The organism is Planotetraspora thailandica (genome assembly GCF_016863335.1).
Lineage (GTDB): Bacteria > Actinomycetota > Actinomycetes > Streptosporangiales > Streptosporangiaceae > Planotetraspora > Planotetraspora thailandica.
Window position 1 is genome coordinate 1 of the sequence record NZ_BOOR01000024.1, and the last position, 56124, is coordinate 56124.

The following is a 56124-nucleotide window of genomic DNA, read 5'->3' on the forward strand; positions in this document are numbered from 1 at the left end:
CCCCGCCACTCGGCGGGTCAGGGCGACCTTCTCCTTCAGCAGCGGGGCGGCTGGAGCATCGATCGCCGGGTGCTGCTCGTCGTCGCGCGCCAAGTCCGACGCGTCGAAGACGACCTCGATGTCGTCGCGATCCTGAAGTGCGAGCATCTCCGAGTAGCTGTATGCGGCATCGGCGACGCCCCGGCGACCGACCACGACGACCTCGCGCACGTTGCTCGACCTCAGCGCCGCCAAGGCTTGATCGGCGATGTCGGTCCTGGCGAGCCGGTCGACATCGCCGGTGAGGATCCGGGCCACGTCCAGTGCCACGTTGCCGTTGCCGATGACGACGACCCGCTCGTGGGTGAGCTCGAACGAGCGATCGGCGACGCGCGGATCACCGTTGTACCAGGCCACGAACTCGCCTGCGCACTCGGCGAGGTCCCCGCCCGGGATCTGCAGCCGGTTCTCTCCGTTGGCGCCGGCCGCGTAACGACCGCGTGGTGGAAGCTCACCAGTTCCGCATGGGTGATGTGTCTCCCGACCTCCACACCGAGGTGCAGGCGCAGATTCGGATTGCCGGTGGTGAACGGGAAGACGGCCTCGACCAGCTTCGTCTGCGGATGGTCGGGCGCGATCCCGAAGCGGACCAGGCCGTACGGCGTCAGGTTACGCTCGTAGACATCGATCTGGACACCGGGAATCTTGAGCAGCTCCCGTGCCGCGTATCCGCCGGCGGCTCCGGCGCCCACAACGGCGACCCGAAGCCCGGGCTTGACCGTCGACGGGAGATCTGCCGCGACAGGTCCGACCCCGGCGTCGGCCGTCCGGTCGCCGCTGAAGTGTGCCCGCGCGAGGCTGATGTACGGCAGGAGTCCGGGGCTGAGCTCGTGGTCCGGGCGAATGGCATCGACCGGACACGCCGGCCGGCAGGCACCGCACTCGATGCAGCTGTCCGGGTCGATGAACAACATGTCCGCGTCGAGGAAGCCGCGCTCGGACGGAGTCGGGTGGATGCAGTCGACCGGGCAGACGTCGATACACGAGGCGTCGGCGCAGCAGCCTCCCGTGATCACATACGGCATTTGGTACTCCTTGTTCGTGACCCGGTCGGGCGGGCAGGCCCGGTCGGTGGGACGCGGCCCGGCGCGGGCGATGGCACGGTGGCCCGCCCGCACCAGGTCATGCGGCTTTCAGGTGAGCGGGCGGCGCGGGACCGGGATGGGCTCGCCGTTCTCGAAACGCCGGGTGATCCAGGCGATCCGCCGCTGATCGAGTGCGTCCAGGGCGTCCAGCGGGGACCGGGCCGATGCCGTGCATCCGGGGAGTTCCTCGTAGTCGAGCGTGCAGACCCACGCTCCATCCGGGTCCTGGGTGGCGGTCACGTCGATGACGTACGGAATCGCCAGGTAATGGGCCAGTTCCATCTGGGGTTCATTCCTCCTTGTCGGCCTGACTGCTTCTCCTCGGCTCAGGCCCCGCCGGAGATCGTGAGATCGAGCTCCGGGTGGCTTACCTCGGCCCGACGGAGCTCTTCGGTCGCTTCCATCCAGTCGGCGTCCTTGGGCAGGACGACTCCTCCTGCCCGCTGCTGGTAGACGCTGGGGTCGTCGACGCCCGGCGGTGTGGTGCCGTTCTCGGCGAGCGCCTTCGTGGCGGCGATCAGCCGGCGTCGCAGACGGATGACCGCCATGTCCGTCGTGCCCAGGTGCTCGATGGAGCGATCGAGGATCGGATCCATCTGCTCGGTCATCGCGAGGTCCTCGTGGACGAAGCCGGTGATGCCGGTGAAGGAGTCTCCGCGCCGCTGCGCTTCCCGGTCGATCAGGTAGTCGTTGCCGGCGTTCTTGGTCGACCGGAACCGGCCGAGCCAGTCGGTGGAGTTCGGCAGGAGCGGGGTCTGGTCGAGGAGCAGGCCCACGGTCTGACCCGGCGCGATGTAGGTGCCGGTGCCTTTCTTCAGGACCGCGTACTGCATGGTGTGGTGGTCGTCGAGTGGCACGGTCATCAGCGTCTCGACCTTGGCGCCCAGAACGCCGGTCGGGACCATCGCGTAGAACGGGAACAGGAACTGGGCGATCCGCCAGTAGTAGTGATCGTCGCCCACGGGCCGGTAGGCGCCGCAGATGTAGCCGTAGTCGGTGTCGCACACTTTGTAGCGCAGCGTCCGGTCCCTGGTGATGTGCTCGAGGAAGCTGCCGGGCGGAGCGTCCTCCGGCCGGATGTGGCCGGCGTGGAGGAAGCTCACGTGCACGGTGTCCAGTCCGCCCTCGACGATCTGTAGCCAGTTGCAGTTCACCATGAGTGGCAGGATCAGGCGCTCCTCCTCCGGCGTGTCCAGCGCCTCCAGAGCCGGCAGCGGCGGCGGCTCCGCGCGCGGGCCCAAGTAGGCCCAGACCACGCCGCCCTTCTCCACGCAGGGATATCCCGCCGGTTTGATCTTCTTCTTGAAGTCGCTTTCCGGCGGCTCATTGGGCATGTCGACGCACTTGCCGGTCACGTCGAACTTCCACCCGTGGTAGACGCAACGCAAACCGTTCTCCTCGTTCCGTCCGAGGAACAGCGGCGCACCGCGGTGCGGGCAGAGATGGCGAAGCAGACCCACCCGCCCGCTGGTGTCCCGGAACGCGACGAGCTTCTCGCCGAGGAGCATGAGCCGGACGGGGTCGGAGTCGCTGTCCGGGAGCTCGCTGGACAACAGCGCCGGCACCCAGTACTGGCGCATCAGCTCGCCCATCGGGGTACCCGGTCCCACCCGGGTGAGCAGTTGGTTGTCTTCTGTCGTGAGCATGTCGAACCGACTCCTTTCCAAGAGGTGCTCAGGATTTTGCGGCGGGTTTTCCGCAACGACAGGGATTCTTCCGATGAACGGAAGAATCCAGGAGTGGCCGCCGGCTCGCTCCTAACCTCCGGGCATGGCTGATTCATCTCTCGCGGCACCGGCCGCGCCTCGCCTCGACTTCGAAGCGGCACAGCCCGCCATCTATCGCGCTCAGCTGCGACTCGGACAGGCGGCCGGGGACGCCTTCAAGGCCAGCGGACTCCCCGAGGGGCTGTTCGACCTCGTGCAGCTGCGGGCCTCCCAGATCAACGGCTGCGCCTTCTGCCTGGACATGCACTCGAAGGACGCCCGGCACGCCGGTGAGCGGGAGGACCGGCTCTACCTGTTGAGCGCCTGGCGTGAGGCACCGCACTACACCGACGTCGAACGGGCGGCGCTGAGTCTCACCGAGGCCCTGACGCTGGTCTCCATCGATCAGGTGCCCGATGAGGTGTGGAACGCGGCAGCGAACGTTCTGAAGGAGGAGCAGCTCGCCGCCGTCATCGGCGCCGTGATCACGATCAACGGCTGGAACCGGATTGCGATCGCCACCCGAATGACGCCGGGCGAGTACCAGCCGACGTAGCCCGGGTGCCGGTCCCCCGGCGGAGGACCTGGGCCGTCAGGAGCGCCGCGGTGTGCGCGCTAGGCGCCGCCCGTCAGCCATTCCATGGTTCCGGACAGCCCCTTCCACGCCTGCTCGGCGTCGGGCGTACTGCCGTGGGGGGATCGGAACCACTCGACGAAGTCGGCCAGATCCTCAAGAGCCCACCGGAGGCGGTAGAAGGCGAGGGCGGAGGGATCCGGCGACCGGCCCGAGACCTCCGCGTACCACGCCAGATCGTCGGGCTCCGCCGCCACCAGCCACAGATCACGCTCTGGGGGCGCCAGGCCCACGGTGTCCCAGTCGACCAGCAGCGGACGGCCGTCCAGCCGCACCACGTTGCCGGGATGCGGCTCCCCGTGGGTGACGACGAGCTCAAGGCCGGCCAGTTCCCCCGCCCGCCGGTCGAATTCCTCCAGCCGCCGCCGGAAGGCGCGGAGGCCGTCACGCATGAGGGCTCTGGCGGGCTCGGCGTAGGGACCGCCCTGCCAGACGTCGCCGAGCCGCCGGAGAGTCTCCTCCAGGGGGCCCCGGGCCGACAGGTCAGGCGCGACGATGCGGGCCGAGGCCGGAGGCGCTGCCCGGTGCAGCTCGGCGAGCACCTCCAGGATGGAATCGCGCTCCCGCCCGGCAAGCTCCTGGCCGAATTCTCCGGACGTGCCGTCCACGAAGGGGAAGACGCTGACGGCATACCGATCACCGAGGGGGACCACGGTGTCGCCGCCGGCGGCCCGCACAGGCGCGACGACGAAGTCCAGCCCGCTGTCGCCCCGCAGCGAAACGGCGGTGTCCATGGCGCCGCGAAGGGCTCGGCGGGCCGCTTCCCCGTCTCGGCCGTAGGGGGCTTTGGACGGCAGATCGGCGACGGTGACAAACCATCGCCGGCTCCCGGCGTCGGCCGCCGTCCAATGATGGTCGCCGAAGCCGACCGGGGCGTACGTCAGTGAGACGACGTCGATGCCCCACTTCGCCAAAACCCGCTGCAGCGCCGATGCCCCGATGTCCGCTGGTTGGTCCTGCACACCGGCGACGCTAACCGATCACCTTCGGGCCGTGCACCACATAATCGTGCGGGGGTCAGCGCGTCGAGCCCACGTACTGCAGGGCTTCCAGGGCGAGATCGAGCCAGTTCTGCTCGGAGTCGGGGGCGAGGATCAGCCACTCCTTCATGAGACGCCCGCTCCCCGGGTCGAAGCGCTCCCCCTCTCCGCCGTCGGCGAGCGCGTCCACCCTCTGACGAGGCAGCTTCACGACCAGGCGACCTCGCACGAGCATGGCGAAGATCTTGTCGTCGACCTTGAGCCCGTTCGAGCCGAAGCCGGTGCCGGGAGTCGGCGGGGTGACGCCGGGGCGTTCCACGAGCTCGTCGACGACCGCCTCGAACCGCTCCTCAGGCGAGCCGCTCACCATGGGCCTCCTCACGGGACCATCGGGCGACGAAATAGCCGACGCCGTACGGGGCGTCATCGTAGAGCGGCTCACCGACGAAATCGGCTGCCGCAGCCGCTCCCGCCAGCACCTGGAAGGCGGCCCTTCCGCCGACCCAGAGCTCCTCGGCCTCCGAGGGATCCAACTGCGCCAGGAATCCGCCGTCGGCGTCCGCCAGGGCCCGTCCGAGCGAGGCGTCGTACGGCACGGCCAGCGGATGCAGGTAACCCGGCGACTTCTCGGTCAGCTTCGCTGAGCCGTCCCCCATGGCGAGGACGGCGACATCGTCAGCGGCCGCGGCGACCTCCCGGCCGAGCGCCGCACAGTCGTCCGGGGAGGCGTCCGCGGCGACGGCCTCGAACCTCAAAGGAGGCAGGTCTTCTGCGGGGAAGGCCGTTTCGAGCAGCCATCTGGCGACGGTCAACGACAGCGGCAGCACGGGAGTCCCCTCACCCACACGTACGTCGACACCCCATGGGCTCATGGTCCCGGCCGCATTGCCGGGATACGTGGCGGAGTGCTCGGCCGTCCCCACAACGACGAGAAGGCGGGGTTTGCTCGCGAGAAGGGAGCGGATGGCCACAGTGCATGCCGAGCGGAGGGCATCGAGCTCGGGGGCGGCCGCTCCGGCGAGCTCCGGCACGATCAGCGGAGGATGCGGGCAGACGGCAGCAGCGACCAGCACCCGCCCACCCTATATGTGCCAAGTTCAGCGACACGCGCACCGCCGGCCCAAACCCCTAGTCGTGATCATGCAGAAGTTCGCCGACACGCACACCGACCAGCCCTAAACCCTGGCCGTGATCATGCAGAAGTTCGGGATCACCTCGTTCCACCTGGCAATACCCACTTCGTGATCATGCAGAATTTCGCCGACCCATGCGCCGACCTGGCGTTTTGCCGTCCGTGATCACGCAAGTCGGCACAGATTGCATGATCACGAATATCGTCTGCCCAGCTCGCGAGCCGGTGGTCCGAACTTCTGCATGATCACGAAAAGCGAACCCGCAGGCCAGAGGCGATGAACACGAAGTTCTGCATGATCACGGCGTGGGTCTGGCCCGGTCGGCGGGCATGTCGCCGAACTTCTGCATGATCACGCGCAGAGGGGGTGATCGCGACATGGGGGTATCGGGGGTGCGGGAATTCGGGAATCGCGGGCACGGGGCGTGGGTGACCGAGCAGACTGGGAGCGATAACAAAACGGTCGCGCAATAATCACGGAAGAATTACGACATTGTCGGACTTTTCCAGCTCTCCCCGGCCCGACCATGGGCAACGCCGCCGCACCGGCCTGGCCCTGATCGCCGTCATGGGCATCGTCGCCCTCGCCGGGCTGGGCATCGGCATGGCCTCGGCGCATCCTGACGACGCCGGCATCGTTCTGGGCAGACCCAGTCCGTCGAAAAGCCTGGCGATCCCGCCCGCCGCCCACTACCGCCCGGCTCTCCCCACGAGCCTTCCGAGCGTGACGAGCCCGGCTCCTCCGCCCACGCCCACGCCGAGCCCGTCGGCGAGCCCTTCCGCCACCTGGGAACCCGGCCTCCTGGCGGGGCTGGCTCCGGGCTCACGGACCGGCACGCCACATCGGAACGGCGGCCATCCGGGCCAGGAGCGCAGGCGGCCGATCCTGCCGATCCCCGCCCTTCCCCCGCGCGCGCCCGCCACGACTCCGCGTGCTGCCGCCACGACCCCGCGACCCGAGACGCCGCGGCCTCCCCGGCAGGCCGAGCCGGTCGATGCGCCCAAAGCCGCGACCGCCCAGGCACCTCGAGCACAGGACGGCAGGCGTGCACCAGGCCCGGAGCGTGTGCCCGACCCGTGCGCCACCTGGGACGGTTTCAAGCGCGACTACTGCTACCAGGTCGTCGACAGCCTGACCCGCGGCAACTAGTGCGCCGGCACCGCGCAACCGTCCTGCACGGGCTCCTGCGCGGGAGGACGCCCGATGGTGGGCATCCCCAGGCTGACGGCGTTGCCGGTGGAGGGACGGCCCTGCCGCGCTTCCCATGCGTCGCCCGCACGCGTACGGCGGACGCCCATCACCTTGTCGGCGACCAGGTGGTGGGGAGCGGCGTAGGTGACCTCCGCGGTGACCATGTCTCCAGGGCGTGCGTCGACGGCGGCCAGGTGCACCAGGCGGCTGTCGGGCGCGCGGCCGGACAGCCGGTGCGTCGCGTCGTCCTTGCGCCCCTCGCCTTCGGCGATCAGCACTTCGAGCGTCCGGCCGACCTGCCGCTTGTTCTCCTCCCAGGCGATCTCCTCCTGGAGGGCGATCAGCCGCTCGTACCGCTCCTGCACGACGGCCTTCGGCACCTGGCCGTCCATGGTCGCCGCCGGGGTGCCCGGGCGGATCGAGTACTGGAAGGTGAAGGCGTTGGCGAAGCGGGCCTGCCGTACGACGTCGAGCGTCTGCTGGAAGTCCTCCTCGGTCTCGCCGGGGAAGCCGACGATGATGTCGGTGGAGATCGCGGCGTCGGGCATCGCGGCGCGTACCCGCTCGATGATGCCGAGGTAGCGGTCGGATCGGTACGACCGGCGCATGGCCTTCAGCACCCGGTCGGAGCCCGACTGGAGCGGCATGTGCAGCTGGTGCATGACGTTGGGCGTCTCGGCCATGGCGGCGATCACGTCGTCGGAGAAGGCCGCCGGGTGCGGGGAGGTGAAGCGGACCCGCTCCAGCCCGTCGATGCCGCCGCAGGCCCGCAGCAGCTTGCCGAAGGCCAGCCGGTCGCCGAATTCGACGCCATAGGTGTTGACGTTCTGCCCGAGGAGGGTGACCTCCAGGACACCCTGGTCGACGAGCGTGCGGATCTCGTTGAGCACGTCGCCGGGGCGGCGGTCCTTCTCCTTGCCGCGCAGCGACGGCACGATGCAGAACGTGCACGTGTTGTTGCAGCCGACCGAGATGGCCACCCAGGCCGCGTAGGCCGACTCCCGCTTGGTCGGAAGCGTGGACGGGAACGTCTCCAGGGATTCCTTGATCTCGACCTGGGCCTCTTCGGCGATGCGCGCCCGCTCGAGCAGCACCGGCAGCGAGCCGATGTTGTGCGTGCCGAACACGACGTCCACCCAGGGCGCCCTGCGGACGATCTCCCCCTGGTCCTTCTGCGCGAGGCATCCTCCGACCGCGATCTGCATGCCCTCGCGGGCCATCTTGATCGGCCTCAGGTGGCCGAGGTTGCCGTACAGCCGGTTGTCGGCGTTCTCGCGCACGGCGCATGTGTTGAACACGACCACATCCGCCGTCTCCCCCTCGGGGGCACGGATATATCCGGCCTCCTCCAGCAGCCCGGACAGCCGCTCGGAGTCGTGCACGTTCATCTGGCAGCCGTAGGTCCGCACCTCGTACGTCCGGGTCGCGACCTCGGTGTCCTGAGTGGTAACAGTCATCGCATTACAAGGTTAGGCTCTCGGCCGCCCCTCCCCGTACGGCGGGCAGATCTATGAATCCCCACATTCCGGCTGCAACCTTCGCTGTGCGCGAAAGTGCGCGGGCTGTGATCGGATCGGTACCGGCGGATTAGTGACTTGACGAGATTGACACCCCTACGTTGTTGACCATGACCGAGGCGGGTGGCTCCTCCCCACTAGTCAAGCTGGAGGCAGTGAACAAGCACTTCGGCGCCCTCCATGTGCTGAAGGACATCGACCTGAGCGTGGCGCGCGGCGAAGTGGTCGTCGTGATCGGACCGTCCGGCGGTGGCAAGTCGACGTTATGCCGCACGATCAACCGCCTGGAGACCATCGACACCGGCAGCATCACCTTCGACGACCAGAGGCTTCCGGAAGAGGGCAAGGCCCTCGCGAAGCTGAGGTCCGAGGTCGGCATGGTGTTCCAGTCGTTCAACCTGTTCTCCCATAAAACGATCATGGAGAACGTCACTCTCGGCCCGATCAAGGTGCGGGGGGTGTCCCGGCAGCAGGCCGAGCAGCGCGGCCTGGAACTGCTCGAACGGGTCGGCATCGCCTCTCAGGCGGCCAAATATCCGGCGCAGTTGTCCGGAGGCCAGCAGCAGCGGGTCGCGATCGCCAGAGCGCTCGCCATGGACCCCAAGATGATTCTTTTCGACGAGCCGACCTCGGCGCTGGACCCGGAGATGGTCCAGGAGGTGCTGGACGTCATGATCGGCCTCGCCCGCGACGGCATGACGATGCTGGTCGTCACCCACGAGATGGGCTTCGCCCGGCGGGCGGCCAACCGGGTCGTCTTCATGGCCGACGGCCAGATCGTCGAGCAGGGCGACCCCGACGAGTTCTTCACCACACCCAGAACCGATCGAGCACGGGATTTCCTGTCCAAGATTCTCACGCACTGATCACATATGTGCCGGTCCTGACCCGGCCCGGCGAAGGGGAGAGAAGGGCAGCATGCGACTACGCAGAATCGGGGCAGTTTTCGCGGTCGCGGGAATGTCCGCGGGCCTTGCGGCGTGTGGAGGCGACACGACCTACGCCACCGTCGCCGACAAGATCAAGGAAGGCAAGCAGGTCGTCATCGGCACCAAGTGGGACCAGCCGGCGCTCGGCCTGAAGAAGGGCGCCGAGCCGGAGGGCTTCGACGTCGACGTGGCGAAGTACGTCGTCAAGGAGCTCGCCGGAGGCGCCGACGTCGACATCACGTGGAAGGAGTCGGCCTCCTCCAACCGGGAGGCGTTCCTGGCCAACGGCACCGTCGACATCATCTTCGCGTCCTACTCGATCACCGACAGCCGCAAGCAGAAGGTCACCTTCGGCGGGCCGTACGTCGTGGCCCACCAGGACGTGATGGTGCGCGGCGACGACGCGGCGATCACCAAGCCGACCGATCTGGCGGGCAAGCGGATCTGCCAGGCCGCGGGATCCAACTCCTACAAGCGGATCACCGACCCGCCGCCGGACGGCGAGCTCGACCTCGACGCCGAGCTGGTCGGCGCCGCCAACTACTCGGAGTGCGTGGCCAAGCTCGGCGGCAACAACCTCGACGCGGTCACGACCGACGACCTCATCCTCGCCGGGTTCGCCTCCCAGACGGGAGGCAACTTCAAGATCCTCGGCCAGCCGTTCACCGACGAGAAGTACGGCGTGGGCCTGAAGAAGGGCGACACGAAGACCTGTGAGGCCGTGAACGCGGCGATCACCAAGATGTACCAGGACGGCACCGCGCAGCAGCTGTTCGCCAAGTGGTTCGGCAAGGCCCAGGGCCTCAAGGCCCCGACTGCCGCCCCCGCGTTCGAGCCCTGCGCCTGACCCCTTCTGAGGCCGACACCCGACGGCGGCCGGTGACTTTTCGCCGGCCGCCGCCGCCCCGTGGTGGAGCACGATGGATGATCTGATCAAGTACGCGCCGGACCTGGCGGCGGGTTTCCTGGTGAATGTGAAGCTGTCGCTGGTGAGCAGCGTGTTGGCGCTGATCCTCGGCACGGTCCTGGTGTCGATGCGCGTCTCGCCGACGCCGGTCCTGCGGGCCGCGGGCACCGTCTACGTGAACGTCGTGCGGAACACGCCGCTCACGCTGGTCCTTGCCTTCAGCGCCCTGGGCCTGAGCGACACCCTCGGCCTCACCTTCTCCGAGGAGCCGTCGACCAACGGTTTCTGGCTCGTGGTGCTCGGCCTGTCCGCCTACACCGCGACCTTCGTCGCGGAGGCGCTGCGCGCGGGCATCAACACGGTGCCCCTAGGGCAGGCGGAGGCGGCCCGGGCCATCGGGCTCACCTTCCTCCAGTCCCTCCGGATGATCATCCTGCCCCAGGCGTTCCGCGCCGTCGTCGGCCCGCTCGGCAGCGTGATCATCGCGATGATAAAGAACACCACGGTGGCGGTCGCCGCCGGTTACCTGGCGGAGTCGGCGTTCGTAATGAAGGACACCTTCGACGACACCGGTGTGTCGATCCCCATCTTCATCGGGCTGGCCCTCGCCTTCATGGCGATCACCCTTCCGGTCGGGTTCTTCACCGGCTGGCTCTCGCGCCGCCTGGCGGTGGTCCGATGACTTCCTCCGTCCTGTTCGACGTCCCCGGCCCGCGCGCCCGGCTGCGCAACCACGCGCTGACCGTCGTCGGCGTGCTCGGCGTCGCCGCGGTGGTCTACTACGTCTACACCGGCTTCGACGAGAAGGGGCAGTGGGACGGCAAGATCTGGGAACCGTTCACCCAGGCGAGCACCTGGACCGACTACATCATCCCCGGCCTGCTCGGCACGCTGAAGGCGGCCGGTCTCGGCGCGGTGTGCGCACTGGTCTTCGGCGCGGTCTTCGGCCTGGCGCGGCTCTCCGACCATCGCTGGATCAGGATTCCGGCGGGCGCCGTCGTGGAGACCTTCCGCGCGATCCCGCTCCTTCTGCTGATCTTCTTCCTCTTCTATCTCGCGCCCAGCGCCTTCGGCAGCGGCGACTACACCCTGCCCGCACTGGTCGCGGGCCTGACCCTCTACAACGGGTCGGTGCTCGCCGAGGTGGTCAAGGCCGGCGTGCTGTCGGTCCCCAAGGGGCAGTCGGAGGCCGCCTACGCGATCGGCCTGCGCAAGGGCGGCGTGATGCGGCTGGTCCTGCTGCCCCAGGCCGTCACCGCGATGATGCCGGCCATCGTGAGCCAGCTCGTCGTGCTGCTGAAGGACACCGCGCTGGGCTACATCATCGCCTACGAGGACCTGCTGAACTACGGCTTCAAGATCATCCCAGCGGTCTTCTTCGGCTCTCTCGTGCCCGCGGCGATCGTCATCGGCGTCATCTACATCGGCCTCAACATGGCGCTCAGCGCCGTGGCGACGTGGCTGGAGAGGCGCAGCAGGCGAAGCCGCAAAACCTCCGCGCAGCCGGTCATCCCCCTGGGGAGCATCGAGTCCAGCGTGGGCGGAGTGTGACATCACCTTCGGCCCGGGGCCACCCGGCCGAGGGCATTTCATTGACGGACCTTGCCGTTTCGCTCCTCGACGCCCGCCGTACGGCACCTCGATATTGAGCGGGTGTGGCGTGGTGTTGCCCTCGTGGCGAGCCTGGTGGCCCCGTTGCTCGCGGGATGCGGCATGGACGGCGGGACCCTGGTCATCGGCGTGCGCACAGGCGAGCCGGGGCTGGTGACCCGCCTCCCCGACGGCCGCCTGTCCGGCTTCGACATCGCGGTCGCCACCTACGTCGCCCGTGAACTCGGCTACCGCGACGACCAGATCAGCTACACCGGCGACCCGGCCCAGGCCGACATCGTCATCGGCGCATACGACTCCCCCGGCACCGGCGGGCACCCCGCCGCCCGCCCCGCCGCCCACGTCGCGGGCCCCTATCTCGTGACGACCACCGACATCCTCGTACGGGCGCAGGACCTGTCGATCAGCGGTGCCCGCGACCTCGTGCAAAAGCGCGTCTGCGCCACGGGCGAGTCGTCCAAGCCGCTCGTCGACCGCTTCGGGAAGAAGTGGCGCGACGTGTTCCTCGCCCGGGCCAACGTGCCGGCCGCCTGCGCGCCCCTGCTGGCCGACGGCAGGACCGACGCGCTCGTGGCCGACGCGCCCGTCCTGGCCGGCCTGGAGGCGCAGTATCCCGGCCGGTTCCGGTTCAGCGGCAAACCCCTGGTCGCCCGGAAGTACGGCATAGCCACCAGCTCGGACGGCATGCGCGACCGGGTCAACGACGCGCTGCGGCATATGTTCGACGACGGCACCTGGAGGAAGGCACTGATCGACTACCTCGGCGTGCTCGCCACCCGCTACACCTCTCCCCCGGCGCTCGGGTCTCCTCCGGCACGCGAAAAGGGCTAACCGCACGCCGTACGCACCCGCGATCCGGCAGGATGCGGTCATGCCCCCCGTGACGCCCGAAGGCCCCGGGGTCAGGGCGCCCTACAGTCCCTGGCCCTCCCCGATCTCCACCACCGACGTCGCCCGATCCGGCCTGGCTCTCGGCTTCCCGACGGTCCAGGGCGAAGAGGTCTGGTGGGAGGAGAGCAGGCCCGCCGAGGGCGGGCGCCGGACGGTCGTGCACCGAGCGGCCGACGGGGCCCGCCGCGACCTTCTGCCCCCGCCGTGGGACGCGCGCACCCGCGTGCACGAGTACGGCGGGCGTGCCTACGCCGTCGTCCCCGGCCGCGGCGTCGTCTTCGCGAACTTCGCCGACCAGCGGCTCCACCTCGCCGAGGGCGACCTGGAGCCCCGGCCGATCAGTCCCGAGCCCGACCAGCCGTCCGGGCTTCGGTACGCCGACCTGCTCATCCACGACGGCCCCGCCGGGACCGAGGTCTGGTGCGTACAGGAGCGCCACCACCGCGACGGCAAGGTCAGCCGCTCGATCGTGTCCATCGCGCTGCCACCCGCCGGTTCGCGAACACACGAGCCCGAGGTGATCGAGCGGGTGAGCGGGGCCGACTTCTACGCCTCGCCGGCGCTCTCTCCCGACGGCGAGCATCTCGCCTACATCTGCTGGAACCATCCACGCATGCCGTGGACCGGCACAGAGCTGCGGATCGCCGGCATCGCCGACGGCACATCGTGGACGGTCAAGGGCGGCGTCTCCGAGGCGGTGCTCGCACCGCAATGGCGGGACGACCGCAACCTCTACCTCGTCTCGGACTGGTCGGGCTGGTGGAACATCTACCAGATCGGCCTGTTCGGCACCTCGTCGCAGGCTCTCTTCCCTGCCGAGGAGGAGTTCGCCGGGCCGCTGTGGCAGCTCGGCGGCCTGCCGTACACCGTGCTCGGCGACGGGCGACTCGCGGTCGTGCACGGGCAGGGCGACACGCGGCTCGGCATCCTCGACCCGGACACGGGCTCGCTGACCGACGTGGACGTCCCCTACGAGGGGTGGCTGCCCGCGCTCAGCACCGACGGAAACGTGCTGGCCGGCATCGCGTACGGCTCCCGCACCCCGCGCTCGGTCGTACGGGTCGACCTGGTGACCGGCAGGGTCGAGGGGCTGCGCCGGGACGTGCCGGAGTTGCCCGACATCGCCTATCTGCCCACCCCAAAGCCCGTCGAGATCGAGGGCGGCCTGGGTCGCCGGGTGCACGCCTACCTCTATCCGCCGACCAATCCCGAGCACACGGCCGACGGGCCGTCGCCGTACGTGATCTTCGTGCACGGTGGCCCGACCTCGCACGCGACGACCGCGCTCAGCCTGGACAAGGCGTTCTTCACCAGCCGCGGCATCGGCGTGCTCGACGTCAACTACGGCGGCTCCACCGGGTACGGCCGCGCCTACCGGGATCGGCTGCGCGGCCAGTGGGGCGTCGCCGACGTCGAGGACACCGTCGCGGCGGCCCGGTGGCTCGCCGCCGAAGGGCTCGCCGACCCGGCGCGCATCGCCGTACGCGGAGAGAGCGCGGGCGGGTGGACGGTCATGGCATCCTGCTGCGCCTCCGACGTGTTCGCCGGCGGCGTCGCGGTCGCAGGCGTCAGCGCGCTCGGGCCGCTCGTGGCGGCCACCCACGACTTCGAGTCGCGCTATGTGGAGTGGCTGGTCGGCCCCGAGCCCCTGTACGGCTCCCGCGAACCGCTGTCACGCGCCGACGAGGTCGACTGCCCGATGTTGCTCATGCAGGGGCTCGCCGACCCCGTGGTGCCGCCGGCCCAGTCGCGAGCGTTCGCCGACCGGCTGACGGCCCGTGACGTGCCGTGCACCTACCTCACGTTCGAGGGCGAGGCCCACGGATTCCGGCGCCTGGAGACCAGGACCGCCGCCCTCGCCGCCGAGCTGGCGTTCTACCTGCAGATCTTCCGGCCGGGCGGGTGACCTACCGGGCGAACTCGGTGGCGCGCGACTCGCGGACCACGGTGATCCGGATCTGGCCGGGGTAGGTCAGCTCCTCCTCGACCTGCTTGGCGACGTCGCGCGCGATCACCTGGGCCTGGATGTCGTCCACGGAGTCGGGACGGACCATCACCCTGATCTCGCGGCCGGCCTGCATGGCGAAGACCTTGTCGACCCCCTCGTAGGACTGGGCGATCTCCTCAAGCCGCTCCAGCCTCTTCACGTAGGCCTCCAGCGACTCGCGCCGGGCGCCGGGGCGGCTTCCGCTGATCGCGTCGGCGGCCTGGGTGAGCACCGCCTCGACCGTGCGGACCTCCACCTCGTTGTGGTGCGCCTCGATGGCGTGGACGACGTCTTCGTGCTCGCCGTACCGCCGGGCGATCTCCGCGCCGATGATGGCGTGGCTGCCCTCGACCTCGTGGGTGAGCGCCTTGCCGATGTCGTGGAGGAGGGCACCGCGCTTGACCACGTCGCGGTCGACCCTGAGCTCGGAGGCCATGATGCCGGCAAGGTGCGCCGACTCGATCAGGTGCTTGAGCACGTTCTGCCCGTAGGAGGTGCGGTAGCGAAGCTGCCCCAGCAGAGTGATCAGCTCGGGGTGCATCTCGGTGATGCCGATCTCGACCAGGGCGTCCTCACCGGCCCGGACACACAGCTCCCTGACCTCGGCCTTGCTTCGCTCGTAGGCCTCCTCGATGCGCTGGGGATGGATGCGGCCGTCGAGCACGAGCCGCTCCAGAGTGAGCCGCGCCGTCTCCCGCCGCACGGGGTCGAAGCAGGACAGCAGCACGGCCTCAGGGGTGTCGTCGATGATGAGGTTGACGCCGGTCGTCGACTCGAACGCGCGGATGTTGCGGCCCTCACGGCCGATGATGCGGCCCTTCATCTCGTCGCCGGGGAGGTGCAGGACGCTCACGACCGACTCGGCCGTCTGCTCGGTCGCGACCCGCTGGACGGCCAGCGTCACGATCTTGGAGGCGCGCTTCTCGCCTTCCTTGCGGGCCTCGCCCTCGATCTCCCTGACGATGAGCGCGGCCTCCCGCTTGGCCTGGTTCTCGATCTCCTTGACCAGCTCGGCCTTGGCCTGATCGGCGGTGAGCCCGGCGACCCGCTCCAGGACCTGCCGGCGCTTGTCGGCGACCCGGTCGAGCTCCTCCCTGCGGTCGGCCAGCTCGGTCTCGGTCTCGGCCAGCTTGCGCGCCCGCTCGGCCTGCCGCCGCGCCTCCTCGTCCAGCCTCTGCTCGCGCTCGCCGAGCCGGTTCTCCCGCCGTTCGAGGTCGGAGCGCAACTCCTTGAGCTCCGACTTGAGGATGCGGGACTCCTCCTCGACCTCCTTGCGTGTCACCGCGGCGCCCTCGGCGACCGATTCCGATCTCTTCAGGATCTCCTGGGCGTCGTGCTCGGCCTTGATGCGGATCTCCTCGGCCTCCTGCCGCGCCCGCGCCAGCTCGTCACCGATTTCGGCCTTGATCTCGGCCTGCTCTTCGGGCGACGGTCCTGACGACGCCTTGACAGCGCCGTTCGTCCGGCGGACCGCTACGAGGAGCGCGGCGATCGCCACGAGAGCCAGCAACACCACCGCAACCGCCAGAACGATCACGATCGTATTCATGCTCGCCCACCTCTCTCGCCTCGGCCTTCTCGGCTAGCGAGGGGTTACACGCGCAGCACAGCACCACCCGGTGGCGCCACCAGGACAAATATGGTCGCGATACCCGGGCGCCCGGCAGGGTGCCCGATGTGGCCCGAGGGCTCGTCTAACTCTCTTGTCCGTCGTTCACCGTTATGGCAAATCCGCGCTGTGCGGAGTAACTCCTCACTGCGGTCGAGATTAAGCGTCAGAGAGGTAACGGGCAAGCAAAGGCGGTCTGTCAAGTCACTTTGATCCGGAGTTCTTGGTCATCCGAATTCCCCGGGAAGGTCGTCCGTGTCGATGCTCTCGCCCATGCTCTCGTCCATGCCTTCGGACTCGAGAGCCTCGCGAACCACGCGGAATGCCAGGCCAGGCCCATAGCCCTTGCGCGCGAGCATGCCGACCAGCCTGCGTGTGCGCGCCTTGGGGTCCGCACCGCGGGTCGAGGCCAGCTTCCTCGCCACGAGAGCACGCGCCGTCTCGATCTCCTGCTCCGGGTCGAGGCCGTTGACTGCGTCCTTGACGGTCTCCTCGTCGACACCTCGATGTCGCAACTCCTGGGCGAGCGCCCGCCGCGCCAGCCCCCGCCCCGCGTGCCGGGAGCTGACCCAGGCGGCGGCGAACGCCTCGTCGTCGATGAGCCCCACCTCGGAGAAACGCTCGAGCACGGCTTGAGCCGCCTCCTCGGGCACCTCCCGCTTGCGCAAAGCCTCGGCGAGCTGGGCCCGGGTCTTCGGGGCCATGGTCAGCAGGCGCAGGCAGATCGCCCTGGCCACTGCCTCCGGATCGGCGTCGGGCCCCTGGCTCGCCGGCGCATCCTCCTGAGGTCCGTCGGGCAGCCAGCCCTGCCTCCGGCGCCTGCCCCGCCGCCCGTCCCTGGCCGGCCGGCCCTCTCCGTCCCGCCGTCCGTCTCCGTCGAGGGGCCCGTAACCCTCCTGGAGTTCGCCGCCGTCCAGACGCCCGTAATCGTCATCGTGGCTGCTGCTGTCGAGGCGCCCGTCCGCGTCACGGCGTCCGCCGCGGCGCCGACGCTCTCCACGCCGCGTGCCGCTGCGCGCCCCGTGAGCGGCGCTGTCGGCCACGCCACCGGCGGCCCCGGCCTCCTGGAGTCGAATGCGCTCCCGGAGGCCCTCAAGCGTCTCAGCGGCCTCACGAGAGGCCTTTCCGGACATGTGAGGGCGCTCGTCGTCCCACGGGCCGGAGTTCCAGTCCCCCGGCCCGAGCGCGTGCCCCCCGGTCCGCTCTTCGGGACCGGGGTCCCCGTCATGGTTCACAGCGGGGATCAGACGTCACCAGGCTTGGGGGCGGTGGACTTGGCGCCCTTGCCCGACGCCGGAGCCGCCGCGGGAACCGCCGCTACCGGCTCGCTGGGGGTGTCCAGGCGCGGGCCGACCCCGAGCTTCTCCTTGATCTTCTTCTCGATCTCGTTGGCGATGTCGGGGTTGTTCTTCAGGAAGTTGCGGGCGTTCTCCTTGCCCTGGCCCAGTTGGTCGCCCTCGTAGGTGTACCAGGCGCCCGCCTTGCGGACGAACCCGTGCTCGACGCCCATGTCGATGAGGCCGCCCTCGCGGGAGATGCCGATGCCGTACAGGATGTCGAAGTCGGCCTGGCGGAAGGGCGGGGCCATCTTGTTCTTGACGACCTTCACCCGGGTGCGGTTTCCGACGGGCTCGGTGCCGTCCTTGAGGGTCTCGATGCGCCGCACGTCGAGGCGGACCGACGCGTAGAACTTCAGCGCCTTGCCACCCGTGGTGGTCTCGGGCGAGCCGAACATGACGCCGATCTTCTCGCGAAGCTGGTTGATGAAGATCGCGGTGGTCCTGGTCTGGTTGAGCGCGCCCGCGACCTTGCGGAGGGCCTGCGACATCAGGCGGGCCTGGAGACCGACGTGGCTGTCGCCCATCTCGCCCTCGATCTCGGCCTTGGGCACCAGGGCCGCCACTGAGTCGATGACGATGATGTCGACCGCGCCCGAGCGGATCAGCATGTCGGCGATCTCGAGGGCCTGCTCACCGGTGTCGGGCTGCGAGACGAGCAGCGCGTCCACGTCGACGCCGAGCTTCTTCGCATACTCGGGGTCGAGGGCGTGCTCGGCGTCGATGAAGGCCGCGATCCCGCCGCTTCGCTGGGCGTTGGCCACCGCGTGCAGCGAGACCGTGGTCTTACCGCTGCTCTCAGGGCCGTAGACCTCCACGATCCGGCCGCGGGGGTAGCCGCCGATGCCGAGGGCGACGTCAAGGGCGATCGCTCCGGTCGGGATCACCTCGACCGGGGCACGCGCGTCGTCCCCGAGGCGCATGACGGAGCCCTTGCCGAACTGCCGCTCGATCTGTGCGAGGGCGGTCTCAAGGGCCTTCTCGCGGTCGTTGATTGCCATTGGGTGCCCCCTGGGAGGGTCGTCGTCTGCTCGGTCACCGGAAAGCTACGGGGTGCCACCGACATTTTTCGAGGCTTTCGTGTCACGTCTCAGAAAGACCTCTCCGGCTGCCACGCCCCGGGCGGCGGCCACTTCAATATAGCCGAACGACTGTTCGATCACATCTCGAACGTGCCGTTCCGTCCCTCAGGTCCCACCTGATCATGAGGGCGGAGCCCCCGGCCCCGCCCTCATGATCGCCGTCCGGTACGGGAGCCCTATCGCAGGGCCTCCGCCAGCTTGACCCGCGCGCCCGTGCGCAGCACGGCCCTGTTGTAGACGCGGGCCCCTGCCAGCAGCACGGCGACGACCGCCACGACCATGAGCCCGGCCGACAGGGCGATCTCGGCCACCGGCACCTCTGTAGCCGCCGAGCGCACCGGCATGACCATCGAGGAGAACGGCGGCACAATCGACAGCACCCGCGCGAGCGTGCCCATGGGCTCGACGGCCGCGAAATAGGCCACCAGGTAGGTGAGGGTCATCAGCGTCGTCATCGGGGTGAGCACGCTGTTGAGCTCCTCCTGGCGGGAGACCAGCGACCCGAAGGCCGCGGCCAGCGCGGAGAAGAAGGCGTAGCCGAGCACGAACCACAGCACCGTGCCGATCACGATGCCGGTCATGCCGGGCGGCAGGTCGGCGACCAGCCCCGTCGCCGAGGCGGCGGCCAGGCCGGCTCCGATGACGACACCCAGGTTGATCAGGCCGAGCGTCCCCAGGCCGACGATCTTCCCGCCGAACAGCTGCCAGGGGCGCACGGCGGCGAGCAGGATCTCGACGATCCGGCTGCTCTTCTCCTCGACGACGCCCATCGCGACGTACATGGCCGAGTAGATGAGCAGGAAGAACAGCACCATCACCAGGAGGGTCGCGATTCCGGTGCGCACGCCCTCATACTGCGCGTCCGCGCCGGTCTCCACCTGGAGCGGCGTGATCACGAGCCCGGACGACTTGATCTTGGCCTCGCGGTGGGCGTTCTCCAGGAGCAGCCCGAGCCGCTGGTCCAGCTCGCCCTCGCTCACGATCTTCCGGTCGTCGATGAGCGCTGCGTCGGCGTCGCCGCCGGCGAGCGCGGCACGGGCGGCCGCCTCGTCGGGATAAGGCGTGAAGGCGATGTTCTCCACGGCCGCAGGCGTGGGGCCGACCACGGCGACCTTGTAGGTGTCGGGCCCGGACAGGAACTTCGGCACGAAGGCCAGGCCCACCACCAGCAGCGCGCTGACCGCCAGGCTGATGATGAAGCTCCTCGTCCTGATCCGGGTGCGGATCTCCCGCCCTGCGACGAGCAACAGCGTGTTCATGCCACGGCCTCCCTGAAGATCTCCGCAAGAGTGGGCCGCTGCCGGCCGAACTGCTCCACCGTTCCCGCCCGCACGGCCGTACGGAGGATCTCCTGGTCGTCGCCGTCCTCGACGGTGAGCACGTCGCGTCCGCCGTCGGTGGTGACCTGCCCCCGGAGGCCGTCGGCCCACCCCGGGGCGGCGCCGCGCACGACGACCTTCAGCACAGAGCGCCCCTCGGAGTCCCGCAGCTCGTCGACCGGGCCGGAGGCCACCATGCGGCCGGCCGAGATGATGCCCACCGAGTCACAGAGCCGCTCGACGAGGTCGAGCTGGTGGCTCGAGAAGATCACGGGAACTCCGGAGGCGGACCTGTCCTTGAGCACCTCGGCCAGCGCGTCGACCGCCAGCGGGTCCAGGCCGGAGAACGGCTCGTCCAGCACCAGCACCGACGGGGAGTGCACGAGCGCGACCGCGAGCTGCACCCGCTGCTGATTGCCCAGGGACAACGCCTCGACCGCGGAGGCGCGCCGCTCGGTGAGGCCGAGCCGTTCGATCAGCTCGGCGGTGGCCGCGCGGGCCGCGGTCGCGCTCATCCCGTGGAGCCTGCTGAAGTACTCGATCTGGTCGGCGACGTTCATCTTCTGGTACAGGCCGCGCTCTTCCGGCATGTAGCCGAATCGGCGGCGGTCCTCTCCGGTCAGGGCCCGGCCCTCGATGCGGACCTCGCCCGAGTCGGCCTGGAGCACGCCCATGACGATCCGCATCGTCGTCGTCTTCCCTGCGCCGTTCGCCCCGACGAAGCCGAACATCTCGCCCGGCTGTACGGCGAAGCCGACGCCGTCGAGCGCCACCTTGTCGCCGAAGCGTTTACGCAGGTCCTGCACCTCAAGCATGGGGGGTTCCTCCGGTGATCCGTCTGAGCACTTCCATGTAGGCGCCGAACGCCGTCCGGCCCCGTTCTGTCAGGGAGAGCCAGGTGCGCGCGCGCTTGCCGACGAAGGTCTTCTCGACGCGCACGTATCCGGCCTCTTCGAGCGTGAGGATGTGTTTTGACAGCAGGGAGTCGCTGACCTCGATCGTGTCGCGCAGGAAGCGGAAGTCGGCCCTCTCCGCCGCCGCGAGCGCCGCCATGATCGACAGCCTGACGGGAGCGTGGATGATCTCGTCCAGTTCGTGACGCGGGTGCGTGCTCATCGGCGTGCCCGAATCCACCAGGCGGCATAGATCAGGGGAAGCCCCGCGATAACGGAGATCACGACGAGGGCCGCGATCCAGCCGACCGCCAGCGGGTGAGGCAGGACGAACGCGCCGAAGAGGAACACGGCCATCGTGGACACGACGTACGCCGCGGTCACGAGGCCGTTGATCCGGGCCACGAGGCGGTCGTGCACGCGGATCCTGGCCCAGTAGACGCAGGACGCGACGGTCAGCACGATCCACGCGCCGCCCGCGGCTACCGGCACCCATCCCGTGCCCAGGAACATGGCCGGCCAGTAGACCATCGTGCACAGGCCCATGATCAGAAACAGCAGCGCGACCCCGCGCGCGGATCGCCGCACATGCCGGTCCAGCCGGTCGATTTCTCTGAGTGCCTGGTCGGGAGAGAGTCTTCCGTCGGCGTTCATGGGGTTCCTCCGCGCTCAACTGCTCAACACGCTAACAAGCACTCAACCCGCGTTCAAGTGGATGAGCGTGCGAATAGAACCCTTTCCCGAAAGGGAGGGTCAGCGGAGCCTGGAGTCGACGTCCACGACCTGGCAGACGGCGTGCCAGACCTGCTTGGCGGAAATGCCGTCGGCCAGCGCCTGCTCTACGGTCCGCCCGCCGAGGTCGGCGATGACGTAGTCCTTCGCCCACGATTCCGCGTACGGCTCGCCGAAGTGGCGGTGCATCCGGTTCCAGAAGTCCGTGAGGCGCATGGCTTCCAGTATGGCCCCGGTTTCCGGACCCCCGGGTCGCCCGGCGGGCGCCCGGCCGCCTGGTCGGAGCGCCCGGGAGCGCGTCACATCACGCGGAAGCCGTACATCTCGCCGAGCGGGTCGGCGAGCAGTTCCAGCCGCGCGCCGTCGGGGTCGCGGAAGTAGATCGAGGCGTCGCTCTCCACCTGGTACGGCACGCCGGCCGCGTCGAGCTTGGCCCGCAGGCGCTCCCAGTCGGCCCGTTCGACGGAGATCGCGATGTGGTGGAGACCGCCGAGGACCTCCTGGTAGGGCCCGAGGTCGAGCCCCGGCAGGTCGAAGAACGCCAGCAGGTTGCCGTTGCCGATGTCGAAGAAGAAGTGGTTGGAGCCCTTGTAGTCGCGGTTTTCGAAGATCTCCGTGAGGGGGAACTCCAGCAGCTCGTGGTAGAAGCGGATCGTGCGCTCGACGTCGGACGAGATCAGCGCGAAGTGGTGCAACCCCCGCGCGCTGCTGGGGGGACGGTCGTCGCTGATGTAACGCTCGCGGATGCGTGCGCGCTCCGCCTCGATGGCCGCGTAGTCGATTTCCATAGATAGATGATGATTCAACCAAGTGCCGACCAACAGCCCGGCCGGTGCTGAAAATCGCGGCAATCTCCTGGTAGATCACCTGAGGCCGGCCGCCCGGGAGGAATCCGGCGCGGCGCGTTCTGTCGGAGGCCCGATGCATGATGGGCGGGTGAGTGCCCTCGACAGCTTCAGCTCGGTGACCCGGGAGTGGCTCACGGGCGCGTTCGCCGCGCCGACGGCCGCCCAGGAGGGAGCCTGGTCGTCGATCGCCCGTGGCGACAACACGCTCGTGGTCGCGCCCACGGGGTCCGGCAAAACGCTGGCCGCCTTCCTGTGGGCCATCGACCGGCTGGCGGACGAGCACACGTCGGCGGAACCAACAGCGGAACCAACAGTGGCCGCGGACGCTCCTCCGCGCAAGGGCCGGGGGAAGGCGGCGGCGCCCGGACGGTCGTGCCGGGTGCTGTACGTCTCGCCACTCAAGGCGCTGGCCGTCGACGTGGAGCGCAACCTCCGCGCGCCGCTGAACGGCATCAAGCAGACGGCCCGGCGGATGGGGTTGACCCCGCCGGACATCTCGGTCGCCGTGCGATCCGGCGACACGACCGCCGAGGACCGCCGCCGCTTCGCGGCCCACCCGTCCGACATCCTCATCACGACGCCCGAGTCCCTGTTCCTGATCCTCACCTCGCAGGCCCGCGAGGCGTTGCGCGGGGTCGAGACCGTGATCATCGACGAGGTGCACGCGGTCGCCGCCACCAAACGCGGCGCCCACCTCGCGCTCAGCCTGGAGCGGCTCGACGCGCTGCTCCCCCGGCCCGCCCAGCGCATCGGGCTCTCGGCGACCGTGCGCCCGGTGAGCGAGGTGGCGGCCTTCCTCGGCGGACCCCGGCCGGCCACGGTGGTGCAGCCGCCCGCCGAAAAGGTCATCGAGGTCGACGTCGTCGTGCCCGTGGAGGACATGACCGAGCTCGCGCCCCCTCCCCCCGGGGCGGAGGGCGAGCCCGCCGAGCACCGCCGCAGCATCTGGCCGCACGTGGAGGAGCACCTTCTCGACCTGATCGAGGCGCACAGCTCGACCATCGTCTTCGCCAACTCCCGCCGCCTGTCCGAGCGCCTGTGCACCCGGCTCAACGAGCTCGCCTGGGAGCGCCGTACGGCACCCGGCGAGCCGGACGCCGCGCCGGCTCGCGGGCAGTCGGCTCCTCCGGCCGAGCTGATGGCTCAGGCGGGCGCCTCCGCCGGCGTCGTTCCCGAGATCGTGCGCGCCCACCACGGGTCGGTCTCCAAGGAGGAGCGGTCACAGATCGAGGAGGCGCTCAAGTCGGGCCGTCTGCCCGCCGTGGTCGCCACCTCCAGCCTGGAGCTCGGCATCGACATGGGCTCGGTCGACCTGGTCGCGTGCGTGGAGGCGCCGCCCAGCGTCGCGAGCGGCCTGCAGCGCATCGGCCGGGCCGGGCACCAGGTCGGCGCGGTGTCCCGTGGGGTGATCTTCCCGAAATACCGGGGCGACCTCGTCCAGACGGCCGTCGTCGCCGAGCGCATGAAGAGCGGGCAGATCGAGGAGCTGCGTTATCCGCGCAACCCCCTCGACGTGCTCGCCCAGCAGATCGTGGCGATGACGGCGCTCGACGAGTGGACCGTCGACTCCCTCGAAGAGGTGGTCAGGCGGGCGGCGCCGTACGCCACGCTGCCGCGCACGGCCCTGGAGGCGACGCTGGACATGCTCGCCGGGCGCTATCCGAGCGAGGAGTTCGCCGAGCTGAGGCCGCGCATCGTGTGGGACCGGGTGACCGGCACGTTGCGGGGCCGGCCGGGAGCGCAGCGGCTGGCGGTCACCAACGGCGGCACGATCCCCGACCGCGGCCTGTTCGGCGTCTTCCTCGTGGGAGAGAAGGCGTCGCGGGTCGGCGAGCTCGACGAGGAGATGGTGTACGAGTCGCGGGTGGGTGACGTCTTCGTGCTCGGGGCGACGTCCTGGCGCATCGAGGACATCACCGCCGACCGGGTGCTCGTCTCCCCCGCCCCCGGGCAACCGGGCAAGCTGCCGTTCTGGCACGGCGACACCGCAGGACGGCCGGCCGAGCTGGGCAGGGCCATCGGGGCCTTCCTGCGCGAGCTGTCCGGCGCGGGAGCGGGCGCCGAGGCGCCCGGCAGGGTGCGCGCCGCGGGCCTCGACGAGTTCGCCGCCGGCAACCTGCTGTCCTACCTCGCCGAGCAGCGCGAGGCGACCGGCTACGTGCCCGACGACCGCACACTGCTGGTCGAGCGGTTCCACGACGAGCTCGGCGACTGGCGCGTGGTGATCCACTCCCCGTACGGCGCACGCGTGCACGCGCCTTGGGCGCTGGCGGTCGGCCGGCGGCTGCGTGAGCGGTACGGCGTGGACGTTCAGGCGGTGCACTCCGACGACGGAATCGTCCTGCGCATTCCCGACACCCTGGACGAGGCGCCGTCCGACCTGGCGGCCTTCGACCCGGAGGAGATCGAGCAGATCGTCACCGAGGAGCTCGGCGGCTCGGCGCTGTTCGCTTCACGGTTCCGTGAATGCGCGGGCCGGTCGCTGCTGTTGCCGCGCCGCAGCCCGGGCAAGCGCACCCCGCTGTGGCAGCAGCGGCAGCGCGCGGCGCACCTTCTCGGCGTCGCCAGCCGCTACGCCGCGTTCCCCGTGGTCCTGGAGACGATGCGCGAGTGCCTTCAGGACGTCTTCGACGTGCCGGGGCTGGTCAGGCTGATGCGGGACGTCTCCGCCCGCCGGGTCAGGGTCGTCGAGGTGGAGACCTCCCAGGCCTCGCCGTTCGCCGCGTCGCTGCTGTTCAACTACGTCGGCGCGTTCATGTACGAGGGCGACGCCCCGCTCGCCGAGCGGCGGGCGCAGGCGCTCGCCCTCGACACGGCGCTGCTGGCGGAACTGCTCGGCCAGGCCGACCTGCGCGAACTGCTCGACCCCGAGGTGATCGCCGAGACCGAGCGTGAGCTGGCCCGGCTGGACCGGCCGCTGCGCGACGCAGAGGACCTCGCCGACCTGCTGCGCTCACATGGGCCGCTGCTCCCCGAGGACGTGTCGATCCGCGACGGCGACCCGGCCTGGCTGGCCGACCTGGAGAAGGCGCGGCGGGCGATCCGGGTGCGGGTCGCGGGCCACGAGCAGTGGGCCGCAGTCGAGGACGCCTGGCGGCTGCGCGACGCCCTCGGGGTGCCGCTGCCCGTCGGCATTCCGCAGCAGTTCCTCGAGCCGCCGTCCGGGGCGGGCCGCCAGGCACCCGGATCCGATCCGCTGGGCGACCTGGTCTCCCGGCACGCCCGCACGCGCGGCCCGTTCTCGTCCGGAACGGCCGCAGCCCGGTTCGGTGTGGGCGTCGCGGTGGCCGACGACACGCTGCGCCGGCTGGCCGCCGCCGGCCGGGTGGTCTCCGGCGAGTTCCAGCCGGGCGGCCGCGGCGAGGAGTGGTGCGACGCGGGTGTGCTGCGCCTGCTGCGCCGTAGGTCGCTGGCCCGGCTTCGCAAGGAGGTCGAGCCCGTGCCGCCGGAGGCGCTGGCCGCCTTCCTGCCGGCGTGGCACGGTGTGACCCCCGCCTCGGCGGGACGGACCCCTGCGGGGCCGGGTCGCGCGATGGACGCGCTGGTCAACGCGATCGAACGCCTTCAGGGGGCCGCCGTGCCCGCGTCGGCGCTGGAGACGCTGATCCTTCCTGGGCGGGTGCCGGGCTACTCCCCCGCGCTGCTCGACGAGCTGACCGCCTCCGGTGAGGTCATCTGGGCGGGACAGGGCTCACTGCCCGGCGGGGACGGCTGGATCGCGCTCTATTTCGCCGACACCGCTCCCCTGCTGATGCCGGCACCCGGCGAGATCACCATGACGCCTCTGCACGAGCAGGTGCTGGAGATCCTCGGCGGCGGCGGTGCGCTGCTGTTCAGGGAACTGTCCGACCGGGTGGCCCTCGCGACGCCGGCGTCGCGGCACGAGCCGGGCCGAATCCTGGGGGCGGTGCCCGACGACTTGGTGCTGGCCGCCGCGTTGTGGGATCTCGTCTGGGCGGGGCGGGTCACGGGAGACACCCTCGCTCCGCTGCGGTCGACGCTCGGCACCGGACGGCCTGCCCACCGGCCGGCGGCGACTCGCCGCCGCAGGGCCGTCCTGCCGACCAGGAGCGGGCCGCCGACTGTCAGCGGACGCTGGTGGCTGCTGCCCGCTGCCGTGGACAGCGCCACTCAGCGGGCCCAGGCGCAGGCCGAGGTGCTGCTGGAACGGCACGGCGTGATCACGAGAGGCGGGGTGGCCGCGGAGCGGCTTCCCGGCGGGTTCTCCGCCGTCTACCAGGTGTTGCGCGCCTACGAGGAGAGCGGGCGCTGCCGCCGCGGCTACTTCGTGGAAGGTCTGGGAGGAGCCCAGTTCGCACTCCCCGGGGCCGTCGACCGGATGCGCGCCACGGCATCGAGCCTCCCGTCGAATGCATCGCCTGGCTCGCCGCTGAGCCCTGCATCCGGCCTGTACCCCGGCGGGCCCGGCACGCCGCCCGGCTCGCGCGGCGAGGACCCGTGGGCGGCCCCCACGCCTTCCCGCACGGTCGTCCTCGCCGCCGCCGACCCCGCCAACCCGTACGGCGCGGCCCTGCCCTGGCCGGACAGGGGCGGTGAGGTCACCCACAAGCCGGGCCGCAAAGCGGGAGCGCTCGTGGTGATGGTGGACGGCCGGCTCGTGCTCTACGTCGAACGCGGCGGCAAGACCTTGCTCTCCTTCGGCGGCGAAGACGAGCTGCAACCGGCGGTGGACGCGCTGGCCCTCGCCGTACGGGAGGGCGCTTTGGGCAAGCTCACGGTCGAGCGGGCCGACGGCGCCTCCATCGCCGATTCACCGCTGGCCACGGCCCTGGAGGCGGCAGGGTTCCACCCCACGCCGCGCGGGCTCCGCCTCAGGGGCTGAATCGGCACAACAGTTGTGGCCGCCCGCGGAAGTAGTGGGAAGCGCGGCAGGAATTCATGATCGCAAGTTATAGACTCACGGCATGCGGATTCCGACAGACCGTGAGATTCGCGCGCTGCATGCCAAATACGCGCCGACGCAGGAAGCGTTCGACCTGGTATACACGCACTGCGAAATCGTCTGTGGAATCGCAGAGCAGCTGCTTGACCGCAATAATCTGAATATCAACGCGGACCTGGTGAGAGCGGGCAGCCTGCTTCACGACATCGGGGTCTATCGGCTCTACGGCGATGATGGGCACCTTGATCAGGCCGGCTATGTGCGCCATGGGATCCTCGGCTACGAACTACTCGCCGGCGAAGGCCTCACCGAAGCCGTCTCCCGCTTCTGCTCCTGCCACACAGGTGTAGGAATCAGCCGAGATGACATCCTGAAACAAAGCCTTCCTCTTCCGCCTGCCGATTACCTGGCAGAGACCATTGAGGAAGAACTAGTGATGTACGCGGACAAGTTTCACAGCAAGACACGACCTCCCACGTTCGTTTCCGCGGAAACCTACGCGAGCCATATTCGCCGTTTCGGCGAAGACAAGGTCAGGAGATTCAACTCGATGATCGGGAGTTTTGGCATCCCCGACGTTGAGTCACTCATCGGGGGTACGGCTGTCACCTGATGATCTGGCCCCCTGGTCAACGCTGTGATCGAGCCGTCGCCCGACGTGCCGGAAACACCCTGACACCGACAGCGAACCCACCTGTCAGCGGCCCCACGCCGCCGCCACTGGCCCGCAGCGGCGTGGGGCGTCCCGTCACGCGTCAGGCGGCGATGGAGACGAAGCGGTCCGCGTGCTCCCTGATGTGGCCTGCCGTACGGCGAAGCGACTCGGGTGCGATGCGGTCGTAGTCGTCGTCGATCGCCTTGAGCGCGTCCGGGTCGAGACGGGCGAGTTCCTCCGCGAGGTGCACACCGCCGTCGTCCGCGTCCCGCGCCGCGCCGGCCGGAACAACCTTGGCGATCTCGGCGCGCAGCCGTCCGGTGAGCGCCAGCAGCGGAGTGTCGCCGAGATGGCCGAGGCCGGCCTCGACGAGCCGCCAGAAGTCCTCATCCGCGACGCGGTGCGGGCGCTCCCGGCAGAGCCTGCTCAGGCCGGGTCCGGCGTTGCCGTACAACAACCAGAAGACCAGCAGCGCCGCCTGGTCGGCGGTGAGCCGCCGGATCACCAGAGATTGGGCGGCGGCCACGGTTTCTGAGTGGATCCGCCGGGCGATCGGCGCCATGCAACGCGCGACCAGGTCGGCGTCGGGCAGTTCGTGCAGCTCTCGCGTGGTCAGGCGGGCCGGTTCCGGGCCTGCCGGGGAAGTATGGCCGATGGATGACATGTGTGATCTCCGGGTTCCGTGAAGAGGGTCTGGTCGGACGTCACGGAACTGGGGCGGGCCGCGGGCCCGCCGCATGATCACAGCCCTGTCGGGCGTCTCATCGACTCAGGGCGCGTGGCCGACCCGGTAATCACGCTGTGATCGTAACGAATCGTTCCCTGGCCTGTCAGGGGCGAGCCCGGCCGCTTCTTCCGGCAGACTCGCCTGACCGGATGTGTTCGTGATGACATCGCCGATGAGCATGTCCGGATGGCTCATGACCGAAATGAGGTCCTGCGCCATGGGGGTGACATCCGGAAGAGCGTGCGGGTCGTACTGCATGACCACGTGGAGACCGCCGGAGTCGTCGACCGCCTGGAGATGCAGCACGCCGCGCACGGCGTTGTTGAACGCCGTCCAATCCACGGTCGCGGCCAGCTCCGCGAAGTCGGGAGCCTCCCGCCTCCGCCGGTAGCTCACCGACACGGGCGCATGCGCCGTCAGCGGCCCTATCCCCTGTACGGCACGGGCCAGCGGGACCTGGCGAAACCGGTGAAGCCGCCGCAGCTCGTCATGGAGCCGCACGGCGAGAGCGGCGACCGTCAGGTCCGGCGACGGCCACGACCGCACGGGCAGCTCGTTGACGTACGGGCCGATATGGTCGCCGGCGTCCGGCGTGCGCGTGGACATGTCGACGGCGCACACCGGTTCGGCGTTGCCGTACGCGAAAAGGAGGGCGTGGACGGACGCGAGGAACACCTCGAACCTGGAGACGTCCGGCACGTCGCACAGCTCTGCGCGGAAGGTGTACGCGCGGGCGTCGGCTGGCGAGCCGACGGAACGCCGCATGCCGGGCAGGACGACGCCGGCGGGCTCGCTCCACCGGCCGCGCCAGTGGTCCACGGCTTCGGGCAGGACCCGCGCCACCTGCTCCCGCTCGCCGGCCGCGTGGGCGGCGTGGGAGCCCTCCAGCCGGGCGAGCGGAACCCCGTTGTAGAAGGCGGCCAGGTCGCGGACCAGCACGTCCTTCGACTCGTCGTCGAAGACCAGACGGTGGGCGACGAACACCAGCATGTGCCGTTCCCGGGCGATGCGCGCGAGCGTGAACCGGGCGAGCGGGCCCCTCTCCATGTCGAAGGGCCGCAGGGTCTCCGCGCGGACGAGCGCGTCGAGGTCGTCGACGGCCGTCACGGTCACCCGGGGCGAATTCGCCCGCACCTCGACCGGCATTCCGTCGCGCTCCTCGACGGCTCCGGCCAGAATCGGGTGCCGGCGCACCAGCGCCTCGCACGCCTGGATCAGCGCGCAGGGGTCGAGCGGCCCGTCAAGCGTGATCAGCAACGGCACGTGGTTGGCAGAACCTGCGCGGCCCATGCGCTCGGTGAGCCATATGCCCACCTGGGCGAACGACGCCGGCGTCGCGTCGGCGCTCATATCGGCCTTTCCAGCGCGGCTCTCAATTGGCTCTCCTGAATAGATCGGGCAATTCAGGACGACCGGCGCGTCGGATCGACCCTTATAGAAAGGATTGTTTCCAGTTCCCTTGAATGCCCAGTCTTGCATGGAGCACCAACCTGAGACAAGCAATTCTGCGCACTGCGAGACGCCGCAGCGGCGTTCATCCCAGCTTGTGAGCCTTGTGACCACACCCGAGATGGGTAGGCCACGAATTTCTCGTTATGACACCATTCGAGCCGCATTTCACGCGACCAATTGCGGAAATATCTGGATTTTCGGCAACCCGTCGAATAAGAACGGCAAAAGAGCTCAGAGGGACACGGGGCCATAGAGGGCGACGGCCTTGCGGCGCGTCATCGCCCAGTAGCGGTCGCCGTAGGACCAGTGCCACCACTCGGTCGGGTAGTTGACCAGCCCGGCCGCCTCAAGGGCCGCGCCGAGCACCTTGCGGTTCTGCCGGGCGTCCGTGCTGATCGTCGCCGCCGCCGTGTAGCAGGCGCCGTCGCTCTGCTCGGGGTTGGCGTTCACGGCCGTGCCCATGTCGAACTCGACGCCGTCGTCGTCGCAGAGGGTGAGGTCGACGGCGGCTCCGGCCGTATGGGGCGCCACCTCGATCGGAGAGACGTACCGGCTCGCGGCGACATGCAGCTCATCTTCCGACATATCCGGAAAAGTCGCGCGAAGCTCGGCCTTGTACTCCTCGAAATACTGCCGCTGCAGCGCGATGGGACGGTAACCCTCGACGACCACGATGTGACATCCGGAGGGCAGGTGGCTCTGCGCGTCCTCCAGCCTGGACAGCACCCCTTCCCGCAGGTGGGCGAAGGCCCCCTGGGGGTCCGCGAGCCGTGCGTCCACCCGCAGGCTGCCGCGCACGTCGCGCAGCGGCTCCCCGCATTCCCTCACCGGTATCGACGTGACCAGGGGGTCGGAGATCAAGACGATTCCCGCAGGTGCGGCGGCCTTCACGGGTCCGTGAGATGTCTCAGGCATGGGCAGCAACCTACCGTCACACCGTGTCGGAGAAGACCTCCTCGCGGGCCCGGGACAGCGCCGCGACGATCGCGCCGCGCAACACCGGGTTGCCCTCGACCTGGGTGACCGTGACCGTGAGCTGGCTGGGGCACACCTGGGCGACCGCCTCCTCGACGCGGGCGGCGAGCTCCGCTCCCCCCGCCCTGCCGACGTCGCCGCTCAGCACGACCAGGCCGGGGTCGAGCACGACCGACACGGCTGCCGCGCCGACCGCCAGCCGCCCGGCGAGGCCGTCGATGAACGCGTCGTTCCCCGTGGCCAGTGCCGTACGGACCACGTCGGCGACCTCGGCCTCGCCGGGCAGGCCGTGAGCCCGCGCGAGGTCGCGGAGCGCGGTGCCGCCGACCAGCCGCTGAAACGAGCCCGACTGCGGCTGGGTGACGTTGGTGGGTAGCGGCTCCCCGGGCACGGGCAACCAGCCGATCTCCCCGGCACCGCCGGTGATGCCCCGGTGCAGCCGGCCGCCGAGCATGACGCCGAGGCCCTGGCCGACGCCGGCCCACAGGATGACGAAGTCGTCCATGCCGCGCGCCGCGCCGTGCTCCTGCTCGGCCAGCGCGGCCAGGTTGACGTCGTTCTCGATGATCACCGACTCGCCGAACAGCGTGCGCAGGCCGGCGAGCACGCCGACGTGCCAGGCCGGCAGGTCGACGGAGTAGCGGATGTCGCCGCCGGCCGGGTCGACCACGCCGCGGGTTCCGATGACCAGGCACCGCAACCGCGACGGCGCGATCTCGGCCATCTCGCACGCCCGCAGCACGGCGCCGTGCACCATGCGCACGGGGTCGCCCGCGTCGGTCGGGTCGACGGTGATCTCGGCGACGACCTTGCCGGTGATGTCGGCGACCGCGGCGGTCACGCTGTCCGGCAGCACCTCCAGGCCGGCGACATAGGCACTGGACGGGTTGACCCCGTACAAGGCGGCGTTGGGACCCCGCCCGCCCGGCCGCTCCCCCGCGGTCGTCACCAGGCCCCGCGTCTCCAGCCGAGCCAGGAGTTGCCCCGAGGTCACCTTGGAAAGCCCGGTGAGTTCGCCCAGCTCGGCTCGGGTGAGCGGGCCCTGGGAGAGGAGGAGTTCCAGTGCAGCCCGGTCGTTGATCTGGCGCAGCAGCCGAGGCGTTCCCGGTCGTTGGGGCACGTCGCTCCCTCTCGTCACGATCCGCTAACACGGGGTTTTTTTTAAGAAAGTTTCTTGTTAGTTTAACGGCAGCCACCCCTGGCCGAACAAGCCTCGGGATGTCACGAGTGCCGACCGGACGGAATGCGTCATCGATGGGGTGAACGGCCCGCCGACACCTGATCGAACACGCCCCCCGACGCGAGGCCCCGGAAGGGAGAAACCCATCGTGAAGATCATGAAGGTCGCGGTCGCGACGTCCGTTACCGCCGCCCTCGCCCTGGGTCTCGCCGCGTGCGGCAGCGACTCCGGCACGACCCAGCCGACCGGCGCCGCCTCCTCGGGCACCGGCCCCAAGTTCGCCGGTCAGACCCTGACGGTCTGGCGTCTCGGCGCGCCCACCGAAGTCTTCGACAAGTACATGAACGACCTGAATGCGGCGTTCAAGCAGCAGACGGGGGCTGACGTCAAGGTCCAGTGGGTGCCCTGGCCGGACGCCCAGAAGAAGTGGACCGCCGCCCTCGCCGGCGGTGAGGGCCCCGACGTCACCGAGTTCGGCAACGACCAGGTCGCCGCCTGGGTCCAGCAGGACGCACTGGCCGACATCACCGACGTCGTCAAGGGCGACGCCAACCTCCAGCAGATCCCGCAGAACCTGTGGAGCTACGAGACGATCGACGGCAAGGTCTACGCGGCCCCGTGGGGCGGCGGCACCCGAGCCGTGCTCTACCGCAAGGACTGGTTCGACGAGCTCGGCATCCAGACGCCCAAGACCTGGGACGAGCTGGTCGCCACGGCCAAGACGATCGTCGACAAGAAGGGCAAGGACGTCGACGGCTTCGCCTTCAACGGCGGCTCCGACGCGAACATGTCCCTGTCCCCGTTCGTCTGGTCGGCCGGCGGCGACTTCGCCACGTTCGAGGGCGGCAAGTGGGTCGGCCAGCTCACCCAGCCGGGCTTCAAGGAGGGCTTCCAGTTCTACACGGACCTGGTCGCCAAGGACGGCGTGTCCGGCAAGGGCCGCCTGACGCAGAACTCCGTCGACATCGCCCAGCGCTTCGCCGCCGGCAAGGTCGGCATGTACGTCACCGGTGGCTGGGACATCGCGGCCATCAAGGAGCAGAGCAAGGGCAAGGTCGACGAGTCGAAGATGGGCTTCTTCTCGCTCCCGGCCAAGGACGGCAGCGGCCCGGCCCCGGCCTTCCAGGGCGGCAACGACATCGCCATCTGGAAGGACACCAAGAACGTCGAGATGGCCGCCGACTACGTGAAGCTGGCCGCCGGCAAGGAGTTCGGCGTGCGGTACGCCAAGGAGGGCGGCCTGCTCCCGCTCTATCCGGACGCGCTCGCCGAGCTGGGCAGCGACCCTGCTCAGAAGCCGTTCACCGACACCTTCAAGGTCGCCAAGGGCTTCCCGGCCAGCCCCAACTGGGCGGAGGCCAACGACACCAAGGCAGTGCTGCAGAACGCGGCCCGCGCGGTGATCGACGGCAAGAAGTCCGTCGACCAGGCTCTGGCGGACGCCAACGGCGAGCTTGAGTCGATCCTCAACCAGTAGGCATCGATGGCTCACTCGTCAACCGCCGTCCGGGGCGGAGGAGACTCCTCCGCCCCGGCGCGGCGGCACACGCCGGGGCAACGGCCCCGCCGGCGGGGCATGCCCGCCTGGCTGGTCCCCTACGCCCTGCTCCTGCCCGGCCTCGCGGTCATCGCGGCCCTGCTGCTCTACCCGCTGTACCAGATGGTCGAGATGTCCTTCCATGAGGTCGGACTCCGGCAGATCAGGGCCATCAACCCCACGCCGGCCGAGTTCGTGGGGCTCGACAACTACCGCAGCATCTTCGAGTCCGACCTCTTCTGGACCTCGCTGCGCAACACCGTGGTCTTCGCGGTCGTCACCGTGGCACTGACGCTGATCCTCGGAACCCTCGTCGGCCTGCTGCTCAACAAGCTCGGCACGAAGATGTCGACCTTCGTCGTCGTCGGCATCATGGCCGCCTGGGCGACCCCGCCCACGGCGCAGGCGGTTGTCTGGAAATGGTTGTTCGACTCCGACGCCGGCGTGGTCAACTGGGCGCTGAACCTGCTGCCCGACTGGCTGTCGAACCTGGTGTTCGGCCGGTCGGACTGGAGCGGGCAACCGTGGTTCAACGACACGATCACGCTCTACCTCGTGCTCGTCGTCGCCGTCGTGTGGGCGTCGTTCCCGTTCATCGCGGTGTCGGTGCTCGCGGGACTCAAGAGCATCCCCTCGGAACTGTACGAGGCGGCACGGATGGACGGCGCCACCGGCGCCTCCACGTTCCGGAAGATCACCTTCCCGCTGCTCAAGCCGGTCTTCTCGGTGCTGGTCGTCCTGTCGATCATCTGGGACTTCAAGGTCTTCACCCAGCTCTACCTGCTGGCGGGCGGCACGGTGAACCGCGACGCGTTCAACCTCTCACTGTGGAGCTACGCCGAGGCGTTCAGCAGCCCGCCGAAGATGGGGCTCGGCGCCGCGATCGCCGTGGTGCTCACGGGAATCCTGCTGGTGATCACCTTCGTCTACGTCCGCAACATCATCAAGACGGAGGACGTGCGATGAGCCCGCTCACCAGGAAGAGGCTCGGGCGTATCGCGCTCAACGCGGCAGGCATCGCGGTGTTCCTCTTCGCGGTCTTCCCCGTCTACTGGATGGTCGCCACCGCCTTCAAGCCGAACGACCAGATCTTCACCACCAGCTTCATCCCGTTCCCCGACCCGCCGTCGATGGACCACGTCTCCCGGGTCTTCACCGAGGGCGTGGCCGGGCACTCCGTCTGGCGATACCTGCTCAACAGCACGATCGTCGCCGTCAGCGCGGTCGTCATGGGCGCGGTCTTCGCGCTGCTCGCCGCGACCGCGGTGGCGCGGTTCCGGTTCCGGTTCCGCACCTCGTTCCTCATCCTGCTGCTGATCGTGCAGATGGTCCCCAGTGAGGCCCTGCTGATCCCGCTGTTCACCATGGTCAAGCGGCTCGGCCTGTACGACCAACTGCTGGGGCTGATCGTCATCAACGTAGGCCTGACGCTGCCGTTCTCCGTGTGGATGCTGCGCACGTTCGTCGCCGCCGTCCCGAGGGAGCTGGAGGAGGCGTCCTGGATCGACGGCGCCAACCGGTTCACGACCTTCTGGCGGGTCCTGTTCCCGCTGGTCGCCCCCGGGCTGGTCGCCACCAGCATCTTCTCGTTCATCACCACGTGGAACGAGTTCGTCTTCGCCCTGACCCTCATCGGCGACCAGGGGAAGTACACGATGCCCGTCGCCCTGCAGTTCTTCGTCGGGCAGCGCTCGACCGACTGGGGCGGCATCATGGCCGCATCCACCCTGATGACCATCCCGGTCCTCATCTTCTTCCTGCTCGTCCAGCGGCGCATGGTCTCCGGCCTCGTCGCGGGCGCGGTCAAGGGATAACCCCACATCGGGCCCCCCGTACGGCCATCGCCTCACGAGGCCGTGGCCCGTACGGGCATGCCCGCGAGAACCGACGAATCTGACAAGGAGCCGAGACAGCATGTCCGCCTCTTCCCGCGATCTCACCTCATCGGCCGAGGTCGCCGGCTTCACCGCGAGTACCAGCGATCGGGGGCTGCATCGTCTCGCGGCCGGCACGCTGCTCGTCGCATTTCCCGGTACCACCGCCCCCGACTGGCTCCTGCGCGGCATGGAGGACGGCCTCGGCGGCGTCACCCTCTTCGGCTTCAACGTCGAAGACTCCGCGCAGCTGCGCGCCCTCACCGGGCAGCTCAGCGACGCGGGCCGCCCGATCATCTCCCTCGACGAGGAGGGCGGCGACGTCACCCGCCTGGCGTACCACGTGGGCAGCCCCTACCCGGGCAACGCCGCCCTCGGGGCCGTCGACGACGTAGACCTGACCGAGCGGATCTACCGCTCCATCGGGGCGGAGCTGGCCAGGTGCGGGGTCAACCTCGACATGGGCCCGGTCGCCGACGTCAACACCGCCGACGACAACCCCGTGATCGGCACCCGGTCCTTCGGCGCGTCGGCCGACCTGGTGGCGCGGCACACGGTGGCCGCGGTGCAGGGCCTGCAGTCGCTGGGGATCGCCGCCTGCGTCAAGCACTTCCCCGGCCATGGAGCCACCCGGCAGGACTCCCACCTGGAGATCCCGGTCGTCGAGGCGTCGCACGAGCTGCTTCGGGAGCGCGAGCTCGTGCCGTTCCGCGCGGCCATCGAAGCCGGAACCAAGGCGATCATGACGGCGCACGTCGCGGTCCCCGGCCTGACCGGCCAGGTCCCCGCGACGCTCAGCCCCGAGGCGCTCACCGGGCTGCTGCGCGGCGAGATGGGCTACGACGGGGTGGTCGTCACCGACGCCCTCGACATGCACGCGATCGCCAAGACCGTGGGCCTCGGCGGCGGCGCCGTCCTGTCCCTGCGCGCGGGCTCCGACCTGCTCTGCCTGGGGCCGCTGCCGACGCCCGAGGAGATCGAGGGCATCCTGGCCGCGATCGTGGGCGCCGTCCGCGACGGCAGCCTGCCCCTCGCCCGGTTGGAGGAGGCGGGCGCCCGTGTCGACCGGTTGCGGGAATGGCTCGCCGCATCCCACCGGGAGACCGGGGAGACCAACGTCGTCGGTCTCGACGCCGCCCGCCGGGCGGTGTCGCTGACCGGGGCGGCGGCGCCGCTGGTCGACCCCCTGGTGATCGAGGTGGACACGCCGTCGACCATCGCGGTGGGCGACGTGCCGTGGGGCTTCGCGCCGTGGCTGCCCGACGCGGAGGTCGTGCGGGTCAAGCCGGCCGAGGCCGACGCGGACGCGCTGCTCGGCCAAGCCCGGGGCCGGTCGCTGGTCATCGTGGTCAAGGACGCCCACCGCCACTCGCCCGCCCGGTCGTTCGTCTCGTCGCTGGTGGCGGACCGTCCCGACGCGGTGGTGGTCGAGATGGGGCTGCCGATCTGGCGTCCGCAGGCCGCCGCCTACATCGCGACGTACGGCGCGGCCCGCGCCAACGCCCAGGCGGCCGCCGAACTGCTGACCGCCTGAGCCCTCCTGCCCCGGCCGGGCGGGAAACGCCCGGCCGGTCGCGGCTCAGGAGGTGAAGATGTCCTCGCGCGCCTGGTCGAGGGCGGCCAGGACGGCGCCGCGCAACACGGGGTTGCCAACGACCTCGCTGGTGACGACCTCGGGCCTGATCGGGCAGATCCGGGCGACGGCCTCCTCCACCCGGGAGGTCAGCGCGGCGCCTCCGGCCTGGCCGACCTCGCCCGCCAGGACCACGAGCCCCGGGTCGAGCACCACGCACACGGAGGCGACGCCGAGGGCGAGCCGGGAGGCCACCTCGTCAAGAAGGCGCTCGCCGCGCTCCCCCGCCGCGACCGCCTCGGTCACGCAGTCGGCGGCGCCGGCCCCGGAGAAGCCGAGCTCGCGGGCGAGCTCGATCACCGCTTCCGAGCTCACCAGCGACTGAAGCCCGCCCGCGAGCGACGGCAGCCGGCCCGGCATGGCCTTGACGTCGGCGGCCAGCGGGACGCCGGGCACGGGGAGATAGCCGATCTCGCCGGCGCTGCCGGACCGGCCCCGGTGCAGCCGGCCGCCGAGCACGACGGCAAGGCCGATGCCCCGGCCGACCCACAGGAGCACGAAGTCGTCGACCTCCTGGGCCGCACCCTTGGCGCGTTCCGCGATCGCGACCAGGTTCACGTCGTTCTCGATCGTGAGTTCCCTGCGCAGGTCTCTGGCGAGCGCCTCGTGGATGCCCTCGTGCCAGTGCGGCAGGTCGAAGGAGAACCGCACGTCGCCGGTGCGCGGGTCCACCACGCCGGGGGTGCCGATCACGACGCCGCGCAGCCGCGACAGCGCCACCTTGGCCGACCGGCACGCCTTGACGACCACGTTGTGGACAACCGTGACCGGGTCGTCCTGGGCGTCCGGCGCGGCCGTGACCTCGGCGACCACGTCGCCGTTGATGTCGGCGATCGCCGCGGTGACCGAGTCGGGGCCGACCTCCAGCCCGGCGACGTAGGCACACGAGGGGATCACCCCGTAGAGGGCCGCGTTGGGGCCGCGGTTGCCCGCCTGCTCGCCGACGACCTCGACGAGGCCGCGCTCCTCCAGGCGCGCGAGCGTCTGGGACGCGGTGACCTTGGACAACCCCGTCAGCTCACCGATCTGCCCGCGCGTCAGCGGCCCCGAGGCGAGCAGCAACTCCAATGCGGCCCGGTCGTTGATCTCCCGGAGCAGCCTGGGCACGCCAGGACGTCGCTCCATGCTCCTGCTCTCTATCGTGGCCCCCGGTGCACCTTCACGATCTGCACCCGCAAATCGTCAACAAAGTTTCCTGCAAGCTTAGCGAGCCGACAAGCCGTCACAGACGTTCCATACGAGCTCATGGCGGCCCCGCCCCCCGCGCCGCCTCGTGCGCGCGGACCTCGTCGATGTCGCCAAGGCGGTGCATGCCCCGCACACTCCGCACCGTCCTCGGGTTGGCCGCCAGGCGTTTCTCGTTGCGCGCGACGAACGCCCAGTAGCCGGTCGTGAACGGGCAGGCGTCCTGTCCCGTCCGCCGGTCCGGCCGGTAGCGGCAGTCGCGGCAGAAGTCGCTCATCCGGTTGATGTACGCCCCTCCGGAGACGTACGGCTTGGTCGCGAGCGCACCGCCGTCCGCATGTTGCGACATGCCCACCACATTGGGGGCCATCACCCAGTCGTAGCCGTCGACGAAGGACCGGTGGAACCACGCGGTGAGCCGGCCAGGGTCGAAGGCGCGCTGCAACGCGTAGTTGCCGAGCACCATCAGCCGCACGATGTGGTGGGTGAAGCCGTGATCGCGCACCTGGGCGAGGGCCCACGACAGGCACCGCGCCTCCACCGCGTCCGCGTCCAGATCGGCGAACCACTCCGGCAGAGGCTCGCGGGCGCCCAGCCGGTTCTCCTCACGGTAGCGCGGGCCGAGATGCCAGTAGAGATGCCAGATGTAGTCGCGCCAGCCGATGATCTGGCGGATGTAGCCCTCCACGCTGGGAAGCGGGGCGTAGCCCTCCCGGTAGGCGATCTCCGCCTCGCGCACGCAGTCCATGGGGTCGAGCAGGCCGAGGTTGAGTGCGGGCGACAACAGGCTGTGGGCCATCACCGGGTCACCCGACATCATGGCGTCCTGAGCGGGCCCGAAGCAGGGCAGGCGGTGGACGACGAAGTCGGCCAGCGCGTCGGCGGCCTCGGCCCGCGTCGCGGGGAAGGCCCGGGGGCCGTCGCGGCCGATGAAGGCGACCTCTCCTGCGCGTTCCCAGCGGTCGAGGTCGCGCCGCACCTGCTCGTCGATCTCGTCCTCCACCGGCCGCCACGCCTCCGGCAGGCCGAGCCCTCCCTGCGGTGGGGGCTCGCGGTTGTCGGCGTCGAAGTTCCATCGCCCGCCGGCGGGCCGGTCCCCGTCCATCAGCACGCCGAGGCGCCGCCTGGCGTCCCGGTAGAAGTCCTCCATCAGCAGCCTGCGCCCGCCCCTGTTCCCCGCCCAGGCGGCGAACTCCTCCCAGGTGGAGGTGAAGCCCCTGGCCGGCAGCACGGTCACCCCCGGCCTGCCGGAGACGAACCGGGCCGCGGCGTGGCTGGTCGGATGACACACGGTGAGCGGCCCGCCGATCGTCGCGAGGGCCTCGCCGTACGTCTCGGAACGCAGGAAGACCGCCTGGTCGCCGAGTTCGGCCGCCCGGTGGCGGAGGGCGGACAGGACGAGATGGGCCTTCTGGCGGTGGAAGCGCCGTCTCCGCAGCACCGACCTGGCCTCGACCAGCAGGACCGGCTCGCCTGGGTCGTCCAGGAAGTGGTCCCCGAGCTGGTCGGCGAAGATCCACCGCCTGCTCTTGTCCCGCATACTTCATGCTAAGTCGGCCGGAATTGGCGATCTTCGCAAGCTAGTTGTGAGGTTGGCGTCTAACCAATGCCAACCAGGCGGGATAATCGACTACATGCGACTTTCTGCCCGTGTCGACTACGCCCTCCGTGCCGCCGCCGAGCTCGCCGCCGCAGGCGAGGGACCTACCACGGTGGGCGAGCTGGCCAAAGGACAGGAAATGCCCCCTAAATACTTGGAGAACATTCTCCTGCAGATGCGCCGCGCCGGCCTGGTCCGCGGCCAGCGCGGGCCGGAGGGCGGCTACGTCCTGGCCCGCCCGGCCAGCCAGATCTCGCTGGCCGACGTGATCCGCGCCGTCGACGGGCCGCTCGCCAACGTCCGGGGCGAACGCCCCGAGCATGTCGGCTACCTGGGCGCCGCCCAGGCCCTGCAGCAGGTGTGGATCGCTCTGCGCGCCAGCGAGCGGGCCATCCTCGAGGAGGTCACGCTGGAGCAGATCGCCAAGGGCGAGCTGCCTCCGCGGGTGACCGAGCTGTCGTCGGACCCGTCGGCGTGGAACTCGCACTCTCCGGTCTGACGACCGCCTTCGATGCCTGAGGGCGACGCCGTCTACCGGACCGCCAAGCGGCTCAGGCAGGCCCTGGACGGCCGTGCGCTGACCCGCTCGGACTTCCGGGTTCCCCGCTATGCCTCCGCCGACCTGTGCGGCAGGGCCGTCCTGACGACCCTCTCGTACGGCAAGCATCTGCTCACCCGGGTCGAGGGCGGGCTCACCGTGCACACCCACCTGCGCATGGACGGCAGCTGGCGGGTGGTCGAGACGGGGCGTCCCGTACCACGCGGCGACGTCGTCCGGCTGATCCTGGGCAACGCCGAATGGACGGCCTTGGGGATCAAGCTCGGCATGGTGGATGTGGTCCCCACCGAACGGGAGGACCGGGTCGTCGGCCATCTGGGCCCGGATCTGCTGGGGCCGGGCTGGGACGCGGCGAAGGCCGCGGAGAATCTGCGCGCGGCCCCTGAGCGCAGGATCGGGGACGCGCTCCTGGATCAGCGCAACCTGGCGGGGATCGGCACGATCTGGCGTGCCGAGACGCTGTTCGCGGCGCGTCTGTCGCCGTGGCGCACGGTGGGATCCATCCCACCCGATGATCTGGAATCACTGGTGGAGCTCGCGCACCGCCTGATGGACGCGAGCAAGGACGCGCCACTACCGGTCACGACGGGCGACACCCGGCCGGGACGCGCACTCATGGTGTACGGCAGGGCCCGCCGCCCATGCCGCCTGTGCGGAAACCCGGTCAGCAGCGCGGGAATGGGGGAACAGCCGTACGAACGGTTAATCTTCTGGTGCCGTCGATGTCAGCCTGATTAGGCGGCGACCATGTCCTTGACCTCGGGGAACCCGTCGAAGTCCGTGTCGGGGATTGAACCCGGCACCGTCTCCGCGATGGGCAGGCGCTCGTGCTCCGGCACATCGGCCATGACCGGGGCGGCCTGAAGCTCGGCGAGCGCGAACTGGTCGGACACCTCACGCAACACCTGGGACAGCGGCACACCGAGGGCGCCGCAGATCGAGGCGAGCAGCTCCGACGAGGCTTCCTTCTGGCCGCGCTCAACCTCGGACAGGTAGCCGAGCGAGACGCGCGCAAGCGTGGAGACCTCGCGAAGGGTGCGATTCTGCCGCACCCTCAGCCGCCGCAGCACGTCACCGAGCAGCTGACGCAGCAGGACCATCTGTCGCTCCCTCCCCAGCGGGGGCGCCTTCACGACGCCTCGCGCGGTGGGCTCATGTCGCCCGTTCTTCGAACGCCCTTCGTACATGCTCCTCGCCGTCATCATTGGGTCGCTCGGCCCCTTAGCCGGACGCACGCTTGACTTGCTCCTCGCCAATGGCTCTCGGACCTCACTCACACATCCACCGTACCTGTAGAGGGCAACACCGCGGCAGACCGTGGTGAGCATGTTCGCTGGTGACGTAACGCGGTAATCACCCAGAATGTTCCCCCTAATTTGCCTCCAGCACACCTGCGAGGAGGTCCAGAGCCTCCTGACATGTCCGGGTTCGTATCTCGGCACGGTCCCCGCTCAGCCGCAGGTCACGGTGCCAGACGAGGTTTCCGGGCCCCCTGACGGCGATGTGGACCGTGCCCACCGGCTTGCCGTCCTGAGGGTCGGGCCCCGCGACTCCCGTGACCGCCAGGCCGTACTCGGACCGGGTGAGGTCGCGCACGCCCTCCGCCATGGCCACCGCCACGGCGGGGTGCACGGCCCCCTCCCTCTCGAGCAGGTCCGCGGGCACCCCGAGCAGCCGGGCCTTGAGCTCGGTGGCATAGGCGATCACGCCCCCGCGGAACGTGGCCGAGGCCCCGGCCACGCCGGTCAGCGTGGCCCCGATGAGGCCGCCCGTCAGCGACTCGGCCACCGAGACCGTAGCCCCCTGCGCCTTCAGCGACGCCAGGGCCCGCGCGGCGGCGCCCGTCATTCCGACCTGGCCGCCTTCGCCACCCGGCGCAGGCGCACCGCCCTCACCACGTAGTCGACGCCCGTGCCGAGTGTCACCAGGACGGCCGGCGCCATGAGGGCCCAGCGCACCAGGCCGGGCACCCCGGGCACGATGAACAGCGCGATGGCCACGATCTGCAGCACGGTCTTGACCTTGCCGCCGTAGCTCGCCGGGATCACGCCGTGCCGGATCACCATGAACCGCAGAAGTGTGATCCCGGCCTCCCTCGCGATGATCACGATGGTCACCCACCAGGGGATCTCACCGAGGATGGAGAGGCAGACCAGCGCGGAGCCGATCAGCGCCTTGTCCGCGATCGGGTCCGCGATCTTGCCGAAGTCGGTGATCAGGCCGTACTTCCTGGCGAGGAAGCCGTCGAGCTGGTCGGTCAGGGAGGCGAGCAGGAAGACGCCGAGAGCGGCGACCCGCCAGCCCGGCCCCTCCCCCTCCACGAACAGGAAGGCGATGAAGACGGGAACGACCGCCAGACGGGCGATGGTCAGCACGTTCGCGATGTTCCACGTGCTGACGCGGCGGATCCGTGGCTCGGCGGGAGGGTCCGCGAGCGGGACCGCGATCAGGGGGGCCTGGTCCGGCGGGCTCGCGGAGCCGGCGGGGGGCTCGATCCGCTCCGTCATGCTCCTGCCTTGATGCGGGCGATCAGGTCAACCCCCTCGGAGTCGACGACCACCGCCTGAACGATCTGGCCGGGCACCAGACCGATGCCCTGGACGGTGACCGAGCCGTCCACCTCGGGCCCCTGATGGGCCGCCCTGCCCTCGTAGCCGCCGTCCCCGAGGTCCTCCTCGATGAGGACGTCCAGCTCCGTGCCGATGCGCTCCTCGGCCCGCTGTGCGGTCAGCTCCTCGGCGAGCTCGGTCAGCCGGGCCACCCGCTCGTCGACGACCTCCTGGTCGAGCTTGCCGTCGAAACCGAACGCCTCGGTGCCGTCCTCGTCGGAGTAGCCGAAGACACCGATCACGTCGAGCCTCGCCTCCTCCAGGAAGCCGGCCAGCTCCTCGAACTCCTCCTCGGTCTCCCCGGGGAAGCCCACGATGAAGTTGGACCGTACCCCCGCCTCGGGCGCCAGCTCGCGCACGCGCTCCAGCAGGTCGAGGAAGCGCCGGGGGTCGCCGAAGCGCCGCATGCGCCGCAGCACCGGGCCGCTCGCGTGCTGGAACGACAGGTCGAAGTACGGCGCGATGCCCTCGGTCGTGGCGATGACCTCCAGCAGGCCGGGGCGCAGCTCGGCGGGCTGGAGGTAGCTGACCCGGACCCGTTCGACGCCCGGCGTGGCGGCGAGCTGAGGCAGCAGCTTCTCCAGCGAGCGCAGGTCGCCCAGGTCCTTGCCGTACGACGTGGAGTTCTCGCTGACCAGCACGAGCTCCTTGACGCCCTGCCCGGCCAGCCACTCGGCCTCGGCCAGCAGCTCCTCGGGGGCGCGCGAGACGTACGACCCGCGGAACGCCGGGATCGCGCAGAAGGTGCACCGGCGGTCGCAGCCGGACGCCAGCTTCAGCGAGGCCACGGGGCCGCCGCTCAGCCGCTTCCTGAGCGTGCGCGGGCCGCTGGCGGGCGCCAGGCCCTCGGGGAGGGCGTCCGGCGCGGTGCCGTGGCCCGGGATGTGGGCGTGCGCGGCGGAGCGGTCCACAGGACTGATCGGCAGCAGCTTCCTGCGGTCACGCGGCGCGTGCGGGATCAGCGTCTTCCCCGCCAGCACGTCGTCGAGGCGCGCCCCGATGTCGGTGTAGTCGTCGAAGGAGATGACGGCGGCCTCGGGAAGGGCGTCGGCAAGCTGCTCGCCGTAGCGCTCGGCCATGCAGCCCGCCGCCACCACCTTCGCGCCCGAGTCGGCGGCGGCGAGCAGGGTGTCGATGGAGTCCTTCTTCGCCGAATCGATGAAGCCGCACGTGTTGACGACGACGACGTCCGGGTCGGCGTCGCCCATCTGCCAGCCGGCAGCCTCAAGGCGGGCCGCCAGCTCCTCAGAGTCGACCTCGTTGCGGGCGCAACCCAATGTGACCAGCGATACGGTTCGGCGAGAAGACATGATGAATCTACGGTATCGGGGTTCGGCCCCTAACGGGCACTCGGGATGCCCTGCCCGAAGGATCTCCGTACAGTCTGACCGTCCTTGCCCGCCGGGCCGAGGTCCTTGCCGTTGACTTCGAGCCGTACGGCGCCGCCGTCGCCGATGACCACCCGCACCCGGTCCTTGGCCGTCCACGTCACCGTCTTGCCCTGCTGAAGGGTGCCCTGGAAGAGCCGGTGGCCCTTGGCGTCTCTCACGTTGATCCAGGCCGGCTTGGTGGCGAAGACCTTGAGGACCACGACGCCACTCGGGACGCGCGCCTTCTCCTTCGCCTGAGCCTTGGCCTGCTGGGCGGAGGCGGGGCTCTCGGCCGCCGACTGGCCCGGCTTCACGTCGGAACCGCCGAGGAAGCGCACGATCGCGAAGATGACGACGATCGCGAGGGCCACCGCCGCCGCCATCGTCCAGTTGGGGAGGCCCCGCCCGTTCCGGCGGCCGGGGAGCAGGTTGTTCGCCAGGAACATGGCGGACGCGCGCGCCGGTGGACGCCTGTCCCCGTGAGCTTCGTTGAATTCCCTGAGGAGTTCGTCAGGCTCCAATCCCAGCGACCCCGCGATCGCCCTGATGTGGCCGCGCGCGTAGAAGTCGCCCCCGCACACCGTGAAGTCGTCGCGCTCAATTCCCTGAATGATCGCTTCCCGGATATGCGTGCGATCACTGAGCTGGCTTACGGTCAAACCGGCGTTCTGCCGAGCCTCCGACAGAGCAGCGCCAATACTCATTTGGTCACGCCCCCTCGCCCGAGCTTCCACTCGTCCTACTATGCGTAGTTAATCACATTCAACCAGTAATCGCTACGCACAGTGACAGCAGGGTCACTGACCACGCAGATCCGCGAGCAGTCCGGGCAGATCGTCGGGCTTGACCAGCACTTCTCTCGCCTTGGAGCCCTCGCTCGGCCCGACGACGTTGCGGCTCTCCAGCAGGTCCATCAGGCGGCCCGCCTTGGCGAAGCCGACGCGGAGCTTGCGCTGGAGCATCGACGTCGAGCCGAACTGGGTGGAGACGATCAGCTCGGCGGCCTGCACCAGCAACTCGAGGTCGTCCCCGATCTCCTCGTCGATCTCGCGCTTGGCCGCGGCGGGGGCGGCCACGTCCTCGCGGTACTCGACCTGCATCTGGGTCTTGCAGTGCGCGACGACGTCGGCGATCTCCTTCTCGGAGATGAAGGCGTTCTGCAGCCGCATCGGCTTGCTCGCGCCCATCGGCAGGAAGAGGGCGTCGCCCTGCCCGACCAGCTTCTCGGCCCCGGGCTGGTCGAGGATGACGCGCGAGTCGGCCAGCGACGATGTCGCGAACGCCAGCCGGGAGGGCACGTTCGCCTTGATCAGGCCGGTGACCACGTCGACCGACGGCCGCTGGGTGGCGATGACCAGGTGGATGCCTGCGGCGCGGGCGAGCTGGGTGATTCGGACGATGGAGTCCTCGACGTCACGGGGGGCGACCATCATGAGGTCGGCGAGCTCGTCGACGATCACGAGCAGATACGGATAGGGCTGGTAGACCCGCTCGCTGCCGGGAGGCGGCACCAGCTTGCCCGCGCGCACGGCCTTGTTGAAGTCGTCGACGTGCCGGAAGCCGCTGGCCGCCAGGTCGTCGTAGCGGCGGTCCATCTCCCCCACGACCCATTCGAGGGCCTCGGCGGCCTTCTTCGGGTTGGTGATGATCGGCGTGATGAGGTGGGGAATGCCCTCATACGAGGTGAGCTCGACCCGCTTGGGGTCCACCAGCACCATGCGCACCTCGTCGGGCGTCGACCGCATGAGAATCGAGGAGATCAGGCCGTTGATGCAGGTCGACTTGCCCGCGCCGGTCGCTCCCGCGATGAGGATGTGCGGCATCTTGGCCAGGTTGGCCACGATCGTGCGGCCTTCGACGTCCTTGCCCAAACCGACGATCATGGGGTGGTGGTCGGCCTGCGCCACCGGGGAACGCAGCACGTCGCCCAGCGACACGAGGTCTTTGTCGGTGTTCGGGATCTCCACGCCGATGGCCGACTTCCCCGGGATCGGGGACAGGATGCGGACGTCGGCCGACTTGACGGCGTAGGCGATGTTCTTGGTGAGGGCGGTGACCTTCTCGACCTTGACGGCGGGGCCGAGCTCGATCTCGTAGCGCGTGACCGTCGGCCCGCGGGTGAACCCGATGACCTGGGCGTCGATGGTGAACTGCTCCAGCACGCTGGTCAGCGCGTTCACCACGACCGTGTTGGCCTTGGTCTGCGGCTTGGGCGCGCTTCCCGCCCGCAGCAGCTTCGCGTCCGGCAGCGTGTACGGCCCGGCCTGCGGCGACAGCACGAGCTGCTCGACCTTGCGGGGAGCGGGCGACGGCAGGGGCGGCTGCGCGGGCGACTTGGCCGCCTCGGCCTCCACCCCCTCCATCTCCTCTGACTCGTCGACCAGCCCCGGGACGATCTCCGGCGAGTGGTCCTTGTCCGACAACACCGGGGTGTCGTACGGCTTGACGTTGTCGCCGACCTCCCGCTTGCCGTCCGCCGGCTTCCTGGTGCGCTTCTTCGGCGGGGACGCCGGCTTGCCCTCCCCCTCCTCGGGGCGCTGGAAGAGCAGGTGCCTGATCTCGGCGAACCGTTCGGGGATCCGGTGGAGCGGCGTGGCCGTGATCACCAGCACGCCGAACCCGGACAGCATGAGCAGCAGCGGGATCGTGACGAACGCCGGCAGGATGCTCGACGGCGGGGCGGAGACGATGAACCCGAGCATGCCGCCCGCGGCCGACACCTTGTCCATGCCGTCGGCGGGGCCACCCGACGGGTACGGCGTGCCGTGCGCCACGTGCACGACGCCGAGGATGCCGACGAGCAGTGCGGTCCAGCCGATGCCCATTCGCCCGGTCTCGGCGTTCTGGTCGGGGTGGCGCAGGAGCCGCCAGGCGAGCAGGGCGAGCAACACGGGCACCGACCAGGCCAGTGAGCCGACCACGCCCCGCACGACCGCATCCACCATCAGGGAGACCCCGCTCTTGGACTCCCGCCAGAGCATGGCCGCCAGCACGATCCCGCCCGCGAGCACCGACAGGCCCACGCCGTCGCGGCGGTGCGCGGGGTCGAGGTCGCGGGCGCCCTGCCCGAGCGCCCGGGCGGCCGCGCCCATGCCGTGCGCGAGCAGCAGCCACAGGCCGATGACCAGCTTGCCGATCATCAGGAACACCCAGCTGATGGGGTCCTGGCCGGTTCCCACCGGCCGCTTGGGCGCCCGCTTCGTCGTGGTCTTCGACGTGGCCCTTCCCCGGGCCGGCGGGCGCTTCGCGGAAGTCGTGCGAGACCCGGAGCGCGGAGTCGGGCGCTTCCCGGGACCCTTTCCGGACGTACGGGTGGCCATGATGCCGAAGGTACCGGGGAGGCCAGGAGATTTCGGGAAGACTCGCCGAAGGGGGAACGCTCTACACTGGCTCGGACGTGGCAGCGTTTCCACCGCAGCGAACAGTTTCCACCGCAGCGAACATGGGAGAGCTCATGAATGTCGTGGTGCTGGGCGAACCCCTGGTGGAGTTCTCGACCGCGGCGTCCCTCGACCGGGCCAACGTGTTCCGGTTGTCCTTTTCCGGCGACGCCCTGAACGCGTCCGTCGCGGCGGCGGCCACCGGGGCGAGCGCCGCGCTCGTGACCCGCGTGGGGGCCGACGAGTTCGGGGAGCGCCTGATCCGCTTCGCCGCCGGCCACGGCGTGGACACCCGCTGGATGGTCACGGGCGAAGGCTCCACCGGGGCGTACGCCCTGGGCGCCGACCCGTCCGGCAACCGGGCCTTCGCCTACATGCGCGCCGGCAGCGCCGCCTCGCGGATGGGCCCCGCCGACGTCGACCGCTCCCCCGTCTCCCAGGCCGCCGTCGTGCTGCTGTCGGGCGTCACCGCGGCGCTGTCCGAGTCCTGCGACCAGGCCGTACGGCATGCGGCGGCGATCGCGCACGGCAAGGTCGTCTACGACCCCAACTTCCGGTCGCGGCTGACCGGACCGGAGGCGGCGCGCGGCGTCCTGGAGGCGGTGGCCCCGCACGCGGCCCTGATCGTGCCGTCGTGCCCGGGCGACAGCGGCCCCCTGTTCGGCACCGACGACCCCGAGGAGGTGCTGCGCGCCTGCCTCGCCATGGGGGCGCGGGCGGCCGCGGTGACGATGGGAGCCGAAGGCGTCCTCCTCGGCACCGAGGAGCACACGGGGGACGGCGCGGGCGACGGCTCGATCCTGCACATCCCGGCGATCCCCGTCGAGTCGGTCGTGGACCAGACCGGCGCGGGCGACGCCTTCGCGGGCGCGCTGGCGGGCTGGCTCTCCCGCGGCGCCGACCTCGTCCAGGCGGTCAGGGCGGGCACGGCCGCCGCGGCGATCTCCCTGCGCGGCCAGGGCGGCACGGGCCGGGTCGCCACGACGGCGGAGATCCACGCCCTCATCGGCGAAGCGGCCTGAGCCTGCGACCAGTGGAAGTCGGCCTTGTGGATCGGCTACCGGATCTGGACCCGATCACAGCTGATTGCCTGCGGTCGGCCGGATGGCATCGAGGTCGGCGAGTCGACGTATCCGTTGCCATCCGAAGTCTGGAGTCTCAGGGATACGTCGCCGGCCGCACAATCGTCAGCTTTCTCGAGTCGCTGTGGGGGCTGCGGCTCGATCCGGCGAATGAGGAGGGACCCAATTTCATCAACGGCGAGCCGTTCATCGTTGATCCGGTAGGGGTCGGAAGGCGGCATCGAGATGAGGCCGATGAGATCTATTCGGCGATAGGGGGGTCTTGGTTCCCCATCGGATGGTGGCTCAGCTACTCGCACGTCTTCATGGACCAATCCGGAGCCCTCGTGGCCTTTGCCGATGGCCTCATATGGAGGATCGGAGACAACCTCCTGGACGGTCTGCGGTTCATGGTGCAGGCCGATCGCCCCCTGATGTGCATTCATGCCCCCGAGGGCCGTAAACCGTGGCCGGCGGCGACTGATTTTTCAGCCGATTGATCAGTAGGCGCGGCGTTGCCGTACGGCGGAGCGTTCGATGCGCTCGCGAGCCTCCAGAAGGCAGGCGACGATGTCCTTCTCGCGTTCCGCGGTCAACCGGGGAACCGGCACCGAGCAGCTGATGGCGTCGCGGGGCGGGTCGGCGATGTGCAGGACCACGCCGAAGCAGCGCAGCCCCTCGGTGTTCTCCTCGCGGTCGACGGCGTAGCCGCGCTTGCGGACCCGGTGGAGGTCGGCGATGAGCTTGTCGTGGTCCACGATCGTGTGCCGGGTCAGCCCGGGGAGCTCGGCCGGCAGCAGGGCGCGTACCTCGGCGTCCTCCCGCGTCGCCAGGATCGCCTTGCCCAGGGAGGTGGTGCTGGCGGGCAGCCGCCTGCCGACCCGGGAGAACGGCCGCAGGTAGTGGCGGGAGGCCCGGGTGGCGAGGTAGACCATGTCGAAGTGGTCGAGCCTGGCCAGGTGGACGGTCTCCCCCGTGGTCTCGGCCAGCCAGTCGAGCGCGTCGTGGGCGATCTGCACGAGCGGGTCGCCGTCGATGTAGGTCGCGCCGACGAGCAGCGCCCGCATGCCGATGCGGTAGAGCGTCCCCGTGGCGTCCGTCTCGATCCACCCGAGGTCGACGAGGGTCCTGAGCAGGGCGTGCAGACTGCTCTTGGGGTAGCCGAGCTTGCCCTGGAGGTCGGTGAGGCTGTGCTGCCCGGGATACTGCGCGAAGAAGTCGAGCAGCTCGACCGTTCGCAGCGCCGACTTCACGTGGGGCACCGGTTCCGCCATGTGTACCTCCCTGACCCGCCTGTCCGCCTCCTATTGTGAGCGGGTTCCCCAGGATGCGACCGCGTGGGCGGCGATGTAGTCGTGATCGAGGTCGTCGCCGAGCCCGGCGGCGGCGGGCATCCGGACGTTTCCGCCGGTGAGCGGGTCGACGATCGACCGCAGGTGCGGCGGCGGGGTGTCGTAGTCGGAATGCGGGTGCAGCAGGCCCCGCTCGTACCACCGGCCGCACATGGTCGCCCCGATGACCGCCAGCGCCCCGGAGCCGTTGCCGTGGATCTCGCAGTCCATCCCGAACGACTCGGCGAGGTGCACGGCCTTGATCGCGGGGATGATGCCGCCCGACCCCACCACGCCGACCCGCAGGATGTCGCACGCCCCGGCGGCGACCCATTCGGCGCGGGCCATGTGCTTGCCCCACGAGGTCTCCGGGCCGAGGATCGGCGTCGCGAGCTGGTCGGCGAGCCACCGGTAGGACTGGACCGACGCCTCCTCCATCGGCTCCTCGTACCAGGCGAAGCCGAGCTCGTCGAGCGCCCGCCCCAGGGTCAGCGCCTCCGACCGGGAGTACCAGTGGTTGCTGTCGAGCATGAGCGCGACGTCCGGCCCCACCGCCTCGCGCACGGCGGCGCAGGCCGCGATGTCGCGGGCCACGCCGTACGGCATGGGCGGCATCCAGGTGTGGAGCTTGATGGCGCGGTAGCCGCGGGAGACGAGGTCCTTGGCGAAGGCGGCGTAGTCGTCCGGGGTCGCCAGGCCGCCGGGGATGTCGTCGCCGCACATCGTGCTGGCGTAGGCGGGGACCTCTGAGCGGGCGCCGCCGAGGAGCTTCCACACCGGCATTCCGGCCGTGCGCCCGGCGAGGTCCCACAACGCCTGGTCGGCGGCGCTGAGCGCGCGGTCGGACAGGTTGCCCTGGGAGCCGCGCTGGCGGCGGGCGATCCGGTGCCACAGGCGTTCGCGGTCGAGGCTGTCCTGCCCGAGCAGCGCGGGGCCGATGTGGTTCCTGATCACGGCCTCCCTGACCGTGTCCGGCTGGGCCAGGCAGTGGCCGGTGACGCCGTCGCCGTCGGTGACGGTGAGCAGCGCCTCTTGCACCTCTCGGGGCGGCCCCGGATGGCGGTGCCCGTGCCCGTCGACGACTGATCGGGTGACCGTGGTGAACACGGTGACCGTGACGCTCTCGACGACCGCCATGCGCCGCCTCTCCTCTCATCAGGTGATTACGTTCCCGAGGGCCGGTGCGAGGTCAGGGTCGCACCGGCCCGGTCCCGGGTGGTGGTGGCTCAGCCGCCGTGGGCCTTCTTCCATTCGGCCTGGGCGTCGGTGAGCTTCTGCGCCATGGTGTCGAGGAACTCCTGCGGCGACATCTGCTTGAGCAGCACCTTCTGGAAGAGCGGCTCGGTGTCGGCCTTGGTGATGGAGGAGAACTGCGGCAGGTAGTAGGGCGGCGACACGACCGCGGTGGCGGGGTCGTTGAGCACGTCCACGGCCGTCTTGAGGTGGGGCAGGCCGGTCACCCAGGAGTCGCCCTGCGCCTCGGTGTTGGCGGGGATCTGACCCGTCTGCTGGTTCCAGTAGCTGTTGCTCTCCTTGGAGACGAGGAACTCGACGAACTTCCAGGCGGCGTCCTTGTGCTCACTGCCCTTGAAGACCGCGAAGCCGTCCACGGGGTTGGCGACGATCGTGCGCTTGCCCGACGCGCCCGCCGGCAGCGCGAACGCCCCGATCTTGTCGGCGCCGTGCGCCTTCACGTGGTCGTTGTACGACCCGAGGTTGTGGTGCATCATCGCGATCTTCCCGGTGCCGAAGGCGGCGACCATCTTGGGGAAGTCGTTGGTGACGTCGGCCTCCGGGGTGTCCTTCTTGTACATCGCGGCCAGCTTGGTGAGGTACTCGACGTTCTTCGGGTCGTTGACCGTGCTCTTGCCGGAGGCGTCGAAGAACTGGGTGACGCCGGAGTAGGCGTACATCTCGGCCAGCACCTGGAAGATCGAGCCCGCGCCGCCGCGGATCGTGTAACCGTACTGGTCGGGGGCCTTGGTGAGCTCGGCGGTGTCGGTGAAGAACTCGTCCCACGTCGCGGGCGGCTCGGGCAGCTTGTCCTTGAGGTACCAGACGACGTCCATGTTGGAGGTGCCGGGGACGAGGTACAGCTTGCCGTCGGTCACGGTGTCGCGGACCGACTTGATCATGGGCGCGGCCAGCTTGCCGTTGACCGCGCTCTTACCCAGCCAGTCGTCGGCGGGCTCCAGGGCCTGCTGGCCGACCAGGTTGGCCAGGTAGGAGGTGGTCACACCGCCGACGTCGGGGGTGTCGCCGCCGGCGATCGCGGTGTCGTATTTCTGCTGGACGGAGGCGATCGGGATGCCGACGTATTCGACGTGGATCGTCGGGTTGGCAGCCTCGAACCGCTTGATCAGCTCCTGGTAGATCGGGGTGCGCGTGCCACCGTTGTTGTCCCAGAACGTGATCGTCGTCTTGCCGGGCTCCTGCGAGCCCGAGCCCGAGCCGCAACCCGCGACCGCGAGGGCGAGGACGGCCAGCGCCGCCCAGGCCTTGGTTGACTTCATGCTTCCTCCTGCGGATGGCTGAGGGGAGCTATCCCTTGACGGCCCCGGCGCTGATGCCGTGCACGAGATAGCGCTGAATCACTGCGAACACGCAGACCACGGGGACGGCGGCGACGACGCCCCCGGCCGCGAGCGCCCCGAAGTCGGCGCTGTACTCCCCGATCGTGTAGCTGAGCCCGACGGGGATCGTGAAGCTGTCCTGCCTGCTGACGAACATCAGCGCGAACAGGAAGTTGTTCCACGTGTGGATGAACGCGAACGATCCGACGGCGATCAGGCCGGGCCGCAGCTGGGGCAGGACCACGGCGAGGAAGGCCCGCAGCCGGGTGCAGCCGTCGACCATGGCCGCCTCTTCGACCGAGTACGGCACGGCCGTGATGAACCCGCTCATCAAGATGATCGACAACGGCAGGTTGAAGACCGTGTCGGCGAGGATGAGGCTGCCCAGGCTGTTGATCAGCCCGAGCGACTTGAAGATCGAAAACAGCGGGATGAGCAGCATCGCGCCGGGGATGAACTGCGTGCACAGCAGCACGACCATGAACAGGCTCCGCCCCCTGAACCGGAACCTGGACAGGGCGTATCCCCCCATGACGGCGAGCACGGTCGTGGCCAGCAGCGACCAGACGCCGACGATCACGCTGTTGCGGAAGAACATCGCGTAGCCGATGTCGTTCCACACGGTCGTGAAGTGCTCGAAGGTGATCGGCCACGGCACGGGCGTGGTCGAGCCGGACGGCCGCAGCGCGAAGACGAGCATCCAGTAGAACGGCACGACGGTGAAGAGGAGATACAGCCCGAGGGGCACGTAGAGCCGCAGGACGCGGCCGCGGTCCCTTCCCTGCCTCCGGCGCGAGCCGCTCGCCGTCGCGTGCGCTCCCCTCGGCCGGGCCATGACTCCGGTGCTCATGCCGTTCCGCCTCTCCGCCTCGCCCCGCCCGTCATCGCTCCTCCCCGAACCGGCTGAGCCGGAGATAGAGGATCGAGAAGAACAGCAGGATCACGAAGCCGGCCATGGTCAGCGCCGAGCCGTACCCGAAGTCCTTGGAGTCGACGGCGCGCTGGGCCACGTACAGCGGCAGCGTGGTCGTGACCTGGGCGGGGCCGCCGCCGGTGAGGGTGTAGAGCAGGTCGACGTTGTTGAACTCCCAGACCGAGCGCAGCAGCGTGGCCAGCACGATCGCGTCGCGCAGGTGGGGCAGCGTGACGTGGCGGAACCGCCGGATCCGCCCGGCGCCGTCGACCGCCGCCGCCTCGTACAGCTCTCCGGGGATGCCCTGCAGGCCGGCGAGCAGCAGGATCGCGAAGAAGGGCACCCCGCGCCACAGCTCCGCCACTACGACGGCGGGGAAGACCGTGTCCAGGTTGCCGAGTACGGCCGTCTCCGGCTGCCCGAGGAACCGGAGCACACCGGTCTGCGGCGTGTAGAGCAGGATCCAGATGCCCGTCGTCAGCACGCCGGAGACCGCCCACGGGGAGAAGACCAGCGATCGGGCGAGGCCGCGGCCGATGAAACTTTCATTGACGATGAGCGCCAGGACGAGGCCGAGCAGGAGTTGCAGGCCGATCTCGGTGACCACCCATTTCGCCGTGAAAGCGAGGCTCTGCCAGAACAGCTCGTCCTCGAAGAGCATGCGGCGGAAGTTGTCCAGGCCCGCGAAGCCGTCCGCCCACGGCCGCGTCAGGTTGCGGTTCTGCAGGCTGTAGTAGGCGACGCTGCCGATGGGATAGACGAGGAACGCCGCGATGAGCACGACCGTCGGGGATATCAGCAGGTACGGCACCGCCCTGCGGCGCAAGGTCGCCACCGGCGCACCTCCTTGGGGGATGACACATTTCTGAACCAAGTTCACAAACGTGGACGGCTCCACCGTGATGTTCGTCATGGGGGTTGTCAAGGAGTCGTGGCCGATTCGAAATGTTTCCGGGCTTTGTCCTCTTGATTTCGGCTCGATCTCTTGACGCGGGGAAAGTCGGGCCGTACCGTCCGGTTGTTCACGAATATGAATATCGTCCAGATATGTGCGACAGACATGTGCGCCCGCGTGGTCAGGACGCGGGACCCGTCCGCCGGCCGGCCGTGCCCGCGACGCCCACAGGGACGCCGGGCCGGCCGAGCGCGGCATCCCCTGCTGGAGGACCTGGAGCGGTCCTCGGCCCGCCATGAGATCGCGCGGGAGCGGTCGCGAGTGCGAGCCGGGCTCCGGGCCACCGGAAACGGAGTCAGCCCATGCGCACGAAAGCCCTCATCCTCCTGGCGGCCGCCCTGACCATGGCCGCCCATGCTTCGCCGGCCGACGCGAGTACGGCAGGCCGCGGCAAGCCCGTCGCGGTCGAGCTCGGACGCCAGGTGCTCCCCCACGGCGACGGATGGGCGTCGGCGGGCACCGGCACGACCGGCGGGGCGGCGGCGCCTCCGGGCAACGTCCACACCGTCACCGACCGCGACGAACTGGCCGCGGCGCTCGCCTCTCCCGACCCCCGCGTCATCTACGTCAAGGGCGCCCTCGACAGCGGCAGGACCTGCGACGACTACGTCACGGGCGGCTACACGCTCGCCGGCTACCTGGCGGCCTACGACCCCGCCGTCTGGGGGCGAGACGCCGAGCCGTCCGGCCCGCTCGAAAACGCCAGGGCGGCCTCCGCGGCCAACCAGACCGCCCATGTCGTGCTGAAGGTGCCCTCGGACACCACGATCGTCGGCCTGCCGGGCGCCGTCATCAGGCACCTCAACCTGCGGGTCGACAAGGTTGACAACGTTATCATCCGAAATCTGCGGTTCGAGGACGCCGCCGACTGCTTCCCCCAGTGGGACCCCACGGACGGCGACACCGGCAACTGGAACTCGCTCTACGACAACATCTCGGTCACCGGCTCGACCCACGTGTGGATCGACCGCAACACCTTCACCGACGGCGACAACCCCGACTCCGCCCAGCCGCTCTATTTCGGCAGGCCATACCAGGTGCACGACGGGCAGGCCGACATCACCGCCGGGTCCGACTTCGCGACCGTGTCGTGGAACGCCTTCACCGGCCACGACAAGACCATGCTGATCGGCTCGACCAACAACCCGGCGACCGACGCCGGCAAGCTCAGCGTGACCGTGCACCACAACCACTTCTCCGGCGCCCTGCAACGGCTGCCGCG

Annotated in this window: 51 protein-coding genes and 2 pseudogenes (1 of these 53 only partly in view); 19 read left to right on the forward strand and 34 right to left on the reverse strand. The window is 69.8% G+C overall.

Features of this window, described 5'->3' with window-relative positions:
• The 4 genes and pseudogenes from Pth03_RS41525 to Pth03_RS17070 all read right to left on the reverse strand — a co-directional run.
• Positions 1-396 (reverse strand): annotated as a pseudogene (locus tag Pth03_RS41525) (hypothetical protein); the annotation flags it as partial.
• Positions 397-884: 488 nt separating this feature from the next.
• Positions 885-1064 (reverse strand): annotated as a pseudogene (locus Pth03_RS42365) (4Fe-4S dicluster domain-containing protein); the annotation flags it as partial.
• A gap of 108 nt (positions 1065-1172) precedes the next feature.
• Complete coding sequence (locus Pth03_RS17065; protein WP_203945274.1) at positions 1173-1406, reverse strand: type II toxin-antitoxin system HicB family antitoxin; 234 nt, start codon at positions 1404-1406, stop codon at positions 1173-1175.
• Between the two features lie 44 nt (positions 1407-1450).
• Complete coding sequence (locus Pth03_RS17070; protein ID WP_203945275.1) at positions 1451-2770, reverse strand: Rieske 2Fe-2S domain-containing protein; 1320 nt, start codon at positions 2768-2770, stop codon at positions 1451-1453.
• 124 nt (positions 2771-2894) lie between these two features.
• Between Pth03_RS17070 and Pth03_RS17075 the strand changes: the two genes are divergently transcribed.
• Positions 2895-3386, forward strand: a complete 492-nt coding sequence (locus tag Pth03_RS17075) for a carboxymuconolactone decarboxylase family protein (RefSeq protein ID WP_203945276.1) — start codon at positions 2895-2897, stop codon at positions 3384-3386.
• 59 nt (positions 3387-3445) lie between these two features.
• Here Pth03_RS17075 and Pth03_RS17080 read toward each other — a convergent pair whose 3' ends face one another.
• Genes Pth03_RS17080 through Pth03_RS17090 form a run of 3 tightly spaced genes read right to left on the reverse strand, consistent with a single transcriptional unit; the run spans position 3446 to position 5517 of the window.
• Positions 3446-4426: a phosphotransferase gene (locus Pth03_RS17080; RefSeq protein ID WP_239119109.1), complete on the reverse strand. Its 981-nt coding sequence runs from the start codon at positions 4424-4426 to the stop codon at positions 3446-3448.
• Between the two features lie 55 nt (positions 4427-4481).
• A complete protein-coding gene (locus tag Pth03_RS17085) occupies positions 4482-4811 on the reverse strand; it encodes a hypothetical protein (RefSeq protein WP_203945277.1) in 330 nt (109 codons plus the stop codon).
• Complete coding sequence (locus tag Pth03_RS17090; RefSeq protein WP_203945278.1) at positions 4795-5517, reverse strand: class III extradiol ring-cleavage dioxygenase family protein; 723 nt, start codon at positions 5515-5517, stop codon at positions 4795-4797. The genes Pth03_RS17085 and Pth03_RS17090 overlap by 17 nt, the downstream gene beginning before the upstream one ends.
• Before the next feature lie 552 nt (positions 5518-6069).
• Between Pth03_RS17090 and Pth03_RS17095 the strand changes: the two genes are divergently transcribed.
• Positions 6070-6726, forward strand: coding sequence for a hypothetical protein (locus Pth03_RS17095; protein WP_203945279.1), 657 nt, complete (start codon positions 6070-6072; stop codon positions 6724-6726).
• Here Pth03_RS17095 and miaB read toward each other — a convergent pair.
• Positions 6723-8225 (reverse strand): tRNA (N6-isopentenyl adenosine(37)-C2)-methylthiotransferase MiaB, encoded by a 1503-nt coding sequence (gene miaB / locus Pth03_RS17100; RefSeq protein ID WP_203945280.1) that lies wholly within the window; start codon positions 8223-8225, stop codon positions 6723-6725. The two genes, Pth03_RS17095 and miaB, sit on opposite strands and share 4 nt — an antisense overlap.
• Before the next feature lie 170 nt (positions 8226-8395).
• Here miaB and Pth03_RS17105 point away from each other — a divergent pair, with 170 nt between their 5' ends.
• The 6 genes from Pth03_RS17105 to Pth03_RS17130 all read left to right on the forward strand — a co-directional run bounded on the left by Pth03_RS17105 (position 8396) and on the right by Pth03_RS17130 (position 14529).
• Positions 8396-9151: an amino acid ABC transporter ATP-binding protein gene (locus Pth03_RS17105; protein ID WP_203945281.1), complete on the forward strand. Its 756-nt coding sequence runs from the start codon at positions 8396-8398 to the stop codon at positions 9149-9151.
• A 52-nt stretch (positions 9152-9203) separates the two neighbouring features.
• Entirely contained in the window at positions 9204-10061 is an 858-nt protein-coding gene (locus Pth03_RS17110) for a glutamate ABC transporter substrate-binding protein (protein WP_203945282.1), read from the forward strand.
• Between the two features lie 73 nt (positions 10062-10134).
• Positions 10135-10803: an amino acid ABC transporter permease gene (locus tag Pth03_RS17115; protein ID WP_203945283.1), complete on the forward strand. Its 669-nt coding sequence runs from the start codon at positions 10135-10137 to the stop codon at positions 10801-10803.
• Positions 10800-11672, forward strand: coding sequence for an amino acid ABC transporter permease (locus Pth03_RS17120; protein ID WP_203945284.1), 873 nt, complete (start codon positions 10800-10802; stop codon positions 11670-11672). Before Pth03_RS17115 ends, Pth03_RS17120 begins: the two co-directional genes overlap by 4 nt.
• Positions 11673-11723: 51 nt before the next feature.
• Positions 11724-12563, forward strand: a complete 840-nt coding sequence (locus tag Pth03_RS17125; protein WP_203945285.1) for a transporter substrate-binding domain-containing protein — start codon at positions 11724-11726, stop codon at positions 12561-12563.
• A gap of 40 nt (positions 12564-12603) precedes the next feature.
• A complete protein-coding gene (locus Pth03_RS17130) occupies positions 12604-14529 on the forward strand; it encodes a S9 family peptidase (protein WP_203945286.1) in 1926 nt (641 codons plus the stop codon).
• Between the two features lies 1 nt (position 14530).
• On the opposite strand, the gene rny is transcribed toward Pth03_RS17130, so the two are convergent.
• The 9 genes from rny to Pth03_RS17175 form a co-directional block, all read right to left on the reverse strand.
• On the reverse strand, positions 14531-16159 hold the full coding sequence (gene rny, locus Pth03_RS17135; protein ID WP_203945287.1) for a ribonuclease Y: 1629 nt from the start codon (positions 16157-16159) through the stop codon (positions 14531-14533).
• Positions 16160-16446: 287 nt separating this feature from the next.
• Positions 16447-17019: a recombination regulator RecX gene (gene recX, locus Pth03_RS17140; RefSeq protein ID WP_239119121.1), complete on the reverse strand. Its 573-nt coding sequence runs from the start codon at positions 17017-17019 to the stop codon at positions 16447-16449.
• A gap of 443 nt (positions 17020-17462) precedes the next feature.
• Positions 17463-18557: a recombinase RecA gene (gene recA, locus Pth03_RS17145; protein WP_203945288.1), complete on the reverse strand. Its 1095-nt coding sequence runs from the start codon at positions 18555-18557 to the stop codon at positions 17463-17465.
• A gap of 257 nt (positions 18558-18814) precedes the next feature.
• The gene (locus Pth03_RS17150; RefSeq protein WP_203945289.1) at positions 18815-19897 is read right to left on the reverse strand and encodes an ABC transporter permease; all 1083 of its coding nucleotides are present in this window, start codon (positions 19895-19897) and stop codon (positions 18815-18817) included.
• Positions 19894-20772: an ABC transporter ATP-binding protein gene (locus tag Pth03_RS17155; RefSeq protein WP_203945290.1), complete on the reverse strand. Its 879-nt coding sequence runs from the start codon at positions 20770-20772 to the stop codon at positions 19894-19896. Before Pth03_RS17155 ends, Pth03_RS17150 begins: the two co-directional genes overlap by 4 nt.
• Positions 20765-21073: a winged helix-turn-helix domain-containing protein gene (locus Pth03_RS17160; protein WP_203945291.1), complete on the reverse strand. Its 309-nt coding sequence runs from the start codon at positions 21071-21073 to the stop codon at positions 20765-20767. Before Pth03_RS17160 ends, Pth03_RS17155 begins: the two co-directional genes overlap by 8 nt.
• Positions 21070-21504 (reverse strand): hypothetical protein, encoded by a 435-nt coding sequence (locus Pth03_RS17165; RefSeq protein ID WP_203945292.1) that lies wholly within the window; start codon positions 21502-21504, stop codon positions 21070-21072. The genes Pth03_RS17160 and Pth03_RS17165 overlap by 4 nt, the downstream gene beginning before the upstream one ends.
• Before the next feature lie 99 nt (positions 21505-21603).
• The gene (locus Pth03_RS17170; RefSeq protein ID WP_203945293.1) at positions 21604-21798 is read right to left on the reverse strand and encodes a DUF3046 domain-containing protein; all 195 of its coding nucleotides are present in this window, start codon (positions 21796-21798) and stop codon (positions 21604-21606) included.
• 83 nt (positions 21799-21881) lie between these two features.
• Positions 21882-22370: a VOC family protein gene (locus tag Pth03_RS17175; protein ID WP_203945294.1), complete on the reverse strand. Its 489-nt coding sequence runs from the start codon at positions 22368-22370 to the stop codon at positions 21882-21884.
• Positions 22371-22503: 133 nt separating this feature from the next.
• On the opposite strand from Pth03_RS17175, the gene Pth03_RS17180 reads away from it, so the two are divergent.
• Both Pth03_RS17180 and Pth03_RS17185 read left to right on the forward strand, forming a co-directional pair.
• Complete coding sequence (locus tag Pth03_RS17180) at positions 22504-27273, forward strand: ATP-dependent helicase (protein WP_203945295.1); 4770 nt, start codon at positions 22504-22506, stop codon at positions 27271-27273.
• A gap of 82 nt (positions 27274-27355) precedes the next feature.
• Complete coding sequence (locus Pth03_RS17185) at positions 27356-27946, forward strand: HD domain-containing protein (RefSeq protein WP_203945296.1); 591 nt, start codon at positions 27356-27358, stop codon at positions 27944-27946.
• A gap of 142 nt (positions 27947-28088) precedes the next feature.
• Here Pth03_RS17185 and Pth03_RS17190 read toward each other — a convergent pair whose 3' ends face one another.
• From Pth03_RS17190 to Pth03_RS17205, 4 genes are all read right to left on the reverse strand, one after another.
• On the reverse strand, positions 28089-28652 hold the full coding sequence (locus Pth03_RS17190) for a hypothetical protein (RefSeq protein WP_203945297.1): 564 nt from the start codon (positions 28650-28652) through the stop codon (positions 28089-28091).
• 105 nt (positions 28653-28757) lie between these two features.
• Positions 28758-30065 carry a condensation domain-containing protein gene (locus Pth03_RS17195; protein ID WP_203945298.1) on the reverse strand — a complete coding sequence of 436 codons (1308 nt, stop codon included), beginning with the start codon at positions 30063-30065 and terminating at the stop codon, positions 28758-28760.
• A gap of 333 nt (positions 30066-30398) precedes the next feature.
• Positions 30399-31082 (reverse strand): M15 family metallopeptidase, encoded by a 684-nt coding sequence (locus tag Pth03_RS17200; RefSeq protein ID WP_203945299.1) that lies wholly within the window; start codon positions 31080-31082, stop codon positions 30399-30401.
• Positions 31083-31098: 16 nt separating this feature from the next.
• Positions 31099-32262 (reverse strand): ROK family transcriptional regulator, encoded by a 1164-nt coding sequence (locus Pth03_RS17205; RefSeq protein WP_203945300.1) that lies wholly within the window; start codon positions 32260-32262, stop codon positions 31099-31101.
• A 217-nt stretch (positions 32263-32479) separates the two neighbouring features.
• Between Pth03_RS17205 and Pth03_RS17210 the strand changes: the two genes are divergently transcribed.
• The 4 genes from Pth03_RS17210 (at position 32480) to Pth03_RS17225 (ending at position 37267) form a co-directional block, all read left to right on the forward strand.
• Complete coding sequence (locus Pth03_RS17210; protein WP_239119122.1) at positions 32480-33799, forward strand: sugar ABC transporter substrate-binding protein; 1320 nt, start codon at positions 32480-32482, stop codon at positions 33797-33799.
• A 6-nt stretch (positions 33800-33805) separates the two neighbouring features.
• Positions 33806-34825 carry a carbohydrate ABC transporter permease gene (locus Pth03_RS17215; RefSeq protein ID WP_203945302.1) on the forward strand — a complete coding sequence of 340 codons (1020 nt, stop codon included), beginning with the start codon at positions 33806-33808 and terminating at the stop codon, positions 34823-34825.
• Positions 34822-35673, forward strand: a complete 852-nt coding sequence (locus Pth03_RS17220) for a carbohydrate ABC transporter permease (RefSeq protein ID WP_203945303.1) — start codon at positions 34822-34824, stop codon at positions 35671-35673. Before Pth03_RS17215 ends, Pth03_RS17220 begins: the two co-directional genes overlap by 4 nt.
• 100 nt (positions 35674-35773) lie before the next feature.
• On the forward strand, positions 35774-37267 hold the full coding sequence (locus Pth03_RS17225; RefSeq protein ID WP_203945304.1) for a glycoside hydrolase family 3 protein: 1494 nt from the start codon (positions 35774-35776) through the stop codon (positions 37265-37267).
• Between the two features lie 45 nt (positions 37268-37312).
• Here the strand turns inward: Pth03_RS17225 and Pth03_RS17230 are convergent, their stop codons facing one another.
• Entirely contained in the window at positions 37313-38491 is a 1179-nt protein-coding gene (locus tag Pth03_RS17230; protein WP_203945305.1) for an ROK family transcriptional regulator, read from the reverse strand.
• Positions 38492-38609: 118 nt separating this feature from the next.
• On the reverse strand, positions 38610-40091 hold the full coding sequence (locus Pth03_RS17235) for a cryptochrome/photolyase family protein (RefSeq protein ID WP_203945306.1): 1482 nt from the start codon (positions 40089-40091) through the stop codon (positions 38610-38612).
• Positions 40092-40185: 94 nt separating this feature from the next.
• Here Pth03_RS17235 and Pth03_RS17240 point away from each other — a divergent pair, with 94 nt between their 5' ends.
• Complete coding sequence (locus Pth03_RS17240) at positions 40186-40650, forward strand: RrF2 family transcriptional regulator (RefSeq protein ID WP_203945307.1); 465 nt, start codon at positions 40186-40188, stop codon at positions 40648-40650.
• Positions 40651-40662: 12 nt separating this feature from the next.
• Positions 40663-41448, forward strand: a complete 786-nt coding sequence (locus tag Pth03_RS17245; protein WP_203945308.1) for a DNA-formamidopyrimidine glycosylase family protein — start codon at positions 40663-40665, stop codon at positions 41446-41448.
• Here Pth03_RS17245 and Pth03_RS17250 read toward each other — a convergent pair.
• The 6 genes from Pth03_RS17250 to Pth03_RS17275 all read right to left on the reverse strand — a co-directional run bounded on the left by Pth03_RS17250 (position 41445) and on the right by Pth03_RS17275 (position 48009).
• The gene (locus Pth03_RS17250) at positions 41445-41810 is read right to left on the reverse strand and encodes a helix-turn-helix domain-containing protein (RefSeq protein WP_203945309.1); all 366 of its coding nucleotides are present in this window, start codon (positions 41808-41810) and stop codon (positions 41445-41447) included. The two genes, Pth03_RS17245 and Pth03_RS17250, sit on opposite strands and share 4 nt — an antisense overlap.
• A gap of 271 nt (positions 41811-42081) precedes the next feature.
• Positions 42082-42558 carry a CinA family protein gene (locus tag Pth03_RS17255; protein WP_203945310.1) on the reverse strand — a complete coding sequence of 159 codons (477 nt, stop codon included), beginning with the start codon at positions 42556-42558 and terminating at the stop codon, positions 42082-42084.
• The gene (gene pgsA / locus Pth03_RS17260; RefSeq protein ID WP_203945311.1) at positions 42555-43217 is read right to left on the reverse strand and encodes a CDP-diacylglycerol--glycerol-3-phosphate 3-phosphatidyltransferase; all 663 of its coding nucleotides are present in this window, start codon (positions 43215-43217) and stop codon (positions 42555-42557) included. The genes Pth03_RS17255 and pgsA overlap by 4 nt, the downstream gene beginning before the upstream one ends.
• Positions 43214-44629: a 30S ribosomal protein S12 methylthiotransferase RimO gene (rimO, locus tag Pth03_RS17265; RefSeq protein WP_203945312.1), complete on the reverse strand. Its 1416-nt coding sequence runs from the start codon at positions 44627-44629 to the stop codon at positions 43214-43216. Before rimO ends, pgsA begins: the two co-directional genes overlap by 4 nt.
• A gap of 29 nt (positions 44630-44658) precedes the next feature.
• A complete protein-coding gene (locus tag Pth03_RS17270; RefSeq protein ID WP_203945313.1) occupies positions 44659-45393 on the reverse strand; it encodes a helix-turn-helix domain-containing protein in 735 nt (244 codons plus the stop codon).
• Positions 45394-45486: 93 nt separating this feature from the next.
• On the reverse strand, positions 45487-48009 hold the full coding sequence (locus tag Pth03_RS17275; RefSeq protein WP_203945314.1) for a DNA translocase FtsK: 2523 nt from the start codon (positions 48007-48009) through the stop codon (positions 45487-45489).
• A gap of 134 nt (positions 48010-48143) precedes the next feature.
• On the opposite strand from Pth03_RS17275, the gene Pth03_RS17280 reads away from it, so the two are divergent.
• Positions 48144-49091: a sugar kinase gene (locus Pth03_RS17280; RefSeq protein ID WP_203945315.1), complete on the forward strand. Its 948-nt coding sequence runs from the start codon at positions 48144-48146 to the stop codon at positions 49089-49091.
• 11 nt (positions 49092-49102) lie between these two features.
• On the forward strand, positions 49103-49630 hold the full coding sequence (locus tag Pth03_RS17285) for an SUKH-3 domain-containing protein (RefSeq protein ID WP_203945316.1): 528 nt from the start codon (positions 49103-49105) through the stop codon (positions 49628-49630).
• On the opposite strand, the gene Pth03_RS17290 is transcribed toward Pth03_RS17285, so the two are convergent.
• The 5 genes from Pth03_RS17290 to Pth03_RS17310 all read right to left on the reverse strand — a co-directional run bounded on the left by Pth03_RS17290 (position 49631) and on the right by Pth03_RS17310 (position 54782).
• Positions 49631-50404 (reverse strand): IclR family transcriptional regulator, encoded by a 774-nt coding sequence (locus tag Pth03_RS17290; RefSeq protein WP_203945317.1) that lies wholly within the window; start codon positions 50402-50404, stop codon positions 49631-49633.
• A 30-nt stretch (positions 50405-50434) separates the two neighbouring features.
• The gene (locus Pth03_RS17295; RefSeq protein ID WP_203945318.1) at positions 50435-51598 is read right to left on the reverse strand and encodes an enolase C-terminal domain-like protein; all 1164 of its coding nucleotides are present in this window, start codon (positions 51596-51598) and stop codon (positions 50435-50437) included.
• 89 nt (positions 51599-51687) lie between these two features.
• Positions 51688-52974 carry an ABC transporter substrate-binding protein gene (locus tag Pth03_RS17300; protein WP_203945319.1) on the reverse strand — a complete coding sequence of 429 codons (1287 nt, stop codon included), beginning with the start codon at positions 52972-52974 and terminating at the stop codon, positions 51688-51690.
• A 28-nt stretch (positions 52975-53002) separates the two neighbouring features.
• Positions 53003-53884, reverse strand: coding sequence for a carbohydrate ABC transporter permease (locus Pth03_RS17305; RefSeq protein WP_203945320.1), 882 nt, complete (start codon positions 53882-53884; stop codon positions 53003-53005).
• A 31-nt stretch (positions 53885-53915) separates the two neighbouring features.
• Positions 53916-54782 carry a carbohydrate ABC transporter permease gene (locus Pth03_RS17310; RefSeq protein WP_239119111.1) on the reverse strand — a complete coding sequence of 289 codons (867 nt, stop codon included), beginning with the start codon at positions 54780-54782 and terminating at the stop codon, positions 53916-53918.
• A 422-nt stretch (positions 54783-55204) separates the two neighbouring features.
• Here Pth03_RS17310 and Pth03_RS17315 point away from each other — a divergent pair, with 422 nt between their 5' ends.
• Positions 55205-56124 carry the 5' portion of a pectate lyase family protein gene (locus tag Pth03_RS17315; RefSeq protein ID WP_203945322.1) on the forward strand. The gene runs 376 nt beyond the window's last position, so only the first 920 of its 1296 coding nucleotides appear in the window; it begins with the start codon at positions 55205-55207; its stop codon lies beyond the right edge, outside the window.

Excerpts from the sequence above, each read along its gene's own strand:
- Pth03_RS17065 (WP_203945274.1), bottom strand. The coding sequence starts at position 1,406 with ATGGAACTGGCCCATTACCTGGCGATTCCGTACGTCATCGACGTGACC.
- Pth03_RS17070 (WP_203945275.1), bottom strand. The coding sequence starts at position 2,770 with ATGCTCACGACAGAAGACAACCAACTGCTCACCCGGGTGGGACCGGGT.
- Pth03_RS17075 (WP_203945276.1), top strand. The coding sequence starts at position 2,895 with ATGGCTGATTCATCTCTCGCGGCACCGGCCGCGCCTCGCCTCGACTTC.
- miaB (WP_203945280.1), bottom strand. The coding sequence starts at position 8,225 with ATGACTGTTACCACTCAGGACACCGAGGTCGCGACCCGGACGTACGAG.
- Pth03_RS17105 (WP_203945281.1), top strand. The coding sequence starts at position 8,396 with ATGACCGAGGCGGGTGGCTCCTCCCCACTAGTCAAGCTGGAGGCAGTG.
- Pth03_RS17110 (WP_203945282.1), top strand. The coding sequence starts at position 9,204 with ATGCGACTACGCAGAATCGGGGCAGTTTTCGCGGTCGCGGGAATGTCC.
- Pth03_RS17115 (WP_203945283.1), top strand. The coding sequence starts at position 10,135 with ATGGATGATCTGATCAAGTACGCGCCGGACCTGGCGGCGGGTTTCCTG.
- Pth03_RS17120 (WP_203945284.1), top strand. The coding sequence starts at position 10,800 with ATGACTTCCTCCGTCCTGTTCGACGTCCCCGGCCCGCGCGCCCGGCTG.
- Pth03_RS17130 (WP_203945286.1), top strand. The coding sequence starts at position 12,604 with ATGCCCCCCGTGACGCCCGAAGGCCCCGGGGTCAGGGCGCCCTACAGT.
- rny (WP_203945287.1), bottom strand. The coding sequence starts at position 16,159 with ATGAATACGATCGTGATCGTTCTGGCGGTTGCGGTGGTGTTGCTGGCT.
- recA (WP_203945288.1), bottom strand. The coding sequence starts at position 18,557 with ATGGCAATCAACGACCGCGAGAAGGCCCTTGAGACCGCCCTCGCACAG.
- Pth03_RS17150 (WP_203945289.1), bottom strand. The coding sequence starts at position 19,897 with ATGAACACGCTGTTGCTCGTCGCAGGGCGGGAGATCCGCACCCGGATC.
- Pth03_RS17155 (WP_203945290.1), bottom strand. The coding sequence starts at position 20,772 with ATGCTTGAGGTGCAGGACCTGCGTAAACGCTTCGGCGACAAGGTGGCG.
- Pth03_RS17160 (WP_203945291.1), bottom strand. The coding sequence starts at position 21,073 with ATGAGCACGCACCCGCGTCACGAACTGGACGAGATCATCCACGCTCCC.
- Pth03_RS17165 (WP_203945292.1), bottom strand. The coding sequence starts at position 21,504 with ATGAACGCCGACGGAAGACTCTCTCCCGACCAGGCACTCAGAGAAATC.
- Pth03_RS17170 (WP_203945293.1), bottom strand. The coding sequence starts at position 21,798 with ATGCGCCTCACGGACTTCTGGAACCGGATGCACCGCCACTTCGGCGAG.
- Pth03_RS17175 (WP_203945294.1), bottom strand. The coding sequence starts at position 22,370 with ATGGAAATCGACTACGCGGCCATCGAGGCGGAGCGCGCACGCATCCGC.
- Pth03_RS17180 (WP_203945295.1), top strand. The coding sequence starts at position 22,504 with ATGCATGATGGGCGGGTGAGTGCCCTCGACAGCTTCAGCTCGGTGACC.
- Pth03_RS17185 (WP_203945296.1), top strand. The coding sequence starts at position 27,356 with ATGCGGATTCCGACAGACCGTGAGATTCGCGCGCTGCATGCCAAATAC.
- Pth03_RS17190 (WP_203945297.1), bottom strand. The coding sequence starts at position 28,652 with ATGTCATCCATCGGCCATACTTCCCCGGCAGGCCCGGAACCGGCCCGC.
- Pth03_RS17195 (WP_203945298.1), bottom strand. The coding sequence starts at position 30,065 with ATGAGCGCCGACGCGACGCCGGCGTCGTTCGCCCAGGTGGGCATATGG.
- Pth03_RS17200 (WP_203945299.1), bottom strand. The coding sequence starts at position 31,082 with ATGCCTGAGACATCTCACGGACCCGTGAAGGCCGCCGCACCTGCGGGA.
- Pth03_RS17210 (WP_239119122.1), top strand. The coding sequence starts at position 32,480 with ATGAAGGTCGCGGTCGCGACGTCCGTTACCGCCGCCCTCGCCCTGGGT.
- Pth03_RS17215 (WP_203945302.1), top strand. The coding sequence starts at position 33,806 with ATGGCTCACTCGTCAACCGCCGTCCGGGGCGGAGGAGACTCCTCCGCC.
- Pth03_RS17220 (WP_203945303.1), top strand. The coding sequence starts at position 34,822 with ATGAGCCCGCTCACCAGGAAGAGGCTCGGGCGTATCGCGCTCAACGCG.
- Pth03_RS17225 (WP_203945304.1), top strand. The coding sequence starts at position 35,774 with ATGTCCGCCTCTTCCCGCGATCTCACCTCATCGGCCGAGGTCGCCGGC.
- Pth03_RS17230 (WP_203945305.1), bottom strand. The coding sequence starts at position 38,491 with ATGGAGCGACGTCCTGGCGTGCCCAGGCTGCTCCGGGAGATCAACGAC.
- Pth03_RS17235 (WP_203945306.1), bottom strand. The coding sequence starts at position 40,091 with ATGCGGGACAAGAGCAGGCGGTGGATCTTCGCCGACCAGCTCGGGGAC.
- Pth03_RS17240 (WP_203945307.1), top strand. The coding sequence starts at position 40,186 with ATGCGACTTTCTGCCCGTGTCGACTACGCCCTCCGTGCCGCCGCCGAG.
- Pth03_RS17245 (WP_203945308.1), top strand. The coding sequence starts at position 40,663 with ATGCCTGAGGGCGACGCCGTCTACCGGACCGCCAAGCGGCTCAGGCAG.
- Pth03_RS17250 (WP_203945309.1), bottom strand. The coding sequence starts at position 41,810 with ATGGTCCTGCTGCGTCAGCTGCTCGGTGACGTGCTGCGGCGGCTGAGG.
- Pth03_RS17255 (WP_203945310.1), bottom strand. The coding sequence starts at position 42,558 with ATGACGGGCGCCGCCGCGCGGGCCCTGGCGTCGCTGAAGGCGCAGGGG.
- pgsA (WP_203945311.1), bottom strand. The coding sequence starts at position 43,217 with ATGACGGAGCGGATCGAGCCCCCCGCCGGCTCCGCGAGCCCGCCGGAC.
- rimO (WP_203945312.1), bottom strand. The coding sequence starts at position 44,629 with ATGTCTTCTCGCCGAACCGTATCGCTGGTCACATTGGGTTGCGCCCGC.
- Pth03_RS17270 (WP_203945313.1), bottom strand. The coding sequence starts at position 45,393 with ATGAGTATTGGCGCTGCTCTGTCGGAGGCTCGGCAGAACGCCGGTTTG.
- Pth03_RS17275 (WP_203945314.1), bottom strand. The coding sequence starts at position 48,009 with ATGGCCACCCGTACGTCCGGAAAGGGTCCCGGGAAGCGCCCGACTCCG.
- Pth03_RS17280 (WP_203945315.1), top strand. The coding sequence starts at position 48,144 with ATGAATGTCGTGGTGCTGGGCGAACCCCTGGTGGAGTTCTCGACCGCG.
- Pth03_RS17290 (WP_203945317.1), bottom strand. The coding sequence starts at position 50,404 with ATGGCGGAACCGGTGCCCCACGTGAAGTCGGCGCTGCGAACGGTCGAG.
- Pth03_RS17295 (WP_203945318.1), bottom strand. The coding sequence starts at position 51,598 with ATGGCGGTCGTCGAGAGCGTCACGGTCACCGTGTTCACCACGGTCACC.
- Pth03_RS17300 (WP_203945319.1), bottom strand. The coding sequence starts at position 52,974 with ATGAAGTCAACCAAGGCCTGGGCGGCGCTGGCCGTCCTCGCCCTCGCG.
- Pth03_RS17305 (WP_203945320.1), bottom strand. The coding sequence starts at position 53,884 with ATGAGCACCGGAGTCATGGCCCGGCCGAGGGGAGCGCACGCGACGGCG.